This window comes from Pseudomonas sp. NY15356 (assembly GCF_048068175.1).
In the GTDB taxonomy this organism is placed as follows: Bacteria; Pseudomonadota; Gammaproteobacteria; order Pseudomonadales; family Pseudomonadaceae; genus Aquipseudomonas; species Aquipseudomonas putida_K.
In genome coordinates, this window is sequence record NZ_JBLUPW010000005.1 from 113654 (window position 1) to 171324 (window position 57671).

Annotated in this window: 45 protein-coding genes and 1 other RNA gene (2 of these 46 running past the window's edge); 27 read left to right on the forward strand and 19 right to left on the reverse strand. The window is 61.3% G+C overall.

All coding sequences use genetic code 11. The features are described 5' to 3' along the window. From hemN to ACNFCI_RS06545, 3 genes are all read left to right on the forward strand, one after another. On the forward strand, positions 1-1210 hold the 3' portion of the coding sequence (gene hemN / locus ACNFCI_RS06535; RefSeq protein WP_368829643.1) for an oxygen-independent coproporphyrinogen III oxidase. It extends 173 nt beyond the left edge of the window; 1210 of the gene's 1383 nt are visible here — the last part of the coding sequence; the start codon falls outside the window, past its left edge; it ends in the stop codon at positions 1208-1210. Positions 1211-1394: 184 nt separating this feature from the next. Beyond that, the gene (gene fnrA, locus ACNFCI_RS06540; protein ID WP_084854645.1) at positions 1395-2129 is read left to right on the forward strand and encodes a Crp/Fnr family transcriptional regulator FnrA; all 735 of its coding nucleotides are present in this window, start codon (positions 1395-1397) and stop codon (positions 2127-2129) included. 52 nt (positions 2130-2181) lie between these two features. Continuing rightward, complete coding sequence (locus ACNFCI_RS06545) at positions 2182-2730, forward strand: adenine phosphoribosyltransferase (protein WP_084854644.1); 549 nt, start codon at positions 2182-2184, stop codon at positions 2728-2730. Positions 2731-2795: 65 nt separating this feature from the next. Here ACNFCI_RS06545 and recR read toward each other — a convergent pair whose 3' ends face one another. From recR to dnaX, 3 genes are all read right to left on the reverse strand, one after another. Further along, a complete protein-coding gene (gene recR, locus ACNFCI_RS06550; RefSeq protein ID WP_084854643.1) occupies positions 2796-3398 on the reverse strand; it encodes a recombination mediator RecR in 603 nt (200 codons plus the stop codon). A 204-nt stretch (positions 3399-3602) separates the two neighbouring features. Next, the gene (locus tag ACNFCI_RS06555; protein ID WP_084854642.1) at positions 3603-3938 is read right to left on the reverse strand and encodes a YbaB/EbfC family nucleoid-associated protein; all 336 of its coding nucleotides are present in this window, start codon (positions 3936-3938) and stop codon (positions 3603-3605) included. A gap of 62 nt (positions 3939-4000) precedes the next feature. Beyond that, positions 4001-6088, reverse strand: a complete 2088-nt coding sequence (gene dnaX, locus ACNFCI_RS06560) for a DNA polymerase III subunit gamma/tau (protein ID WP_368829644.1) — start codon at positions 6086-6088, stop codon at positions 4001-4003. A 128-nt stretch (positions 6089-6216) separates the two neighbouring features. Here dnaX and ACNFCI_RS06565 point away from each other — a divergent pair, with 128 nt between their 5' ends. Then, complete coding sequence (locus tag ACNFCI_RS06565; protein ID WP_368829645.1) at positions 6217-6990, forward strand: substrate-binding periplasmic protein; 774 nt, start codon at positions 6217-6219, stop codon at positions 6988-6990. A 429-nt stretch (positions 6991-7419) separates the two neighbouring features. On the opposite strand, the gene ACNFCI_RS06570 is transcribed toward ACNFCI_RS06565, so the two are convergent. Together ACNFCI_RS06570 and ACNFCI_RS06575 are read right to left on the reverse strand one after the other, a co-directional pair. Then, on the reverse strand, positions 7420-9354 hold the full coding sequence (locus tag ACNFCI_RS06570) for a hypothetical protein (protein ID WP_368829646.1): 1935 nt from the start codon (positions 9352-9354) through the stop codon (positions 7420-7422). A 17-nt stretch (positions 9355-9371) separates the two neighbouring features. Next, complete coding sequence (locus ACNFCI_RS06575; protein WP_368829647.1) at positions 9372-9794, reverse strand: hypothetical protein; 423 nt, start codon at positions 9792-9794, stop codon at positions 9372-9374. Between the two features lie 406 nt (positions 9795-10200). Between ACNFCI_RS06575 and ACNFCI_RS06580 the strand changes: the two genes are divergently transcribed. Next, the gene (locus ACNFCI_RS06580) at positions 10201-11493 is read left to right on the forward strand and encodes a site-specific integrase (RefSeq protein ID WP_416767677.1); all 1293 of its coding nucleotides are present in this window, start codon (positions 10201-10203) and stop codon (positions 11491-11493) included. A gap of 371 nt (positions 11494-11864) precedes the next feature. Next, positions 11865-12521 (forward strand): hypothetical protein, encoded by a 657-nt coding sequence (locus ACNFCI_RS06585; protein WP_232914264.1) that lies wholly within the window; start codon positions 11865-11867, stop codon positions 12519-12521. A gap of 586 nt (positions 12522-13107) precedes the next feature. Here ACNFCI_RS06585 and ACNFCI_RS06590 read toward each other — a convergent pair. Continuing rightward, complete coding sequence (locus ACNFCI_RS06590) at positions 13108-13416, reverse strand: hypothetical protein (protein WP_340566377.1); 309 nt, start codon at positions 13414-13416, stop codon at positions 13108-13110. 139 nt (positions 13417-13555) lie between these two features. On the opposite strand from ACNFCI_RS06590, the gene ACNFCI_RS06595 reads away from it, so the two are divergent. From ACNFCI_RS06595 to ACNFCI_RS06605, 3 genes are all read left to right on the forward strand, one after another. Then, the gene (locus ACNFCI_RS06595; protein ID WP_416767679.1) at positions 13556-13777 is read left to right on the forward strand and encodes a helix-turn-helix domain-containing protein; all 222 of its coding nucleotides are present in this window, start codon (positions 13556-13558) and stop codon (positions 13775-13777) included. 50 nt (positions 13778-13827) lie between these two features. Further along, positions 13828-14796: a hypothetical protein gene (locus ACNFCI_RS06600; RefSeq protein ID WP_416767681.1), complete on the forward strand. Its 969-nt coding sequence runs from the start codon at positions 13828-13830 to the stop codon at positions 14794-14796. 155 nt (positions 14797-14951) lie between these two features. After that, positions 14952-15563, forward strand: a complete 612-nt coding sequence (locus ACNFCI_RS06605; RefSeq protein WP_416767682.1) for a recombinase family protein — start codon at positions 14952-14954, stop codon at positions 15561-15563. 763 nt (positions 15564-16326) lie between these two features. Here ACNFCI_RS06605 and ACNFCI_RS06610 read toward each other — a convergent pair. The 8 genes from ACNFCI_RS06610 to ACNFCI_RS06645 form a co-directional block, all read right to left on the reverse strand. Then, complete coding sequence (locus ACNFCI_RS06610) at positions 16327-16887, reverse strand: hypothetical protein (protein ID WP_416767683.1); 561 nt, start codon at positions 16885-16887, stop codon at positions 16327-16329. Continuing rightward, the gene (locus ACNFCI_RS06615; RefSeq protein ID WP_416767685.1) at positions 16862-17299 is read right to left on the reverse strand and encodes a helix-turn-helix domain-containing protein; all 438 of its coding nucleotides are present in this window, start codon (positions 17297-17299) and stop codon (positions 16862-16864) included. Before ACNFCI_RS06615 ends, ACNFCI_RS06610 begins: the two co-directional genes overlap by 26 nt. 20 nt (positions 17300-17319) lie before the next feature. After that, complete coding sequence (locus ACNFCI_RS06620; protein WP_416767686.1) at positions 17320-17814, reverse strand: hypothetical protein; 495 nt, start codon at positions 17812-17814, stop codon at positions 17320-17322. A 373-nt stretch (positions 17815-18187) separates the two neighbouring features. Then, positions 18188-18284, reverse strand: an RNA gene (ffs, locus tag ACNFCI_RS06625) — signal recognition particle sRNA small type. A gap of 121 nt (positions 18285-18405) precedes the next feature. Beyond that, a complete protein-coding gene (gene ligA / locus ACNFCI_RS06630) occupies positions 18406-20760 on the reverse strand; it encodes an NAD-dependent DNA ligase LigA (RefSeq protein ID WP_368829656.1) in 2355 nt (784 codons plus the stop codon). A 273-nt stretch (positions 20761-21033) separates the two neighbouring features. After that, a complete protein-coding gene (gene zipA / locus ACNFCI_RS06635) occupies positions 21034-21903 on the reverse strand; it encodes a cell division protein ZipA (RefSeq protein WP_368829657.1) in 870 nt (289 codons plus the stop codon). A gap of 203 nt (positions 21904-22106) precedes the next feature. Further along, positions 22107-25595 (reverse strand): chromosome segregation protein SMC, encoded by a 3489-nt coding sequence (gene smc, locus ACNFCI_RS06640; RefSeq protein ID WP_368829658.1) that lies wholly within the window; start codon positions 25593-25595, stop codon positions 22107-22109. Between the two features lie 3 nt (positions 25596-25598). Continuing rightward, complete coding sequence (locus tag ACNFCI_RS06645) at positions 25599-26258, reverse strand: GntR family transcriptional regulator (RefSeq protein ID WP_084854634.1); 660 nt, start codon at positions 26256-26258, stop codon at positions 25599-25601. A 269-nt stretch (positions 26259-26527) separates the two neighbouring features. Here ACNFCI_RS06645 and xdhA point away from each other — a divergent pair, with 269 nt between their 5' ends. From xdhA to guaD, 4 genes are all read left to right on the forward strand, one after another. Next, entirely contained in the window at positions 26528-27982 is a 1455-nt protein-coding gene (gene xdhA / locus ACNFCI_RS06650; protein ID WP_368829659.1) for a xanthine dehydrogenase small subunit, read from the forward strand. Next, a complete protein-coding gene (xdhB, locus tag ACNFCI_RS06655) occupies positions 27975-30374 on the forward strand; it encodes a xanthine dehydrogenase molybdopterin binding subunit (protein ID WP_368829660.1) in 2400 nt (799 codons plus the stop codon). Before xdhA ends, xdhB begins: the two co-directional genes overlap by 8 nt. Before the next feature lie 145 nt (positions 30375-30519). Continuing rightward, entirely contained in the window at positions 30520-31365 is an 846-nt protein-coding gene (gene xdhC, locus ACNFCI_RS06660; protein WP_084854631.1) for a xanthine dehydrogenase accessory protein XdhC, read from the forward strand. 10 nt (positions 31366-31375) lie between these two features. Beyond that, entirely contained in the window at positions 31376-32680 is a 1305-nt protein-coding gene (gene guaD, locus ACNFCI_RS06665) for a guanine deaminase (RefSeq protein ID WP_084854630.1), read from the forward strand. 3 nt (positions 32681-32683) lie between these two features. Here guaD and ACNFCI_RS06670 read toward each other — a convergent pair whose 3' ends face one another. Together ACNFCI_RS06670 and ACNFCI_RS06675 are read right to left on the reverse strand one after the other, a co-directional pair. Then, on the reverse strand, positions 32684-37687 hold the full coding sequence (locus tag ACNFCI_RS06670; protein WP_084854629.1) for a dermonecrotic toxin domain-containing protein: 5004 nt from the start codon (positions 37685-37687) through the stop codon (positions 32684-32686). A 233-nt stretch (positions 37688-37920) separates the two neighbouring features. Beyond that, a complete protein-coding gene (locus tag ACNFCI_RS06675; RefSeq protein WP_084854628.1) occupies positions 37921-38676 on the reverse strand; it encodes a GntR family transcriptional regulator in 756 nt (251 codons plus the stop codon). Between the two features lie 354 nt (positions 38677-39030). Between ACNFCI_RS06675 and ACNFCI_RS06680 the strand changes: the two genes are divergently transcribed. Continuing rightward, positions 39031-40380: an NCS2 family permease gene (locus ACNFCI_RS06680; protein ID WP_084854627.1), complete on the forward strand. Its 1350-nt coding sequence runs from the start codon at positions 39031-39033 to the stop codon at positions 40378-40380. Between the two features lie 537 nt (positions 40381-40917). On the opposite strand, the gene uraH is transcribed toward ACNFCI_RS06680, so the two are convergent. Continuing rightward, entirely contained in the window at positions 40918-41271 is a 354-nt protein-coding gene (gene uraH, locus ACNFCI_RS06685) for a hydroxyisourate hydrolase (protein WP_084854626.1), read from the reverse strand. Between the two features lie 388 nt (positions 41272-41659). Between uraH and puuE the strand changes: the two genes are divergently transcribed. The 7 genes from puuE to ACNFCI_RS06720 all read left to right on the forward strand — a co-directional run bounded on the left by puuE (position 41660) and on the right by ACNFCI_RS06720 (position 48639). After that, the gene (gene puuE / locus ACNFCI_RS06690; protein WP_084854625.1) at positions 41660-42586 is read left to right on the forward strand and encodes an allantoinase PuuE; all 927 of its coding nucleotides are present in this window, start codon (positions 41660-41662) and stop codon (positions 42584-42586) included. Beyond that, entirely contained in the window at positions 42586-43101 is a 516-nt protein-coding gene (gene uraD, locus ACNFCI_RS06695; RefSeq protein ID WP_368829661.1) for a 2-oxo-4-hydroxy-4-carboxy-5-ureidoimidazoline decarboxylase, read from the forward strand. The genes puuE and uraD overlap by 1 nt, the downstream gene beginning before the upstream one ends. Before the next feature lie 92 nt (positions 43102-43193). Further along, a complete protein-coding gene (locus tag ACNFCI_RS06700) occupies positions 43194-43697 on the forward strand; it encodes an ureidoglycolate lyase (protein WP_084854623.1) in 504 nt (167 codons plus the stop codon). Positions 43698-43753: 56 nt separating this feature from the next. Then, complete coding sequence (locus ACNFCI_RS06705) at positions 43754-45082, forward strand: urate hydroxylase PuuD (protein WP_084854622.1); 1329 nt, start codon at positions 43754-43756, stop codon at positions 45080-45082. A gap of 148 nt (positions 45083-45230) precedes the next feature. Further along, entirely contained in the window at positions 45231-46583 is a 1353-nt protein-coding gene (locus ACNFCI_RS06710) for a nucleobase:cation symporter-2 family protein (protein WP_324813808.1), read from the forward strand. A 135-nt stretch (positions 46584-46718) separates the two neighbouring features. Continuing rightward, positions 46719-47504: an outer membrane protein OmpK gene (locus tag ACNFCI_RS06715; RefSeq protein WP_084854620.1), complete on the forward strand. Its 786-nt coding sequence runs from the start codon at positions 46719-46721 to the stop codon at positions 47502-47504. A gap of 352 nt (positions 47505-47856) precedes the next feature. Then, positions 47857-48639 (forward strand): outer membrane protein OmpK, encoded by a 783-nt coding sequence (locus tag ACNFCI_RS06720; protein WP_084854619.1) that lies wholly within the window; start codon positions 47857-47859, stop codon positions 48637-48639. A 128-nt stretch (positions 48640-48767) separates the two neighbouring features. Here the strand turns inward: ACNFCI_RS06720 and ACNFCI_RS06725 are convergent, their stop codons facing one another. Next, positions 48768-49682 carry a DUF808 domain-containing protein gene (locus tag ACNFCI_RS06725; protein ID WP_084854618.1) on the reverse strand — a complete coding sequence of 305 codons (915 nt, stop codon included), beginning with the start codon at positions 49680-49682 and terminating at the stop codon, positions 48768-48770. A 130-nt stretch (positions 49683-49812) separates the two neighbouring features. On the opposite strand from ACNFCI_RS06725, the gene ACNFCI_RS06730 reads away from it, so the two are divergent. Further along, on the forward strand, positions 49813-50424 hold the full coding sequence (locus ACNFCI_RS06730) for a TetR/AcrR family transcriptional regulator (protein ID WP_084854617.1): 612 nt from the start codon (positions 49813-49815) through the stop codon (positions 50422-50424). Positions 50425-50495: 71 nt separating this feature from the next. On the opposite strand, the gene ACNFCI_RS06735 is transcribed toward ACNFCI_RS06730, so the two are convergent. Beyond that, complete coding sequence (locus ACNFCI_RS06735) at positions 50496-50936, reverse strand: GlcG/HbpS family heme-binding protein (RefSeq protein ID WP_084854616.1); 441 nt, start codon at positions 50934-50936, stop codon at positions 50496-50498. A 256-nt stretch (positions 50937-51192) separates the two neighbouring features. Between ACNFCI_RS06735 and gcl the strand changes: the two genes are divergently transcribed. The 5 genes from gcl to pyk form a co-directional block, all read left to right on the forward strand. Next, on the forward strand, positions 51193-52968 hold the full coding sequence (gcl, locus tag ACNFCI_RS06740) for a glyoxylate carboligase (RefSeq protein WP_084854615.1): 1776 nt from the start codon (positions 51193-51195) through the stop codon (positions 52966-52968). 57 nt (positions 52969-53025) lie between these two features. Next, positions 53026-53808: a hydroxypyruvate isomerase gene (gene hyi, locus ACNFCI_RS06745; RefSeq protein WP_070576732.1), complete on the forward strand. Its 783-nt coding sequence runs from the start codon at positions 53026-53028 to the stop codon at positions 53806-53808. A 40-nt stretch (positions 53809-53848) separates the two neighbouring features. After that, on the forward strand, positions 53849-54826 hold the full coding sequence (locus ACNFCI_RS06750; RefSeq protein WP_416767690.1) for a 2-hydroxy-3-oxopropionate reductase: 978 nt from the start codon (positions 53849-53851) through the stop codon (positions 54824-54826). Between the two features lie 230 nt (positions 54827-55056). Next, the gene (locus ACNFCI_RS06755; protein ID WP_084854613.1) at positions 55057-56331 is read left to right on the forward strand and encodes a glycerate kinase type-2 family protein; all 1275 of its coding nucleotides are present in this window, start codon (positions 55057-55059) and stop codon (positions 56329-56331) included. Next, a protein-coding gene (gene pyk, locus ACNFCI_RS06760; protein ID WP_084854612.1) for a pyruvate kinase crosses the window boundary here: on the forward strand, positions 56328-57671 show its 5' portion. It continues 72 nt past the right edge of the window; only the first 1344 of its 1416 coding nucleotides appear in the window; it begins with the start codon at positions 56328-56330; its stop codon lies beyond the right edge, outside the window. Before ACNFCI_RS06755 ends, pyk begins: the two co-directional genes overlap by 4 nt.

A 57671-nucleotide genomic window follows, 5' to 3' on the forward strand; every position in this document is an offset into this window, starting at 1 on the left:
GCACGTGCCGTTCTGCGCCAACATCTGCTACTACTGCGCCTGTAACAAGGTCATCACCAAGGACCGCGCCCGCGCCCAGCCCTACCTGCAACGGCTGGAGCAGGAAATCCAGCTTGTCGCCTGCCACCTGGCACCCAACCAACGCGTCGAGCAACTGCATTTCGGCGGCGGCACCCCCACCTTCCTCAGCCATGTGGAGCTGCGCCACCTGATGGCGACCCTGCGCCAGCATTTCCACCTGCTGGACGACGACTCCGGCGACTACGGCATCGAGATCGACCCACGCGAGGCCGACTGGTCGACCATGGGCCTGCTGCGCGAACTGGGCTTCAACCGCGTCAGCCTGGGCGTGCAGGACCTGGACCCGGCCGTCCAGCGGGCGATCAACCGCCTGCAAAGCCTGGAGCAGACCCGCACGCTGGTGGAGGCTGCACGCACCCTGCAGTTCCGTTCGGTCAACCTCGACCTGATCTACGGCCTGCCCCGGCAGACGCCGGACGGCTTCGCCCGTACCGTCGAGGAAGTGATCCGTCTGCAACCGGACCGCCTCTCGGTGTTCAACTACGCCCACCTGCCCGAGCGCTTCATGCCCCAGCGGCGCATCGACAGCAATGAGCTGCCGGCGCCTGGTGCCAAGCTGGAGATGCTGCAACGCACCATCGAGCAGCTGACCGCCGCCGGCTACCGCTACATCGGCATGGACCACTTCGCCCTGCCCGATGACGAACTGGCCATCGCCCAGGAGGAAGGCACCTTGCAACGCAACTTCCAGGGCTACACCACCCACGGCCATTGCGACCTGATCGGCCTGGGCGTATCGGCCATCAGTCAGATCGGCGACCTCTACTGCCAGAACAGCAATGACCTGGCCAGGTACCAGGAAACCCTCTCCACCGCCCAGCTGGCGACCCAGCGCGGCCTGCTGTGCACCCCGGACGACCGCGTGCGGCGCGCCGTGATCCAGCAGTTGATCTGCCACTTCGAGTTGGATTTCGAGACCATCGAACAGGCCTTCACCATCGATTTCCGCGGCTACTTCAACGAGCAGTGGCCAGAGCTTCAAGCCATGCAGCGAGACGGCCTGATCAGCCTGGACACCCGAGGCATCCGCGTACTCCCTGCCGGGCGCCTGCTGGTACGTTCGGTATGCATGGTGTTCGATGCCTACCTGGCCATGCACAACCGCCAACGTTTTTCACGGGTGATCTGATACGAGTCGATCGACCGCATGGACAGACCTCCTTGCCAAGGACACTATGGGCAATTGACAGGCCTGGGTAGCCCTACGCCACGGCCTGGCCAGCGCGCACCAAAAATAGCGCATGCTGGCCTACACCCCACGCTGTGAGTTACCCTTACAGCTTATGTGTGCTTTCCCACAAGGATCGATTGAAATGTCCGAGCCAGTCAAACTGCGCCCTCACAACCAGGCCCACTGCAAGGATTGCAGCCTGGCGCCCCTGTGCCTGCCCCTGTCCCTCAATCTGGAGGACATGGACGCACTGGATGAGATCGTCAAGCGCGGCCGCCCGCTGAAGAAAGGGGAATTCCTGTTCCGCCAGGGTGACAATTTCGGCTCGGTCTATGCGGTGCGCTCCGGCGCCCTGAAAACCTTCAGCCTGAGCGACAGCGGCGAAGAGCAGATCACCGGCTTCCACCTGCCCAGCGAACTGGTCGGCCTGTCCGGCATGGACACCGAGGCATACCCGGTATCGGCCCAGGCACAAGAGACCACCTCGGTCTGCGAGATTCCGTTCGAGCGCCTGGACGAGTTGTCGGTACAACTGCCGCAACTGCGTCGCCAGTTGATGCGTGTGATGAGCCGCGAGATCCGCGATGACCAGCAGATGATGCTGCTGCTGTCGAAGAAGACTGCCGATGAGCGCATCGCCACTTTCCTGGTCAACCTCTCCGCACGCTTCCGCGCCCGCGGCTACTCGGCCAACCAGTTCCGCCTGAGCATGTCGCGCAACGAGATCGGCAACTACCTGGGCCTGGCGGTGGAAACCGTGTCACGGGTCTTTACCCGCTTCCAGCACAATGGCTTGATCAAAGCCGAAGGCAAGGAAGTGCACATCCTCGACCCGATCCAGCTGTGCGCGCTGGCGGGTGGTGCGATGGAAGCCTGAACAAGCCTCCCCGGCAAGGTATACTGGCGCATCCGTTTTCCAGGAAAGCCACATGCACTGCGATACCTTCGACCTCAAAGCCCTGATCCGCCCGGTCCCGGACTTTCCCAAGCCGGGCGTGATCTTCCGCGACATCACCCCGCTGTTCCAGTCGCCCCGTGGGCTGCGCTACGTCGCCGACCAGTTCATCGAGCGCTACGTCGAGGCCGAGTTCAGCCACATCGGTGCCATGGATGCCCGGGGCTTCCTGATCGGCTCTATCATTGCCCACCAGTTGAACAAGCCGCTGATCCTGTTCCGCAAACAAGGCAAGCTACCGGCCGACGTGCTGTCGGAGGCCTACCAGACCGAATACGGCGAAGCCTTCCTGGAAGTGCATGCCGACAGCCTGTGCGAGGGCGATTCGGTGTTGATCTTCGATGACCTGATCGCCACCGGCGGTACCCTGCTGGCGGCTGCCAACCTGGTGCGGCGTACCGGCGCCGAAGTGTTCGAGGCAGCGGCGATCATCGACCTGCCGGAACTGGAAGGTTCGCGTCGCCTGCAGGCGGCCGGGGTGCCGACCTTCTGCCTGACCGAGTTTTCGCTCAGCGAATATTGAGGTGCATCGGGGCCGCTTTGCGGCCCCAATCGCGGGGGCACGCCCGCGCCTACAAGGCCCTCGGCCTACAGGGAAATGGGTTTACGCCCTGCGAATGCATGGGCCAAGGTTCCGCCATCCACCATCTCCAGCTCCCCTCCCAGCGGCACGCCGTGGGCGATCCGCGAGGCGGTCAGGCCTTTCTCGGCCAGCAGCTGGGCGATGTAGTGGGCGGTCGCCTCCCCTTCAACGGTGGGGTTGGTGGCCAGGATCACCTCACTGAAAGTACCCTGCGCTTCGATCCGTGCCATCAGCTGCGGAATGCCGATGGCCTCTGGGCCCAGGCCATCCAGGGGTGACAGGTGCCCCTTGAGCACGAAATAGCGACCGCGGTACCCGGTCTGCTCCACCGCATATACGTCCATCGGGCCTTCGACCACGCACAGCTGGGTGTCGTCGCGACGAGTATCGGCGCACTGGGGGCACAACTCCTGCTCGGTCAGGGTGCGGCATTGGCGGCAGTGGCCGACGCCTTCCATGGCCTGGCTAAGGGCCTGTGCCAGGCGCAGACCGCCGCTGCGGTCGCGCTCGAGCAGCTGCAGGGCCATGCGCTGGGCGGTTTTCTGGCCGACGCCGGGCAAGGTGCGCAGGGCGTCGATCAGTTGGCGGATCAGGGGGCTGAAGCTCATGGGAAAGGCCTGACAGATCAATAGGAGGCGGTTTATACCCATCAGGGTCATTCACGTCAAATGGACGCGGGTATGATTCGCGTGGCGTAGTGGTGCGAAGATCCAGCGCCCACGTAATCTGTAATCCTATCCCCTGCTATAAAAAAAGCCGCCCCGATAATCGGTAGCGGCTTCGATAGGCAGCCGGTCAACACCGGCAACGCATCAGAACGGCATCTTGAAGCCAGGCGGCAGTTGCATGCCAGCGGTCATGCTGCCCATCTTCTCCTGGCTGTTCTGCTCGACCTTGCGTACGGCGTCGTTCAGCGCCGCCGCGATCAGGTCTTCCAGTACTTCCTTGTCGTCCTCTTCGGTCGACATCAGGCTCTGGTCGATGCTGACGCGCTTGACGTCGTGACGACCGGTCATCACCACGCTCACCAGGCCGCCACCAGACTGGCCGGTGACTTCGGCGTTGGCCAGCTCTTCCTGCATTTTCTGCATCTTTTCCTGCATTTGCTGGGCCTGCTTCATCAGGCCGGCCATGCCACCTTTCATCATGGGGTACACCTCGATTGGTTCATGTGATGCGGCCGACGCAGCGCCGGGCGCATGGTTATCCGTTATTCGTCCTGGCTGGCCAGGGCCTGTACAGGCTCAATAGTATCCTGCCGCACCGTCGCACCGAACTGCCGGATCATCTGCTGGATGAGCGGGTCCTGCTCGATCGACACTTCTGCGTCACGCTGACGCTCGGCACGCTTGCGCGCGGCAGCCTGGGCTGGCGTCTCCTGCTCCGGCCGGATCAGCTCGATCTTCAAACGCAGGGTACGCCCCAGGTGCTGGTTGAGCGCTTCGTTCAGACGCCGCTGCTGGGTCGAATTGAACAGCGCGCCCTGGGCCGGATCCAGGTGCAGCAGCCAATCATCGCCCTCAGCGGCGATCAGCGTGCAGTTCGCGGCGATGTTGCCTGTCATGCCCGACACAGGCAACTGCGGGAATAATTCCAGCCATTGCAAGGCCAGGCCCGTGGCGGGCTTGGCCGCTGGCAGTGGCTCCGGCGCCTTGGCCGGCTCGGCCTCATGTACATGCTCGGCCAGCTCGTCCAGGTAGCTGAAGGCTGCCGGGTCGCTGTCCGGTGTGTAGTAGTCCTCGTCCAGCGGAGGCTCATCGTCCCGGTCCATACCGACAGGGCCGTACGCAGACGGGTCGAACGGCGGCTCGTCGTCGTTCGATTGCTCCACGCTCGGCTCTGGTGCAGGTACCGGCTCAGGGGCAGGCGTCGCAGCGACAGGTGCTTGCGGGGCAACAGGCGCCTCCCATGGCAGGTCGATGACCTCCTCCACCTGCGGCTCTGGCGCGTGGACCTCGGCCTGTACCTCAGGCTCGGGGTCGCGCTCAGGATGCGCGGGCGGAGCGGGTTCAGCCGCCTGTTGCAACGCCTCGACAGGCTCGACGACGGGGTCGGCCACGGCCGGTACGTCCGCAGGTGCAGCGGTGGGCTCCGGCTCGACGGCGACAACCGGTTCGACGGCAGGCTCCGCGGCTGCCACCGGTGTTGCCGGATCAGCTGTGGCCTGGCTGATCCCTACCGGCTTTAGTACCGGCTTCGGTGCATCGTCGGCATCCGCCGGGCGGAAGGCAAGCATTCGCAGCAGGACCATCTCGAAGCCACCGCGTGGGTCCGGCGCCAGTGGCAGGTCGCGACGACCGATCAGGCCCATCTGGTAATAGAACTGCACATCTTCGGCCGGCAGTGCCGAAGCCAAGGCCAGCACCCGGTCGCGATCGCCCTGGCCGTTGTCGACAGCCTCGGGCAACGCCTGGGCGATGGCAACGCGGTGCAGCACGTTGAGCATCTCGGCCAGCACGCCGTTCCAGTCCGGGCCCTGCTCGGCCAGGTTGCGCACCGCTTCGAGCAGTGCCCGGGCATCGCCTTCGAGCAAGGCCTGGAGCACGCCATAGACCTGCCCATGGTCGAGGGTACCGAGCATCGCCCGTACGTCCGCGGCCAAGACCTTGCCTTCGCCGAAGGCAATAGCCTGGTCGGTCAGGCTCATGGCATCGCGCATCGAGCCATCAGCCGCGCGGCCGAGCAGCCACAGGGCATCTTCCTCGAAGGGCACGTTCTCGGCGCCGAGCACATGGCTCAGGTGCTCGACCACCCGCTCCGGGCTCATGTTCTTCAGGGAGAACTGCAGGCAGCGCGAGAGGATGGTGGCCGGCAGCTTCTGTGGGTCGGTGGTGGCCAGGATGAACTTGACGTAGGGTGGCGGCTCTTCCAGCGTCTTGAGCAAGGCGTTGAACGAGTGGGTCGAGAGCATGTGCACTTCGTCGATCAGGTAGACCTTGAAGCGCCCACGGCTAGGGGCGTACTGCACGTTGTCGAGCAGCTCGCGGGTGTCTTCGACCTTGGTGCGGCTCGCGGCGTCGATCTCGATCAGGTCGACGAAGCGGCCTTCGTCGATCTCTCGGCACACCGAGCAGGTGCCGCACGGCGTGGAAGTGATGCCGGTCTCGCAGTTCAGGCACTTGGCGATGATACGCGCGATGGTGGTCTTGCCCACGCCGCGGGTACCGGTGAACAGATAGGCATGGTGCAGGCGCTGGTTGTCCAGGGCGTTGATCAAAGCCTTGAGCACATGGGTCTGGCCGACCATTTCGCGGAACGAGCGCGGGCGCCATTTACGTGCAAGAACCTGATAACTCATCAAAAACCATCGCAACCTGAACGAGCGGAAGATCGCTAATGCTAGCGGAGCGGGGGCAAAATTGCACCCTGCCGAACTCGTCTACGCTATGAACAGGCACGCTCTGGCAGCGATCAGGGAGGATTGACGTGCGGCGAGTCCTGCTCATCCTCATATTCTGGGCCAGCCACAGCCTGGCGCAGCAGCCGGTGCTGCGTTTTTCCGTGGCCGAAAGCTGGAGCATGCCGCTGATCCGCCTGGAGCAGGGTCAGCCGGTCGAAGGCATCCTGTTCGACCTGATGCAGGCCCTGGCCCGCGAAGCAGGCGTGCGCCCACGCTATCACCTGATGGCCCGTCTGCGGCTCAAGCAGGCCATGGACAACGGCGATATCGATGTACGCTGCTACGTCACGCCCCAATGGTTCAGCGAACGCTTCGCCAACTTCGTGTGGAGCGTACCCCTGCTTCGCCAGAGCGACCTGCTGGTCGGCAGCCCTGGCACGCACCGCCCCACCCAGGCAGACCAGCTGGTGCAACAACCGGTGGGCACCGTGCTGGGGTACAGCTACCCTGCCCTGGAGGGCCTGTTCGCCCAAGGCAAGTTGCACCGCGAAGACAGCCGCAACCAGCTGCTGGTCTTGCAGAAACTGCAGGCCGGGCGCTATCGCCATGCCGTGAGCAATGCGCTCTCCCTGCACTGGTTCAACCGCCAGCAGCCGCCCGCCGGGCAACTGCCGGCCCTGGCCGTGCTGGAGGAACAGGACCTGCACTGCATGGTCCGCGACGACCCGGCTATTCCTACCCGGCCCATCCTCGAGGCGCTGGCACGCATGAAGCGGTCAGGGCAGATCGACCGGATCGTCCAGCGCTACGGCGCACCTGCGATACAACCAGCCGCGTCCCGCCAGGCCATCGATCGATGAGCCTCGCTACGCAAGCGCAATAGCGCTCAGAAAAATGATGATCCCCAACACGACAAGCCCGATGGCAACCCCCTGAAGCGGGGTCAGCTCTTCTTGTTTCATTGTGCTCATCTGCATGTTTGCGTCTCCGCTTGTTCTTGTGATGAGCTTGGATAATAAGGATTAATTTCCTACGTAGATGCCGGAAATCTCCGGTCCTACTGCAAGGCAACTCCTACGCAATACCCGAGACCATACACAGCATGTTCAACACGCGGACAGGGAAGTAGGTGCGCAAGTGTTAGCCCGCCGGCCCAATCGCGGGACAAGCCCGCTCCCACAGGGTCGGTGTTCGCAGCCCGACAAGGTTGGGTTATCGACCATAGGCTACGACGTGCAGGGTCATGTGGGAGCGGGCTTGCCCCGCGATTGGGCCGGTACAGTCCCCCTTCAATAACCGTGAGACTCCCGGAACGGCTGGCCCTTGTGATAGGCCACCCACTCCTGCACATCGTAGGGCAGGTACAGCTGCCGACGGGCGCGCGACAAGGCGATATACACCGCGCAGACCCGAGCGTCGAATGCATAGGCATCCTTGAACGGCTCGGTGCTCATCAGCTCTGGCGTCAGCAGCACGTGATCGAACTCCAGCCCCCCGGCATCCTCGGCCAGCATCAGCATGACGCTGCCCGTCTGGCCGGTCACCTGCGCCTTGAGCGCATTCAGGTCGGCCATCCTGAAGCTTTCCTGCAGCCGGGCCTGCACCCAGAGGAACGACGCGTCGTAACGGTGAGCATCTTGTACCTGGCGCCAGTCGGCGCTATGGGCAAAATACGGGTGCGAGGTATCGCCATCATGCTCGCCGCGAAAGAGCTTGACTGCGGTCTCCATGAAGGCCGGCATGCCCGACTGTTCGGCAAAGCCAAGCGCGCAACGCTTGCCCGCCAGCTCCATGGCCCATTTCATGGTGTCCCAGTGCGAGGCCGTCAACACCACGCACCCGACCGGCGGCACGAACCCTTGCGGATAGAACTCGATCCCGACCTCGGCGCTGCCGGCGCCCTCGAAGGCGAGCTTGGACTTCTGCGAATGCACGCTGATCAGCGGGTTGATCAAACGCTCGACCTGGGGCCCACTGCGCACGGAGAAGGCAATCTCGCGCTGGCGTACCTCGCGCTGCCTGCGCAGACCTGGGCCCCAGGCACGCTGGTATTCGTCGCCCAGGGTAATCAGCACCTGGCGACCACGCTCGATGATCTGCAGCAGCGACGCCGGCACGTCCTGGCTCTCGTCGATGATCACATGGCTGTAGTGCGCTGGCACGCTGCAGCCGGCCAGGCTCGCGCGCTTGACCAGCAACAGTGGCGCAAAACCGCTGTGGCTGTCCCACGCAGGGTTGGCCTGCAAGTACGTCCACAGGCGGCTTGCATATTCGAGCAGGACGCGGCTGTCGACATTCGACAAGGGCTGCTCGAAGAACGGCAGGTGCCGGGCAGTGATGCTGTAGTCCCACGATTCGCAGTAGGCCTTCAGCACCTCCAGGCAGATCTCCAGCGCCTTCTCCGGCCCGTATTGGCGAACACCGAGAATCCCCAGCTCCTCGGCCAGGGCGCGTTTGCGCGGCAACCGGGCCGGCTTGGCCGCAGGCCGTCGTGCACCTTGCAGCAGCTCCTGGGCGAACTCGCCGAAGGTCTTGCCGCGCTTGCTGTCGGCCTGCACACCAAGGCGGCGGCGCAGGGTTTGGAGCTTCCCGGTGGTACGCGCCAACGGCAGTACCCGGCCTGCTGGCAGGCAGTCGATCAAGGCGCCGAGCAGATAGCTCTTGCCGATGCCTGCATACCCTTGCACATGCAGGTCCTCCTCCGGGTTGGCCCGCACCACCCGGACCAGCTTGTCCTGCGCATCGGTGAGCCATCGCTCCTTGTTCATGCCGATGATGGCCTGCTGGCGGAACGGGTTGTTGTTCAGGTGCCGACGGACCTTGAATTCGAAATCCCACTTGCCATCGGGCAACAGATAATCGCGCGCATCGACTTCGTCCGCCGGTAACAGATGCAGCTTCGACCCCTTCATGACTTCGAGGCCGAAGTACAGCTTGCGCGCATCGAACAACCGACGCGCTTCCGACAGCAGCCCGACGCCCGGCGAATGACGCCCATCGACCGCCCAGGCCAGCAGCTTGGCCAGCACTTTTTCGGCAGCTGCCGGGTCGAGCACCTGCCCTTTGACATCGGCAAGATGCTGGATGACCAGCACCGCAGCCAACTGCGGATCGTCCAGAGCCTCAAACGCAGGCAGCCCAGGTGCATCGAGCAGGCCTTGGCAGGCCTCTGCGGTCACCGGCAGGAACACCGGACGGGTGAAATCGTAGTGTTCAGGTTGCATACGCGCTCACGCCAAAATCATTCAACAGCGCACGGCTCGGCACCAGCCGCCACCTGCAATGCGTACTCATAGGCCCCAAGGCTGCCGCTCATCCCGCCCGGGTATTCCCGCACCTGGCCAGCGCCCGCCTCGCCGTCGGCCTCGATCACGTCGTCGAGCTCGTACAGCGCCATTTCCAGCAGCTTGCGCAGGTGCCGGGCGTTGCCGGCCGAAACCCGCAGCTGCAGCTCGAACCCACCGGGGCTCGTCACAACAGGCTTGTCGCTGCTCACCACCTCGGCCTCGCCCAGTATGCGCTCGTGCTCTTCTTCCATCTGGTCAAGCACCTTGGTCAGCTCCAGCACCCGCTCGGGGTGGGCAGCCATCAGGTCCTTGATCTCCAGGCGGCGCACCTGCCACTCACGGATCTTGTGGCGGGTCTGGTCGTCTATGTGGTCCATGGTCGTTACCTCGCGGCCAAAACGGACTGGCGGAATGCCTTGCATGATAAGGCTCGCGAAGGGGCGGGAGAAAGGTGCGCGGTATTACCAGGCGTTGACGGCTGGGTACAGAGCAAGGTCGGAAGGATGAAACGGCTTGGCAGCGGCCAAAAATGGAGGCGGCCCCACCAGCCACACCCCGGCACACGATGTTCCCGCTATGGCTGCTCCCTTCCGGGCCTGACCGGGTAGCATTCAGGCATGCAGGGTAATCGTTGCAAGCCTTATGGCACAAGGGTTTCAGGTTGATGCGGTCGTAAAAACTCTATCCATGCGGATACTATGCACAGGCGCTCAAAGCTTGGGGTGTGGCCAGATTTGTTCCACTCAATTGGTCCACTTTACTGGTCCACTCTGGTGTTCACTCATGGCATACATTGTCCGCCGCCAGTCCATCTATTACCTCAACCTTCGACTACCAAAGCACCTATTTCCCAGCCGTCATACCCTTCGCATATCCCTACGAGTGCGAGAGCGGCAGGCAGCCTTGTACCTTGCCAGCTCCTTAGCTCATCAAGTGCTTTGCCACCTAACTGAACATCCTCTGACAACCTCTGAGACGCTGCGTGCACTGTGTACGCAGTGGCGAGACTCTACCCCTAAGCCAATCACGATGGCTGCACCACGAAGAGCTACAGCGGCCACAGCGAAGCCACAAAGCGACGGCCCTACCCTCGCCACCCTGTCCAAACTCTATATAGAAGAAGGCAAACGCGGCGGCACATGGCGACAGGGCAGCACCGAGGAAGTCGAGCGAGCTTTAGCTGATCTTTTCGAGCTGCTAGGCGATATGCCCGCCAAAGCCTTCGATGTACAACAAGCACGCCTGCTAAAGGAACGGCTCAGCCTATGCCCGCAATACTTCGGCTTACGACCTGAGTTCAAGGGCAAGACGCTGAAGCAGGTGATTGAGTCAGGTACCACCTACAAGACCATTACTGCTGTCACAGTGAACAATCGGCTACGCAAGCTCACTGCCTTCCTCAACTGGTGCAAGGCGAACGGGTACGTGGCAGAAAACCCGCTTGCGGGTATGAAGGTCATGACAGGATCAGCGAAGGAAGCTCGGTTGTCCTTTGAGCGACATGACTTAGTTGTCCTGCTGAACCACGATGCACTGCGAAGAGAAGCCCGAAAACACCCGTGGCGTTACTGGCTGCCACTCCTTGGGCGAACCACTGGGGCACGACTGGAAGAACTGTGCCAACTGCGTGTCGATGACTTCATTGAGCAACAGGGCGTCCAGTGCATCCGCATCGACGACAGCCGTGAAGGCCAGAACCTTAAGAATGCCAGCAGCCGCCGAGTACTTCCCCTGCACCCTTCACTGATTGAGCTGGGATTGTTGCAGTACGCTGAATCGGTGAGGACAGATGGAGCTGATCGCCTGTTCCCCGAGCTTGAAGCAGTACGCGGTAAACGAGGTCACGCGGCATCTAAATGGTTTGGACGCTACAAGACGAAACTCGGCATCACCGACCCGCGCAAAACCTTCCACAGCTTCCGCCACACCTTCATCGATGACCTGCGTGATGCTGGCGTGCAAGACTCACTGATCAAGCGGATGGTGGGTCATGAAGATAGCTCCGTGACCTTTGGCATCTACGGCAGCAGGACGCCAATCAAGGCGATGATCGAGGCCATGAAGCACATCAAATAACCTCGAATAACCCACCAATAACCTCGGTAAACCTTCCCTTGAGCGGGATGATATCCAGCCGCCTTTCACGCCAAACCCAATGTTTACGGGGCAAAAGGGAGGTCTGAACTAAGCAAAAGGCGTTTCTCTCCCTGAAATTGGTTTTTCGGGAAATCCGTCCTGTCAAGTATTATTAGTTGACAGATGAGCCTGCTAAAGAGTATGATTCTCCCCTACCCAGTAGGTAGACAAAAAATTTAGAAGCCTCCACCGCGACCACCGAATTGGTGCCTTGCAAGGGGGCTTTTTAACGCCTGCGATTTACCAATACCCCAACCGGCACAACCTGAGAGGAATGCCTATGCGATTAACTTGAAAAGGAGACCAATCCCATGATGTACCCGCTCGCCTCAAACTCCCCCAGCACCACCATCTCGACAAACCTGATCACTGTTGACGGTCTCGTAATAGACAAGCTCACAGGGGAGATTCATGGTTACGATGATAAACCATCAGTACTTTCCAGCTCTGTCGACCATCAACCAAGCCTCCGCGACTGTCGAAGCATGGATGATTTTCACCACCATTTGAAATTCGTTGATCGACGCAAGCTGCCAGACCACACTCTGCACAGTTTGAGAGATACAGTGGATCACTGCAGGGGCGAGTGGTCTCGCACTGGAGTTGATTGCCGGGTCACGCTGCCTCAACAGCGGTTGCTGGAAGCACTGCATCAACTTGTACTTTACCGTAATGTCATTTACACCACGCAAGCCGATTTGGCGCTTGCACTGGGTACTAAAGAATCAAACCTGATGAAGAAATTGAACGTGCTGACGGGGGCGAACCTGTTGCGCGTCACCACCTCGCGAAGCGGTAATATCCGCACTGGTGAGATCAAGCTTGCCATCAACCCTCGATTGATTTTCAGAGGATCGGACAAGGCTCGCGATCGGTACGTTCAAGATTGGTATCGCCCTACAGACGGGCTGCCTTCAAGACCGGAATCTGCAATGCAGAGTGGTGCTTTTTTCAATGTTGCTGCGTAGCACATGCGTAGATTTTTTAGAAAAGTTACGCAAGAAATGCCTTGCAAGCCAAGAAAATCAAGGGATCTCAAGAACTCTTATTATAGATAGGAATCTTCTCGCATTACCCAAGGGCTACTCTCGGGCAGAAAGTTCTGCACTGGGTAGATTTTGACTCAGGTACTCCCCCCTTCCCCTATTGCGCAAGCAATGGGTCGTACACCGGGACAACAAACCACAAAGTTATCCCAAATGAAAACAGATATCATTTTTAGCTGACCCTAACAACCAAGCGTACTAGTCCAACCAACCAATAACATGGTTGGACAACAAGACTGCGAGCAGCCACTAGAGCTACGCTCTGATTGTGCAAAACTCAGTCCTGCGGATCGGATGTTGTGCACAGGGACAGCGTCAGCTGTGGATAGTACGGATTAGTAGGTTGGGGGTTTTGGTTGTTTCACCCCCTCTACACCGTTAGGTGTCCACGATCCTGACCTACGGTCATACACAGTGCAATCACTGAAAGCTTGCCGCTTTCGGTGCAAACGCCCAGCGGAGCTGATCAAGGAATTTGCTTTGACGCTCCGCTGAAGGTGCGCAGCATCTACCGTAGGTAGAAGTACAGGAACACTACCACCAACACAACGAAAATCACCCTTCCTTGAAGCACATCAGCATTCAGCTTGTCTGTCTTGATCTGCTGGTGCGTGGCAGCATCGCTCAAGCCCTGAGACTTGTAGTGCATGATCTGGTCGATCTCCCTATCGATCTTCTTGTTCTGACCCTCGTTGCTTCGCATTGTGATGCCCCACACGATCAACCAAAGCCCTCCTGTCAGAACGGTCAGGATCAGGTGCAGGATGTGATTTGTCTTTTTCTTGCGGCTGGTCAGCACGAACAGTTTTTCGTTCATTTCGTTGGTCTCTCAGGGCTAGGCGTTCGCTTCCCCGGCGTAAGGGGACTGAGGTGATTGTATCAGTTAGTGTGTCACCATTTGGAGTGTCATCGATCAGTGTGTTCACGATCAGGGTGCATCCAACCATCATGCTGGGATGCAGACAAACCAACACCTACGAAAGGCCTTTGGCCAACGAATCCGAAACCTACGCAGCAGCCAAGGCTTCAGCCAAGAAGCATTTGCAGACAAATGCGGCTTTGTCCGCACCTACATGTCTCGCATCGAAACCGGTACTGCCAACCCTAGTCTTGAAGCTGCCAAAGTGCTTGCTGACGGCCTTGGCCTGTCCCTGTCTGAGCTGCTTGAAGGCCTGTAGTCACTTGGATTGACGCTACACTGGGCTCAGCCCCATGAGCGATCCGACCCATGACTGAAAAACTGGTCCACGCATCAACCAGCGGAATCGCCACAGAATTCGGCTTTTACCCGATCTGTTGCGATATCGAGAGTGAACAGTTCTCCATCCGAACGCTTCCCAACCATGAGGAAACCGTTTCCTCTATCGTTGAAGATGCAAACGTCATCAACGGCTGGCTCTACCCGGGACCACAAAAGCGATTGGACTTCGTAAGCAGTACTCTCCGACCAATGCCCTATAGCAGTCGCGTCTTCGGGCTGCCCAAGACTCATGTCTTAACCCTCAGCAAAAGCGAGAACCAATACGACCTCGACTTTGTAGTCTGGTGCCTATCCTTATTCACTGGCATGCGCCTGACGGCTACAGAGGCAGGCTTTCTTGATGCGACTCCCGTTAAGCCACACAAGCTCGTTGACTTCGCTCTTTACCGCTGCAACCTGATCGATGCTGTGCATTTGGCACTCAATTTCTTAGAGCGGGAACGCGATGCGCCTCGTACCCCTAAGCGAATCGCCGCAGTCATTCATGCTTTGTTCTTGGCACAATATCCTCAGAACCTTCCTTTTGAACGGTTTCAGTACCTCTACATGGCATTAGATGGCTGTTTCAAGCTTCTCGACGTCAAGGAGGAAACCAAGCTACACGTGCCTCATGCGCGGCGGATCCAATGGATGTGTGAAAAATTCGCCATCCCCATACCCGAATGGGCAATGAGTCAAGCAGGAGCTTCGTCTCTATCAACCGTCCGTAACGATGCCATGCACGAAGCCCTATTCTTCGATGAACCTTTAGGATTCTCAATTTACGGTGGCAACAAGCCTGATGGAGATCCTACGAATGTCACCCTGCAAATGCAGGCACTGGTATGCCGACTTCTAATCGCCATCCTCGGAAGGGCTGATACCACATATGTCAAATCGCCAATCAACACCCGGATGATACATAGCCTTGAGCTGCATGATCGCGCCACCGGGTAAGCTGAGAGAGTGAGACTGAGGAGCCTCGACCGATTTGGGTATAGATCAGCCGGTACGGTGATTCAGATATCCGAATGTACCGATATAAGGTGTATTGACCAATCAAATCGGTACACTCATAATCGGTACATCCAAAACGATACAGGATTGTTACCATGTTCATTCGGGCCTATCTCCGTGCATCCACCGACAAGCAGGATGCAACCCGTGCTAAGCAGTCGCTGATTGACTTCGCCAGTGAGCATGGACAGAAGATCGCAGCTTTCTATGTTGAGAATGAGTCGGGCACCAAGCTTGATCGTCCTGAGCTATTTAAGCTGTTAGAGGACAGCCACGAAGGGGATTGCATACTCATTGAGCAAGTGGACAGGCTGTCTCGCCTCTCGCCAGATGACTGGACAAGCTTGAAAGCCTCCATCGCAGCTAAGAGAGTGGTTGTGGTATCGCTCGATCTGGCCACCAGTCATGCAGCTCTGAAGCCTGCTGCCGGCATGGATGACTTCACTAAAGGGATGATTGCAGCGGTCAATGGCATGTTGCTGGATATGCTGGCTGTAGTAGCTCGTAAAGATTACGAAGATCGTCGTCGCCGTCAGAGCCAAGGCATCGCTAAAGCCAAGGAAATGGGTGCATATAAAGGCAGGCAAGCTGATGAGGATCTTCATGCTCGCATCAAGCACGCCCTGTCCTCTGGCATGAGTCTTCGCAAGGCAGCTACCACTGTAGGCTGCGCCCTGAGCACAGTGCAGCGTGTGGCGAAGATGTAATTTTTCAGCCCGCCTACCCGGACTCCTAGTGCAATGTCCGGCTGTTGGTAGCTTGGACCTGCCAATGGGTCACAGTGTGATACAGCGAATCAGCAAGCATTCGCAGGCGTTCTACCTCCTTGACCGGCCTCCCTTCAGCTTCTGCTTGATGGTAGGCACGGGTCGCCTCAATAGCATCGAGCAACAATGCCTCCCCAGCGGCAACCATTCCTAGCAATGTTCGCTTCATCGATCTTCTCTCTCAGTTCGGACATTCTACGCCCAACGCGAGTAGGAATTTTCTGATCTTTCCCTGCGCAAGACGACCGACTTCATCTACAGAGCAGTCAGCCCACCACCATATCATTAATCGGTATGTTCGCTCTTGGCTCTCGCAGCTACGAAAGCGTCAGAGATTATTTTTGAGAAAACTGTCACCCAATAAAGGAGGGAGACCGGACTGCCAAGAAGCGCCAGCAATATTATTGGCTTCCGCACAAATGACCGAAATTAATTCTACCAATTAGCTCGCGACCATCCTAAATGGAAATTATCGCACTTGAAAACCACAAGCAATCAATAAAATAACACCAGCAAGCCAAAACTCAAGAACAGGAAAGGTAGCCCGAGATTTAATCAGCTAAAAAATAGAATAACTTAGAAGCATAAAAATAGATACAAAACATAAAAAAGCCCCGCAAAAACAATTCGCGAGGCCTTACAAAAAAAACCCAAAAAAACCAAAACAGCAAAATCCCATTAAAGCCAGCTCGTTATTTTTTTATCAAGCTTTATCTTCCTTCTTAACCCGCTTAGCTGTTTTCTTCACAACAGGATTTAATTTCTTGGCAATGAGTTCCTGACGTCTTTCCTCGTCCCGCTGGGCCTCTTCATGCGCGGCTGTATTAAAATTGGCTGAGGGTAGAGACCACATACCGTGCGGGGCTCTAGCCGTGAGATTTGAAACCATCTCTCGAATAGCACCGTACAAAATCGTATATCCAGTAGCCCTAACCGCACGGAATCGCTCCATCCCTTCCAGTTGATCCGACTCGTATTTCATATATACGATAGCCTTAACATCAACATTATACGGGAGAGAAACATTCTCTGGATCTTCAGAATCCTCTGCAATCATCAGATTCAGTCCAAAGACAAAACTTTTCGGATCCTCTGGATTTCTCTTATCGTACTGCAAACTCATACGACGGCGAAAAGTTACACCTTTAAACGGAAATTCGAGCTGCTTGAACTCTGATGAAAACTCACCATCAAAGTCACTATTGGTCTCCACCTTAATGTGGATAAACTCAACCTTATCAACCGAAAGCGAAGCAGCCTTCATTGGCCTCTACCTCTCCGTACTCTTCATCATTGCAGGAAAAAAACTCAAAACGAGCATAAGATTTATAATCCTCAAGCGAATTAACGCCAACTACAAATTCTTGCGCTTCAGATTCTGAGTATTTCATATCAGTCAAAAACTGCCTCAGATGAGACTCGCCAAAACAAAGATCAAGTCTTTCCTGAACAGCATCGGCGAGAGAATAGATAGTATCAAGTTTCAGATTCTGGTCGCCACGAAGCCAACGTGAAATGTTAGCCTCTGAGACACCAAGCCTTTCAGCGAGGTCGATATTTTTAAGCCCCTTCAACGACATGATCCGCCTGATTTCAAGAATAGGGGCTCCTCGGCGTGCGTAGCAGAACACCTCAGCATCTTCGGCAATCTGTTGGGCGATATCAATGTTAGTCATAACGGAACCCTAAATAATAACTATAATTTCTCGTCGATGATCCTTTTAATCACCTCGCCAAGACGATCCTTCAGCGCTTTCTCGGTCTGCTCTTGGTTCTTATGGGCAGCCTCAAGGAAAAATAGGTAGCGCCCACCTTTTCCTGTATATGGATACAGGTATATTCGATCCTTGTTTCCATGCTTGAGCTCCCTCAGATTCTCGACTTTGTTTGCGTATTCGAATTTGCCTGCCACCTTGTATTTGACAGCGCTATTAGCAAAATACTCAGAGAAATCGTCGAGCGTCATGCCGCTGTAAATCGCATCGATCATTGCCACGAAATGACTACGCTTGGAGCGGTCGTCAACCTCAGCGATGACAGATTTGATGAAGGAAGCTTTATCCGCCACACCTGAGGCAGGGAGAATCATCACTGGCGCCCATTTGAGAGTTCCACTGATCGAGGTCATTTTGGCGGTATTGATACCCGCCTTCTCCAAGATGTACTTCCTTGTTAGCTCATACAGCTTCATGCCGACTCCTTAACACGCAGGTTAACTCAAACCTCTTGACACGGCAAGCCGACCCGATGAGGTGATGGCAATATGGCACAGAGCTCATATGATCGCCAGATTGAGCTGCCGAAGTGCAAGAGAGAGACTCCTAACGTCTTGTTTTCCTTAGCATTGAGCTAACCCACGCATCTGTTGATCGTGTAGCTTTAAGGTCAGATCTCTTGAACAAGACCGTGCTGAGGAACCGTGCGGGATTTTAATGACAAGAGAAATGTCAGCTCGTAAGATTTACAGCACGATACACCACTTAGGTGTACTACGGCACTGGTCCACTTCGAGATTTTGAGCGAGAAAAGCCCTTTAGAATTAAGGACTTAGGAAATGGAGGCGGCCCCACCAGCCACACCCCGGCACACGATGTTCCCGCTATGGCTGCTCCCTTCCGGGCCTGACCAGGTTAACGGGTAATCGTTGCGGGGGGACCGATGGGGCCACCACTACGCGGCTCGCCAAGTGACGAGCCGCGCCATTGTACCGGTCTGGGGCGAAGTTACAACCTCTGCATCGAGAAAAAACCATCATTTCTCAATGACTTGTGCCATTCGTCGGTCAGACGGCGATGCCCTGGGCCTCGAGGAAGCTGACGAAAGCATCTTCATCGAGCACCTTGAGGCCCAGCTCGTTGGCCTTGGCCAGCTTGGAGCCGGCGCCGGGACCGGCGACCACGCAATGGGTCTTGCCGGACACCGAGCCGGCCACCTTGGCGCCGAGGCTTTCCAGCTTGTCCTTGGCGACGTCGCGGCTCATGCGCTCCAGGGTGCCGGTCAGGACCCAGGTCTGCCCGGCCAGGGGCAGGCCTTCTGCAACCTTCTTCTCGCTAGCCCAGTGCATGCCGAATTCCAGCAGTTGCGCCTCGATGTCACGGGCCAGTTGCTGGTTGGCCGGCGCCTTGAAGAACTCGCGCACGGCCTCGGCCTGTTTGGCGTTCAAGGCCTGGCGCAGGTCGATGCCGTCGGCTGCGATGATCTTGTCCAGGGTGCCTAGCTTGGCCACCAGCTTCTGCGCACCGGTCGGGCCGACCGAGGGGATGTCGAGCTTGGCGATCATGCCGTCCAGGGTGGTACTGGCGGCGAACTCGGCGGCCAGCTCGCCTTCGTCCTGCAACTGCAGGCCGCTGTCGAGCAACTGCTGGATGACGTCGCGGTTGTGGTCGTCCTCGAAGAAGTTGTGGATCTCGTAGGCGACTTCCAGGCCGATGTCCGGCAGGTAGGTCAACACTTGCGGCAAGGCCTGCTGCACCCGCGCCAGGCTGCCCAGGGAACGGGCCAGGACCTTGGCGGTTTCCTCGCCGACATCCGGGATCCCCAGGGCGAAGATGAAGCGCGCCAGGCTGGGCCGCTTGCTGGCCTCGATGGCGTCCAGCAACTTGTTGCTGGAGACCTCGGCGAAACCTTCGAGCTCGACCACTTGCTCGAAGGTCAGGCGGTACAGGTCGGCCGGCGAGCGGATCAGGCCTTCATCGACCAACTGCTCGACACTCTTCTCGCCCAGGCCATCGATGTCCATGGCACGGCGCGAGACGTAGTGGATGATCGCCTGCTTGAGCTGGGCCGCACAGGCCAGGCGGCCGACGCAACGGTATACCGCGCCTTCACTGGTGGTTTCCTTGCCTTTGCTGCGCTTGACCAGCTGGGTGCGCTCGACCTGCGAACCACAGACCGGGCACTGGCTGGGCACCTGCACCGGCCGGGCATTCTCGGGGCGGCGCTCGGCCACCACCTGCATCACCTGCGGGATGACGTCGCCGGCCCGCCGGATGATCACGGTGTCACCGATCATCAGGCCCAGGCGGGCGATTTCGTCCATGTTGTGCAAGGTGGCGTTGGAAACGGTGACACCCGCCACCTTGACCGGCTTCAACCGCGCCACCGGCGTCACTGCGCCCGTGCGGCCGACCTGGAATTCGACATCGAGCACTTCGGTGAGCTCTTCCATGGCCGGGAACTTGTGGGCGATGGCCCAACGTGGCTCACGGGCACGGAAACCCAGTTCGCGCTGGGCGGCCAGGCTGTTGACCTTGAATACCACGCCGTCAATTTCATAGGGCAGGTCGTTGCGCCGGGCGCCGATGTCGCGATAGTAGGCCAGGCACTGTTCGACCCCGGCGGCATGCCTGAGCTCACGGCTGATGGGCATGCCCCAGCCCTTGAGCTTCTCGAGGATCCCGATATGGCTGTCGGCGATGGTCTCGGACACCTGGCCCACCCCGTAGCAGCAGAACTCCAGCGGGCGGCTGGCGGTGATCTTCGGGTCCAGCTGGCGCAGGCTGCCGGCGGCCGCGTTGCGTGGGTTGGCGAAGGTCTTGCCACCGCTCTCGGCCTGGGCGGCGTTGAGGCGTTCGAAGCCGGCCTTGCTCATGTAGACCTCGCCACGAACCTCCAGCACTGCCGGCCAGCCGCTGCCTTGCAGTTTGAGCGGGATGTTGCGCACGGTGCGCACGTTGGCACTGATGTCCTCGCCCGTGGTGCCATCGCCACGGGTGGCGCCCTGCACCAGCAGGCCATCGCGGTACAACAGGCTGACCGCCAGGCCATCGAGCTTGGGCTCGCAGCTGTAGTCGACTGCTGCCTCGTCGGCGAACAGGTCGCCTGACGGCAGGTCCAGGCCCTCCACTACCCGGCGATCGAAATCGCGCAGGTCGTCCTCCTCGAAGGCGTTGCCCAGGCTGAGCATGGGGATTTCGTGGCGAACCTGGCTGAACGCCGCCAGCGCCGCGCCACCCACCCGCTGGGTCGGCGAGTCGGGTGTCACCAGGTGGGGGTGCTCGGCCTCCAGGGCCTTGAGCTCGTTGAACAGGCGGTCGTATTCGGCGTCGGGCACGCTCGGCTCGTCGAGCACGTAGTAGCGGTAGTTGTGCTGGTCGAGCTCGGCACGCAATTCATGGATACGGTTTTCGTCGTTCATCGTCCGTTTTCTCTTGCAAAGCAAAAGAGCAGCCTGGGGCTGATGCTGTGTACCTAAGCAATTGGGGCCGCTACGCGCCCCATCGCGGGGCGAGCCCGCTCCTACGGCGCGGGTGTGATCGCTGTAGGAGCGGGCTTGCCCCGCGATGGGCTGCATAGCAGCCCCAACCAATGTCACAAATAGCTTAAGTGAACAGCATCAGCCTCTGCGGGCTACTCTTTCGATGAAATCTCGCAGGCGGATCCGGAGGCCGGATCCGCCCGCTGGGGTACATCAGCGCTTCTGGGTCAGCGCGCGGCGCTCGAACTCGACGATGCGCTGGCGGTAGTGCTCGATGGTCTGGGCAGTCAGTACGCTGCGCTGGTCGTCCTTGAGCTCGCCGTTGAGTTCGTGGGCCAGCTTGCGCGCCGCAGCCACCATCACGTCGAAGGCCTGCTTCGGATGACGCGGCCCAGGCAGACCCAGGAAGAAGCTCACCGCGCGGGTGCTGAAGTGGTCGATGTCGTCCAGGTCGAACACGCCCGGCTTGACCGCATTGGCCATGGAGAACAGCACCTCGCCGTGGCCGGCCATGCTTTCGTGGCGGTGGAAGATGTCCATCTCGCCGAAACGCAGGCCGCTTTCGAGAATGTTCTGCAACAGGGCCGGCCCCTTGAAGCCACCCTCGTCACGGGAGATCACGCTGATCACCAGCACTTCCTCCGCCGGCGGCAGCTCCTTGACGGTATTGCTGCTCGCCGTGCCATTGTGGCGTTTATCGGCCGGGTAGTCCTCGTCGGCATCGGCGAACAGGTCGGGCTCGCGCGGCTCGGCAGCCAGGTTCAGGTCGCCCTGCTGCGGCTCGCCAGCACGCTTGCCACGCTTGGCGGCCTTGGCCGGCTTGGGCTCGCGCTCGCGCGCCGGCGCGCTGACCGACGGCAGGTCGCTCTCGTCCAGCTCAGGCTCCTTCTGGGTTTCCAGTACGCGAGCAGGGCCGAGCACCTCGGCGCTGCCCTCTTCGTCCGGCAGGTTGGAATAACTGCGATCCAGACGGAATTTCAACTTGCCCTTGCCGCCGCGCATGCGGCGCCAGCCGTCGAAAAGAATACCGGCGATGACAATGACGCCGATGACGATCAGCCACTCGCGCAGACCGATTTCCATGTAATCCCGTGCCTCTAAAAAATATGCTTGAAAACAAAGGCTTCAAAGCCCTTTAACACGTGGCGCCAACTCTATGTTCTGACAGGCGTTTTACCCACGCAAAAAACAAGTGACATTAAGCTAGCACGACCAAAGACAACTTTACACCGTCTGTCGCACATGTCGGGGGCATTTCCCTCTGGTTTGTGCCCTCTGTTCTCTCATCAGGCGTCGACCATGGCCAGCGCTTCCTCCACATCAACTGCAACAAGACGTGAACAGCCCGGCTCGTGCATCGTCACCCCCATCAATTGTTCGGCCATTTCCATGGCGATCTTGTTATGGGTGATGTAGATGAACTGCACGCTTTCGCTCATTTCCTTGACCAACCTGGCGTAACGCCCGACGTTGGCATCGTCCAGCGGGGCATCGACCTCGTCGAGCATGCAGAACGGTGCCGGGTTCAGCTTGAAGATGGCGAACACCAATGCCAGGGCGGTCAACGCCTTCTCGCCGCCGGACAGCAGATGGATGGTGCTGTTTTTCTTGCCCGGCGGGCGCGCCATGATCGTCACCCCTGTATCGAGTAGATCTTCGCCCGTCAGTTCCAAGTAGGCACTGCCGCCACCGAAAACTTTTGGAAAAAGTGCCTGTAAACCGGCATTTATCTGATCAAAGGTATCCTTGAAGCGGTTGCGGGTCTCCTTGTCGATCTTGCGAATGACGTTTTCAAGGGTCTCCAGGGCTTCCACCAGGTCAGCGTCCTGGGCGTCCAGGTAGCGCTTGCGTTCGGACTGCTGCTGGTACTCCTCGATCGCCGCCAGGTTGATCGCCCCCAGGCGCTGGATCCGCCCGTCCAGTTGCTCCAGCTCCTGCTCGGTGCCCTGCTCGCCGGCTTCGGGCTCGAGGGTGGCGAGCACGCCCTGCAAATCATAGCCATCGGCCAGCAATTGCTCTTGCAGCGTCTTGCGGCGCACGTCCAGGCCCTGGGACTCCAGGCGCGACTGCTCCAGCTGGCCACGCAGCAACTGGGCCTGCTGCTCGGCCTGGGTACGACGACGCTCGGCATCGCGCAGTTCGCGGTCGGCCTCGTCCATGTGCAGGCGGGCCTGGCGCATCTCTTCATCGACGCCCATGCGCCGCTCGAGCAGCTCTTCGAGCTTCAGGCGCAACTCCTCCAGCGGGGCCTCGCCTTCTTCCAAGTTCAGGTTCAGCTGTTCCTGGCGCTCGCTCAGGCGCGCCGCCTGCAGTTCCAGGCGCTCCAGGGCCTGGCGGGTGGAGTCGTGCTGGGCACGCAGCGAGCCCAGGCGTACGGCCAGCTGGTGGGCGTGGTCCTTGTGCTGGCGAGCCTCCTGGCGAATGCGGTCCAGGCCTTCGCGCAGGGTGTCGCGACGGGCCATCAGCTGTTCACGCTGTTCGGTGTCCTGGGCCATCTGCTCCAGGGCCTCTTGCAGCACCAGACGCGCCTCGCCCAGTTGTTCATGCTCGAGGGCGCGTTGCGCCTGCAGCTCGGCCAGCTCTTCGCCCAGGCGCTGCTGGCGCAACGCCACCTGCTCGGCACGGGCGCGGCCAGCCGACAGGCGCGCCTTGAGCTCGCCCTGCTGGCGGCTTGCCTCCTGGGTGCGCCGGTGCAGTTGCTCACGCTGCGCTTCCAGCTCGCGCTGTTGTTCACGACGGGTCTGGACCTCGCGGTCGAGGTGCTCCAGGCGCTCTTCCAATTCGCGCTGCTCAAGCCCCAGGCGCTCGATCTCCTGGCCACGGGCGAGCACGCCCCCCTGGGACTCGCCCCCCCGATTGACCCGCAGAAAATGCCGCCCGACCCAGTAGCCGTCGCGGCTGACCAGGCTATCGCCCTGGCCCAGGCCTTCGCGCAGCGCCAGGGCCTGCTCGAGGCTCTCCACCGGGCGCACCTGGCCGAGCCAGGGCGCAAGGTCGGTGTGGCCTTCGACTTTATCCAAGAGGCTGCCCGGTAGCCGGGTACCTTGGGGCTGCTCCAGGGTCAGGCGCAGTTCGCCCTGCTCGAGGGCAGCGAAGTCCAGGTTGCCGAAATCATCGACCAGCACCGCCTGCAGGTCGGCGCCGAGCACGGTTTCCACGGCCAGCTCCCACCCCGGCTCGACCCGCAACCCTTCGGCCAGGCGCGGCCGTTGCGCCAGGCCCTGGCCGCGCAGCCAGTCGGCGGCATCGGCGCCGGGCTCCAGGGCGGCTTGCTGCAAGGCTTCCAGGGAAGCCAGGCGTCCGCCCAGGCGCTGCAACTCGCCCTGGGATTGCTGGTGGGTCTCGGTGGCCGACTGCAATTGCTCGCGTACATCTTCCAGCTGCTCGACCACCTGTTGCTCGCCCAGCTGGAGTTCTTCAAGCAACAACTCGCTACCGGCAAGCTGTTCTGTCAGCTCGAGCAGCACCTCCCCTTCAGGGTCGGCGCCCAGCTGATCGCGTTCTTCACCCAGCTTGCGCTGACGCTCTGACAGGCGTTCGAGGCTGGCTTCGAGCTGCTGAAGGCGCGACTGCTGCACTTCGGCCTGGCGTCGCGGCTCAGCCGACCGGCTGTTGAAAGTGTCCCACTGCTCCTGCCAGCCCTGCATGCCCGCCTCGGCCTCCTCGAGGTGGGCGGTGGCTTCCTCGGCCGCGGCCAGGGTCAGCTCCTGCTCGGGTTCGAGCATCGCCAGCTCTTCACCCAAGGTCGCCAGCAGAGTGCGGTCGTGCCCCAGGTGAGACTCGGTCTCCAGGCGGGTACGCTCGGCCTCCTTGAGGTCATCCTGCAATTGGCGCAGGCGTTGCTGGCCATGCTGGATGCTCTGCTCGACCCGGGCGATGTCGCCTGCGACCGAATAGAACCGGCCCTGAACCTGATTGAAACGCTCGGACAGCTCATGATGGCCATCACGCAGGCGCTCGATGCTTGCATCGGCATTGCGCTGCTCGGCCACCAGGGCCTCGAAGGCCACCTCCTGGTCGCCGATGACGGCCTCGCGCTGGCGCACACGCTCGTCCAGGTCTCGCCAACGCAGCGCCGACAGGCGCGCCTTGAGCTGGCGCTCCTGGGCTTTGTATTCGCGGTACTTCTCGGCGGCCTGGGCCTGGCGGTGCAGGCGCTCGAGCTGGCGCTCCAGCTCTTCGCGCAGGTCGGTCAAGCGGGCGAGGTTTTCCTGGGTGCGGCGGATACGGTTCTCGGTCTCGCGGCGGCGCTCCTTGTACTTGGAGATACCCGCGGCTTCCTCGATGAAATTGCGCAGCTCCTCAGGCTTGGCTTCGATCAGCTTGGAAATCATGCCCTGTTCGATGATCGAATAGCTGCGCGGCCCCAGGCCTGTACCGAGGAAGATGTCGGTAATGTCACGACGCCGGCACTTGGTGCCGTTGAGGTAGTAGGTGTTCTGCCCGTCGCGGGTGACCTTGCGGCGGATGGAAATTTCGGCGTAGGCGGCATATTCGCCAATCAGCGTGGTTTCGCTGTTGTCGAATACCAGCTCGATGCTGGCCTGGCTGACGGGCTTGCGACCGGATGAGCCGTTGAAGATGACGTCGGTCATCGACTCGCCACGCAGGTTCTTGGCCGAACTCTCGCCCATCACCCAGCGCACCGCGTCGATGATGTTGGATTTGCCGCAGCCGTTGGGCCCCACCACGGCAGCCATGTTGCTGGGGAAGTTGACCGTGGTCGGGTCGACGAACGACTTGAACCCGGCCAGGCGAATGCACTTCAGGCGCATCGATCAGATCCGTGCCAGTGCCGCCAGCACCAGCTCGCAACTGCGCTGGCTATAGGCGACCAGCACTTCGCGGATGCGCACCTGGTCACGGGCGACCACGGCTTCGAGCAGCCGGGCGAACAGCTCCAGGTAGTCGACCATGTTGGCCTGGCGCTGGTCCAGGGCCAGGTAGTAGGCGCGGCTCATGGCCGGCTGCAGGTTCTCGACGGTTTCCTGCAGGTAGGGGTTGTCGGCGAACGGATAGGCTGCGCGCATCACGGCGAAGCTGTCGGCGACGAAGGCCTCGATGTCCTGCCGGGCATGAGCCTGCTGCAAGCGCTGCTGGATCTCCAGGAACGGCTCGAGATCAGCTTCACTGCGCCAGTGCCTGGCCACCGCATTGCCCAACAGGATGTAGAACTCGCCCATCAGGGCGCACAGGCTGCGCACGCCACGTTCGTCCAGCTCGGTGACGTGGGCGCCACGGCGCGGCAGGATGGCGATCAAGTGCCGGCGTTCGAGGATCAACAGCGCCTCGCGCACCGAACCACGGCTGACATTGAGCGCCTGGGTGACCTTCTGCTCCTGGATGCGTTCGCCCGGCTTGAGTTCGCCGCGAATGATCCGCTCGGCCAGGTAATGGGCAATCTGCTCGGAGAGGCTGTCCGGCGCCTTGAACGTCATGGTTTTCCTTCAGAATCTTTGAACGGGGCACAAGGTGGCGATTGTAGCGTAATTGCCTGCCCGCCGCGCAGCGGATCGACGCGCTTTATTCGACCTGCGGGGCCCGCCTGGACGCTGGCAGGCACTATGCTTGGAACAGGACGATCACTGCCGTCGGGCAGGGCCGCAGGCAAATTCTTGACCTTTGAGTCAGAAAATTATTGACCAAAAGGTCAGCCGTTGCTTAGAGTCCGCCCGAACAACAATAAAACCATTGCGAGGCCTTCCCCGTGATCCAGTTTCTCGTCAACCAGGAGCTGCGTAGTGAGCACGCCCTGGACCCGAACATGACGGTGCTGCAATACCTGCGTGAGCACCTGGGCAAACCCGGCACCAAGGAAGGCTGCGCCAGTGGCGACTGTGGTGCCTGCACCGTGGTGGTGGGCGAGCTGGCCCAGGACGACCAGGGCCGCGACACCCTGCGCTACCGCAGCCTCAACTCGTGCCTGACCTTCGTTTCGGCCTTGCACGGCAAGCAATTGATCAGCGTCGAAGGCCTCAAGCATCAAGGCGAGCTGCACAGCGTGCAACAGGCCATGGCCGATTGCCATGGTTCGCAGTGCGGCTTCTGCACCCCTGGTTTCGTCATGTCCCTGTTCGCCCTGCAGAAGAACAGCGATGGCCACGACCTGCACCAAGCCCAGGAAGCCCTGGCCGGAAACCTGTGCCGCTGCACCGGCTACCGCCCGATCCTCGCCGCCGCCGAGCAGAGCTGCGCCCGCCCCTGCCGCGACCAGTTCGACGAACAGCAGGCCCAGACCATCGCGCGACTGAAGGCGATCATCCCGACCGAGACCGGCGAGCTCAACAGTGGCGACAAACGCTGCCTGGTCCCGCTGACCGTGGCCGACCTTGCCGACCTGTACAGCTCGCACCCCGAGGCGCGCCTGCTGGCCGGCGGCACCGACCTGGCCCTGGAGGTCACCCAGTTCCACAAGGCCCTGCCGGTGATGATCTATGTCGGCCACGTGGCCGAGCTCAAGCGCATCGAGAAGACCGCGACCCACCTGGAGATCGGCGCCGCCACGCCGCTGACCGACTGCTACACCGCACTCAACGAGGAATATCCGGATTTCGGCGCGCTGCTGCACCGCTTCGCCTCGTTGCAGATCCGCAACCAGGGCACCCTGGGCGGCAACATCGGCAACGCCTCGCCGATCGGCGACTCGCCACCCCTGCTGATCGCCCTCGATGCCCAGGTGGTGCTGCGCCAGGGCGAACACCAACGCACCCTGGCGCTGGAGGACTACTTCATCGATTACCGCATCACCGCCCGCCAGGACAGCGAGTTCATCGAGAAGATCATCGTGCCGCGTGCCAGCGATGCCTGGGCGTTCCGCGCCTACAAGGTGTCCAAGCGCCTGGACGACGATATCTCGGCGGTATGCGCCGCATTCAATTTGCGCATCGAGGATGGCGTGGTCAGCGACGCACGTATCGCCTTCGGCGGCATGGCGGCCATCCCCAAGCGTGCCCGTGCCTGCGAGGCCGCCCTGGTCGGCAAACCATGGAACCAGGCCAGTATCGAACGGGCCTGCCAGGCCCTGGGCGAGGACTTCACCCCGCTCACCGACTTCCGCGCCAGCCGCGAGTACCGCCTGCTGACGGCGCAGAACCTGCTGCGCAAATACTTCATCGAACTGCAATCGCCGCACATCGAGACTCGGGTGACCGCATATGTCTAACCATCACGCAGCCAAGAGCCAGGCCGAGATGGCCGAACTGTTCAGCCAGGACCTGACCACCGGAGTCGGTCGCAGCATCAAGCACGACAGTGCGGACAAGCATGTGTCCGGCGAAGCGGTGTACATCGACGACCGCCTGGAATTCCCCAACCAGCTGCACGTCTATGCGCGCACCGCCGACCGCGCCCATGCGCGCATCCTGCGCATCGACACCAGCCCGTGCTATGCCTTCGAGGGTGTACGCATCGCCATCACCCACGAAGACATCCCCGGGCTCAAGGACATCGGCCCGGTGGTCGCCGGTGACCCGCTGCTGGCCATCGACAAGGTCGAATACTTCGGCCAGCCGGTGGTCGCCGTGGCCGCGCGCGACCTGGACACCGCTCGCCGCGCGGCGATGGCAGCGACTATCGAGTACGAGGACCTGGAGCCGGTACTGGATGTGGTCGAAGCCCTGCGCAAGAAGCACTTCGTGCTCGACAGCCACACCCACCAGCGTGGCGATTCCAACGCGGCCCTGGCCAGCGCCCCGCACCGCCTGCAAGGCACCTTGCACATCGGCGGCCAGGAGCACTTCTACCTGGAAACCCAGATCTCTTCGGTGATGCCTACCGAAGATGGCGGCATGATCGTCTTCTGCTCGACCCAGAACCCCACCGAAGTACAGAAACTGGTGGCCGAGGTGCTGGACGTGCCGATGAACAAGATCGTCGTGGACATGCGCCGCATGGGCGGCGGCTTCGGCGGCAAGGAGACCCAGGCGGCCAGCCCGGCCTGCCTGTGCGCGGTGATCGCGCGCCTGACCGGCCAGCCGACCAAGATGCGCCTGCCGCGTGTCGAAGACATGATGATGACCGGCAAGCGCCACCCGTTCTACGTCGAGTACGACGTCGGCTTCGACGACACCGGCCGCCTGCATGGCATCAACCTGGACCTGGCCGGCAACTGCGGCTACTCGCCGGATCTCTCCGGCTCGATCGTCGACCGCGCCATGTTCCACTCCGACAACGCCTACTACCTGGGCGATGCCACGGTGCATGGCCACCGCTGCAAGACCAACACCGCCTCCAATACCGCCTACCGTGGTTTCGGCGGCCCCCAGGGGATGGTCGCCATCGAGCAGGTGATGGACCACATCGCCCGTCACCTGGCGCTCGACCCGCTGGCGGTGCGCAAGGCCAACTACTACGGCAAGACCGAGCGCAACGTCACCCACTACTACCAGACCGTCGAGCACAACATGCTCGAGGAAATGACCGCCGAGCTCGAGGCCAGCGCCGACTACGCCGAACGCCGCGAGTCGATCCGCCGCTTCAACGAGCACAGCCCCGTGCTCAAGAAAGGCCTGGCGCTGACACCGGTGAAGTTCGGCATCTCGTTCACCGCCACCTTCCTCAACCAGGCCGGTGCGCTGATCCACATCTACACCGATGGCAGCATCCACCTGAACCACGGCGGCACCGAGATGGGCCAGGGCCTGAACACCAAGGTTGCCCAGGTGGTGGCGCAGGTGTTCCAGGTCGATTTCGAGCGCATCCAGATCACCGCTACCAACACCGACAAGGTCCCCAACACCTCGCCTACCGCGGCCTCCAGCGGCGCCGACCTGAACGGCAAGGCGGCCCAGAACGCCGCCGAGATCCTCAAGAAGCGCCTGACCGAGTTCGCTGCCCGTCACTACAAGGTCACCGAGGAAGACGTGGAGTTCCGCAACGGCCATGTGCGCGTGCGCGACCAGATCGTCAGCTTCGAGCAACTGGTGCAACAGGCCTATTTCGCCCAGGTGTCGTTGTCGAGCACTGGCTTCTACCGCACGCCGAAGATCTACTACGACCGCGACCAGGCGCGGGGCCGGCCATTCTACTACTTCGCCTTCGGCGCAGCCTGCGTCGAGGTGATCGTCGACACCCTGACCGGCGAATACAAGATGCTGCGCGCCGACATCCTGCACGATGTAGGCGCCTCGCTGAACCCAGCCATCGACATCGGCCAGGTCGAGGGCGGCTTCATCCAGGGCATGGGCTGGCTGACCACCGAGGAACTGGTGTGGAACGCCAAGGGCAAGCTGATGACCAATGGCCCGGCCAGCTACAAGATCCCGGCCGTGGCCGACATGCCGCTGGACCTGCGAGTCAAGCTGGTGGAGAACCGCAAGAACCCGGAAGACACCGTATTCCACTCCAAGGCCGTGGGTGAGCCGCCGTTCATGCTCGGCATCGCCGCCTGGTGCGCGATCAAGGACGCCGTGGCAAGCATCGCCGACTACCGCGTGCAACCGCAGGTCGACGCACCGGCGACGCCTGAGCGAGTGCTGTGGGGCTGCGAGCAGATGCGCAAGGCGGTGGCCAAGCAGCAGGTTGTCGAGCAGGAACTGGAACCTTTGACACATTGATCCTGTAGGAGCGGCCTTGTGCCGCGAAAGGGCTGCGCAGCAGCCCCCATCTTCGTTGTTGCCCAGATCCTGGGGCCGCTACGCGCCCCTTTCGCGGCACAAGGCTCCTACAGAGAAACGTGTCGTCTTTTTGAGAGGTTGCATCATGCACCAATGGATCAACGCCCTCGCCGATCACCAGGCCCGCGGCGAAGCCTGTGTCCTGGTGACCATCATCGAGGAGCGTGGCTCCACGCCACGCAACGCTGGCTCCAAGATGGTCGTCAGCGCCACCGGTCTGTTCGACACCATCGGCGGTGGCCACCTGGAGTACAAGGCCCTGCACATCGCCCGGCAGATGCTCCAGGAGCAACGCACCACCCCGCACCTGGAGCGCTTCAGCCTGGGCGCGAGCCTGGGCCAGTGCTGCGGCGGCGTCACCGTGCTGCTGTTCGAACCGATGGCCGCCGTGCAGGCACAGATCGCCGTGTTCGGCGCGGGCCATGTCGGCCGTGCTCTGGTACCCTTGCTCGCCGCGCTGCCCTGCCGGGTACGCTGGATCGACTCGCGCGAACAGGAGTTCCCCGAGGCCATTCCCGACGGCGTGACCAAGGTCGTCAGCGAGGAGCCGGTCGACGAGGTGGCCGAGCTGCCGGCGGGCAGCTACTGCATCGTCATGACCCATAACCACCAGCTGGACCTGGAGCTGACCGCAGCCATCCTCAAACGCAATGATTTCACCTGGTTCGGCCTGATCGGCTCGAAGACCAAGCGAGTCAAGTTCGAACACCGCCTGCGCGAGCGCGGCTACGACGACGCCGTGGTGGCGCGGATGCGCTGCCCGATGGGCCTGGCCGAGGTCAAGGGCAAGCTGCCGATCGAGATCGCAGTGTCCATCGCCGGGGAAATCATCGCCACCTACAACGCCTGCTTCGGCCAGCACGACGCTGCCGCCAATTCAGGCCCGATCGCCCAATTGCTGCCGCCCTCCCGGCGCAGCCAAGCCAATTGACGAGACCGTTATGAGCGCAACCCGCAAAGCCTACCGAGCCGCCATCCTGCACAGCATCGCCGACCCGGCCGAGGTGGGCCTCGACGCTTCCCACGAATATTACGAAGACGGCCTGCTGGTGGTCGAAGATGGGCGCATCAGCGCACTGGGCCATGCCAGCGAGTTGCTGCCTACCCTGGGTGCCGGCGTGGAGGTGGTGCACCACCAGGATGCCCTGATCACCCCAGGCTTCATCGACACCCACATCCACTTCCCGCAGACCGGCATGATCGGTTCCTATGGCGAACAGCTGCTGGACTGGTTGAACACCTATACCTTCCCTTGCGAAAAGCAATTCGCCGACAAGGCCCACGCCGACAAGGTGGCAGGCATCTTCCTGAAAGAACTGCTGCGCAACGGCACCACCACGGCGCTGGTGTTCGGCAGCGTCCACCCCGAGTCGGTCGATGCCTTGTTCGAGGAGGCCCAGCGCCTGGACCTGCGCCTGATCGCCGGCAAGGTGATGATGGACCGCAATGCCCCCGACTACCTGACCGACACGGCCGAGTCCAGCTATACCGAAAGCAAGGCCTTGATCGAACGCTGGCACGGCAAGGGCCGCTTGCACTATGCCGTGACGCCACGTTTCGCCCCGACCAGCACACCGGAACAGCTGAGCCTCGCCGGCCAGTTGCTCAAGGAATACCCCGGGCTGTACATGCACACCCACCTGTCGGAGAACCTCAAGGAAATCGAGTGGGTCAAGGCACTGTTCCCGGAGCGCAGCGGCTACCTGGACGTGTACGATCACTACGAGCTGCTGGGCGAGCGCTCGGTGTTCGCCCATGGCGTGCACCTGTGCGATGAAGAGTGCCAGCGCCTGGCCGACACCGGTTCGGCGGTCGCCTTCTGCCCGACCTCCAACCTGTTCCTGGGCAGCGGCCTGTTCAACCTGCCCCAGGCGGAGCGGTTCAAGGTCAATGTCGGTCTGGGAACCGACGTCGGTGCCGGCACCAGCTTCTCACTGCTCAATACCCTGAACGAAGCCTACAAAGTCATGCAGCTGCAAGGCGCGCGCCTGCACCCATACAAGTCCCTGTACCTGGCCACCCTGGGCGGCGCCCGTGCCCTGCGCCTGGACGACCGTATCGGCAGCCTGCGCCCAGGCAACGACGCCGACTTCGTGGTGCTGGACTACAAGGCCACCCCGCTGCTGGACTACCGCATCCAGCAGTCCAACAGCATCGAGGAGACCTTGTTCGTGCTCACCACCCTGGGCGACGACCGCACCGTGCGTGAAACCTATGCGGCGGGGCGTTTGGTACACCAGCGCTGAGGCTCAGAAATCGACTAGCCGCTGCACTGCGACCTGACCGACATGGGGGCCAGCCTCCAGACGCAGGGTCGCGGTAAGCCTTACCAACTGACCGCCTGCCAATGCCTGGCGCAGGGACTGTGCCGGGCTTGCGGGCAAATTGGCAAGCCAAGACTCGATCCAGCTGCTGGACAACACGGCCCGCCCCTGCTCGAAAGCCATATCGATCCAGGCCTGGTCGCTGACCTGCGATGCGATCAGGTAGACCCTTCCCGTCGATGGCTGATGGTATTGAATGATTCCTCCTACCCGGTACTGTTGCACCAACCCATAACGTCCCAGCAAGTCGTCGATCGCATTGACGGCATGAGAACGCAGGCGCGTACCGCGCACGGCGGCCAATAGGTTGGCGGTGTAGTCATCCATCGCTCGCAGGTAATAGACCGTCGGACTGCTACCTATCGCTTCGACCGGCAATGCCAGGCGCCAAGAGCTGGCGCTATCCAGGCCAATCGGTTGTTGCCGGGCAAGCAACAGGAAAGGGTCGGCCAATTCGCCCAGGCTTCGACTATCGCGCAACCACAGATTCAGCACATGCTCCAGATGCAGCAACCTTGCATACTCGCTACCCTGGGCTCTGTCCAGTATCGCTCTAGCTGCATTTTGCGCGCTTTGCCGGGTAAAGCCGGGTCGCGCCCTGATTATCAAGCTGTCCAGTTGCATGGAAAACAAGGTACGCCGTACAGACCAACCTTCCGGACCTCGGACCAATAACCAGGGCTGCTCACCGAAGCGTTCACGAACACAGCGTTCCAGATCATCGAAGGTCAATGGTGACGGCAACGCCTGCGAGCGCGAGAGCAGTATCCGGCTAGAGGTCTGCGTGGGATACACCGGCAACCAACCGCCCTGGATACCCACACCGTGAACCAGCCCATCGCTTCCCATCCCATATAAACCGGAACTGCGAAGCAGCTCTCGGTCCGAACCTTGCAAAGGACGAACTGCTTCCCGCCAAGTACTTACCTGCAATGGTTGAAGGGCAGCGCCCGGGGATATCCTGACAGATTGCCAGACCAACTCGGCGCGTTGCGCCCCCTCGATATGCAGGCCACCGAGCAATGGCCGCAGCAAACCTTGCCGGCGCGCCGAGCGCAGGGCTGTTGCCAAGGCGGGATCAACAAGCCGCGAGAGCAGCACGTCGAGCCATCCATCTCCCAACAGCACCAGGTTGTCCATGGTCTGAAGCGAAACCGCACCCATCACTTCATGCTGGACCAGCACATAGATTTCACGTCGCCCGGGCTTGACAAATAGCACCACACAGCGACGGTGAATGCCGTGACGGAACAGCACCCGGTAACCGCGATCGCTAATGACATTGGTGAGTATTTCGGCCAACGAATGACTGACGTTGCCTTCAACTGCAGCGCGTACGGCGACTTGTTCGGTGCTGTTCAGTGTCCAGCGCAACTGCACGAAGGACGCACGAGCATCCTGGATTGCCACCACCGGGTTCAGCGCGGCGACCTCCTGTACGACCAGATGAAGCAGCGGGTCGGAGGTCGCTGTGTCGAGCCATTGCTCAAGCGCATGCAGCCGCACCTGTGTCAGGCCTGGAGCAGTATCTGCATTACGGTAGATCGCTTCGCCCAATGACCAGAGGCTTTCATCAGCCATGCCGGGGAACTGACTTTGCAGCCGACGGAAAAACGTCTCGCCATAACCGCCCATCACCTGCGCCGGCTCTATTGCAGTGTTGCCAAGCGTGACGCGAACAGGCCCCATGCCCTGCTCGATCAGCTCATCCAGCTCACTCAACCGCGTCGGCATTCGTCCCGCGGGAACCACGTATCGAACATGCCCTTCGACAAAGCCTGGCAAGAGTGGGTAATACTCGCCTGAGATCCGCACGCCAGAACGCGGGACCGTCTCGGCGCCGAATGTCACAGAGACTTCCCCGCCGTAGGCGTGAACCGCCACGGTATCACCATCCCCGATTTGCCAGCGTACGGCCTGCCAACGTTGGGGGATGGGAGCCTGTGTTCCTGACGTACCCTGGCCACGCAAGTAAGCACGGGACCAAGCGGGTGCTGTTGTGTCTTGCAGGTAGGCATAGGCGAACTCGACCGCGCGGGCATCGGTCGGAAACTCATAGTCCCGCAGGATACGTCGGCCTCGCCTGATAGCCGTGGGCCGGGTCGTGCCGGCGAAACGTGGGTGCCGGCTCACTGGCCCCCAACTGGCGAAGACCTGCTCGGCATCGGTGATTTGGCCGCCACCGCCGCGCAGACCGACATCCGCATGCACAACCCAGCGCTCGCCATCGACCCTCACTGGCATATCGTAATGGCGCGTGGCCGTGGTTTCCAGGCGCAGCGTGTGCTCTCCCTTGCGACGATACACTGCATAGGCATGACCATCCTGCCAGATGTACTTCTTGCCATCGAGGAGCCAGGTCCCGCTGTCACGCCCCCTCAATGGCACCACGCGATCGAACTTGATTTTTGCCTCGTACCCTTTGAAAGGATCCATGGCAATGCGTCGCCTGGCCTGTACACGCAACGCCCTACGCAGGCTCGCCACGCTTGAACCGGCCGGAATGACGGTCAGCATGATATCGAGCAGCCCACCGAGCACGCTGAGAATGCCCATGCCGATAGTATCGACCTTTCTCGCACGCCAGCCGTCACCGATGGCCAAGGCGCCGTAGTAGACATCCTGCAGTACGATGGGCAGGTTCACACCGGGTACGATGGCCAACGCCGCACGCAGGTAGCCCAAGTGGCGGTGATGCGCTTGGATGTCGCTTTTTTGCCGGATGCCATACTGGCTGCGCCCCTGGCGCCTCGCTTGATTGATCAGATGATTGCTGCGCTCGGCCACTTGCAGGTGGATCAGCGTTTTAGTCAATGATAAAGGTGCACTCAGGTAGCCTCTATAACGACGAAGGGCCGCCTGACGAAAATAGCTCAGCAGTTTTTCCGGTTCGTCGCTGGAGCGATGCGCCACGTACTCCGCCACCGCAGGCTCTACTTCGATCAACCAACGTAGATGCTCAAGTGCATCGTCCAGTTGCTCGCGCTCGATCAGTCGATGAGCGTGAGGGGCGCCAGGCAGGTACAAGATGGTACGCCCTCCCGCCGTATCGACCAGCGCACCTGCTCCCTCGATGTTGCGTCCGAGTTCCTCCGTACTGGTAATGACCAGCCAATGCACCCGGAGCCCGGCCTCGCTCAAGGCCTTTGCGCTAGACGACTGGGCTGCGGCATTAAGCATCTCCGCCCCTTTTTCGGACAGATTGCCACGCCATCGCCATGCCTGACCCAGCAATTTCAACTCTTGGCTATAGGGCTCGACCAGCAGCTCGGCATGCTGCTCATTGGCCAGGTCGAATATTGCTCGGACCTTCGTTTCGTATCGCTGGAGTGGATCGAGCTCAACCAGTACATCCGACAGGTAGCTAGACGTAATCCCATCGACTTGCAGGTTGGCCATGGCCAGACGCTCTACCTCCGAGGGCTCGCTGGAGTCGAACCCTTCGCATGCCAGCTTTTCGAGGGTGACCGACTCCCACTTCTCGCTCGGCACCCACTTCATGGCCTCCCCTGGCCGGTGTCCTACGGCCCCGTATCCTGGTGCAGGTTCCAGGACGCTGCCCTGGCCAAACCACTGATAGGTGACGCTGACAGGCCTCTCCAGCAACACGGTGTCCGCAGTCAAGGTGATGCCCTTGTCGGTCTTCAACCTCGCGATCAAAAGAGCTGCAGCAAACACGGGAAATGTCGGAAGTTGAGCTTTCAACCATCGCTCCAGGCTATCCGCCTGAAGGTGATAGTCCACCAAGTGTTCGGCATAGGCCCTGCGCTCGGCATCACTACGCACCAACATCCATTTGGGCAGTATCTCCATTATGGCTTGCCCTTGCCATTGGCGCTCCGCTGCAGTCATGGCCGCCTGGCGGCAGCTGTCCACAGGAATTGCCAAGGCCGCCCGGGCCAGGTCCAACCGATACTGGGCGCTTTGTTTCTTCGAAAGAAGCTCCCCTCGGACCAGCTCGTCGGAGTTCAAATCCAGCCTCGCCATCCAAAATGTGAACAGGTCGCGTACCAAACCAGGCAAACCTTCACTATTGGGTATGAACGTCAGTTGGGCGCTTGCATGCGAAATGAGCGTGGAAACAGCGAAGCCACCTATAGCCAATGTGGCGCCGAGCCGTTCACGCAGCACCTCAAGACTCTCGAGATAAATCATCCCACCGCTTTCGCCATGTACCCAGAGCACGATCGGCGCGTCATGCAAGCCCGCCTGCCGGTCAGTGGCCCGAGCCATGATCCAGATGCCAGGCAACACCTGCCCATCAGCGCATACCGACAACCACTGCACCGTCTCCTCTTGACTCTGCAGAAACAACCAAGCATGAACCTGAGCAGGCAGGCGGCGTTCTTCGGCCAGCAGGCTCGCCTCGCTTTTCATGGCTTGTTGAATGTGACAGGAAAACGTCTCGATGCGGTGTGTCCAGTTTTCCGGAGTTTCCCTCAATCCGTCCTGCAACTGCCGCCAGGAGTCGTGTCGTTGGGTCAAGGCCGCATTCCAAGCGGCCATTGCGCTTTTCGAGGGTGGTGTTTCGCCAAAGCGTTCGAGCAGATCACGCAGATAACGAAAACGATGGTTTTTACATAGCTGCCATGGATAAGTGGCAGGCAGGCTACCCAACGCGAGCAGATCGACATGATCACGCGCCTGCTGCTTCATCGCATAATCAACGACCTTGCGCCATGTCGCCGGGTCATTCGCGATCAGCGTGGCGTAGTTGGTGAAATCATCAGGAAGGGCATTCGCCCAATCCTTATCGCTGGCCGATTGGGCGCGCAACGCTTTGTGCAGTTGGTTGAGCCAGAGGATGGGCGCCTGGGCATTCACAAGCCCTGCATTCACGCAGGATCGGGCATAAGCGGATGCTTCGTCGTGGTGTGCTTGCCCGTGAGCAATCGGCAACACATCAAGCAGGTCGTCCAATGATTTCATGTGGTGGCTCCTGTGTTAGAGCCACGAATCGTCCCTTAGGGTGACCATGAAATTGCGGTAGATCTTTGGCACCGCTCAACCTATAGCAAGTATACGGCGCTCTTCCAGATCAGGCGGGGCGACGCTCGAAAATACTCCACAGGGTAGTGGCCAGGCCCCACGCGCCCAAGCCAGCCAGTAGCTGGAGTGTCTAGACACCTGAGTGGCCGATCGACGAAAAAACCGGCAAACGATCAACCCTTGACCGAGGCCTTGGGCTTTTTCAGCAAATGCGAGAATACCGCGTGCAGGTCGTCCGAGGCGCCTTCCTCATCCAGGTTGAGCTTGGTGTCGATGTGGTCCATGTGGTGCATCATCAGGCTCACCGCCAGTTCGCCGTCGCGGGCCTCGATGGCATCGATCAGTTGCATGTGCTCGTCATAGGAGCAGTGCGAGCGGTTGCCGCTCTCGTACTGGGCGATGATCAGTGAGGTCTGGGACACCAGGCTGCGCTGGAAGCTGATCAAGGGTGCATTGCCCGCGGCTTCCGCCAGCTTGAGGTGGAACTCGCCCGAAAGCCGGATCCCGGCGCCTCGATCACCGCGGGAGAAGCTGTCGCGCTCCTCTCGGACCATCTGGCGCAGCTCGTTCAGTTGCTCGATGGTGGCATGCTGCACCGCAAGCTCGGTGATGGCGCGCTCGACCATGCGACGGGAAAAGAACACCTGGCGTGCCTCCTCCACCGTGGGGCTGGCCACGACCGCACCACGGTTGGGCCGCAGCAGCACGACGCTTTCATGGGCCAGGCGCGACAGGGCGCGGCGGATAATGGTGCGGCTGACGCCGAAGATTTCGCCCAGCGCTTCCTCGCTCAACTTGGTGCCCGGAGCCAGTCGCTGCTCGAGGATCGCCTCGAAAATATGCGCATAGACGATATCGTCCTGGGTACCGCTGCGGCCGGCCTTGCCATTGCGCGCAGGTTTCTTCAGAGGTTGCAGCTGTTCGTTCATGGGCTCTCGAGCACGAGGATCCGCCAGTCGGGACCTTGACTGTAATACCCGTCAGAGGGTGGCTGGCAAGTCCTGGAAAGAAAAAAGGGATCAAGGTATCGGCCTATTGTACACAGGCATACCGGTTTCTGCAGGTGGCCTTCGCCATATAGCCACTATGCGTCGTATTTCGCCCACAAAAGATAAAACATTATTTGCATTATTTGTACACAAACGCATAATCCTGCGAGCAACTTCTTGACCCGAAAGTCAACAAACGGTCGGACGTCTGCCAAATCCCCTCGCGGAGCCGCCCAAGTGCATGGCGCAGGACCAGGCTCCGAAACAACAAGAAAGACTTGAGGAGTACTCGCTGTGGAAAGCCGCAAATCCGAAGCCCCTACGCTGGATCTCGCTCCACCGCTCGAAACGAGCTGGCTGGAACGGATTTTCAAACTCAAGCGACATGGCAGCACCGTCAGGACCGAGCTGATCGCCGGGGTGACCACCTTCATCACCATGGCCTACATCATCTTCGTCAATCCCAACATCATGGCCGACGCCGGTATCGACCACGGTGCAGCGTTCGTCGCCACCTGCATCGCCGCAGCCCTTGGCTGCCTGCTGATGGGCCTGTACGCCAACTGGCCGGTTGGCCTGGCCCCGGGCATGGGGCTCAATGCGTTCTTCACCTATACCGTGGTCGGTACCATGGGCTACACCTGGGAGGCGGCGCTGGGCGCGGTATTCGTCTCCGGCGTACTGTTCATGCTGCTGACGCTTTCGCGGGTACGCGAATGGCTGCTCAACAGCATTCCCGTGAGCCTGCGCCATGCCATGGGTGCTGGCGTCGGGCTGTTCCTCGGCCTGATCGGCCTCAAGACCGCGGGTATCGTCGTCGACAGCCCGGCCACGCTGATCAAGCTCGGTTCGCTGCATGAGCCAGGCCCGCTGCTGGCGGCGGTGTGCTTCCTGATGATCGCCGTGCTCAGCTACCACCGGGTATTCGGCGCCATCCTGATCAGCATCATCGCCGTGACCCTGGCGGGTTGGGGCCTGGGGCTGGTGCAATACGGCGGGGTGTTCTCGCTGCCTCCGAGCCTGGCGCCGACCTGGATGGCCATGGACGTTGCCGGGGTGTTCAACGTCAGCATGATCAGCGTGGTGCTGGCGTTCCTCTTCGTGCATATGTTCGACACCGCCGGCACCTTGATGGGCGTGGCCCAGCGGGCTGGCCTGGTGGCTGACGACGGGCGCATCGAAAACCTGTCGCGCGCATTGAAGGCGGACAGTGCCTCGAGTGTGTTCGGTGCTGCGGTGGGGGTTCCGCCGGTGACGAGCTACGTGGAAAGTGCCGCAGGGGTTGCCGCCGGTGGCCGGACGGGCCTGACCGCTGTCGTGGTTGGCCTGCTGTTCGTCGCGGCCATGTTCTTTGCACCGCTGGCGGGGATGATCCCAGCGTATGCCACGGCGGGGGCGCTGATCTATGTAGCGATGCTGATGATGGGGAGCATGGCGCATATTCACTGGGACGAGGCGACCGATGCGATTCCGGCGATCGTGACTGTGATCATGATGCCGTTGACGTTCTCGGTGGCGGATGGGATTGCCCTGGGCTTTATCAGCTATGTGGCGCTCAAGGCGGGGACCGGGAAGTTCAAGGAGATTTCCGCTAGCTTGTGGGTGCTGTGCGTGATCTTTATTGCCAAGTTTGTGTTTCTTTGAGGCTTGGGCTTGAGCTTGGGCTTGGGCTTGGGCTTGGGCTTGGGCTTGGGCTTGGGCTTGGGCTTGGGCTTGGGCTTATAGAAAGTGTAAATATTCATTTGCGGCGGTGGCGCCACTGGCGCTTTTCGCCTTTACGGCGACCTACTTTTGCTCTTGGGCAAAAGTAGGCAAAAACCGCTGGCTCCTGCATCCGGCCCCGGCGCTGCGCGCCGGGGTTCCCTCGCTTCGGCATTGCTCCCAGCGGGGCGCGGCAAAGGGCCATCCATGGCCCTGCGCCGCTTGCCAGGCATCCATGCCTGGCACCCACCTCCGCAATGCCTACGCTCGGCCTCCTGACGTCGCGATTGACGGCGCCTGGGCTGTAGCGTAGGAAAAGCAAGAGCGAAAGCGGCGGTGGCGGCGAAAAATCATATTGATTGGTGGGCTTGTCCCGCGATAGCTCCAAGAGCCCACCGCCCCACTGAATATCCAAGACAAAAAAAAGCCCGCCAGTGTGAGAGCGGGCTAAGGACCTACGAAGATTCTTCTAGCGACCAACTAGCTTCCACGATAGGTCGAGTAACTGTACGGCGAGATCAGCAGCGGCACATGGTAGTGCTCCTGGTTCTGATCGATACCAAAGCGCAGCACGACAACATCCAGAAATGCGGTTTCAGGCAGTTTCACACCGCGAGCACGGTAGTAGTCGCCGGCGCTGAATTGCAGCTGGTACACCCCGGTACGGTAATCGTCACCCTGCAGCAACGGCGCGTCGACGCGGCCGTCGCTGTTGGTCAGGGCGGTGTTCACCAGCTCCAGCTGTTGGCCTTCGACACGGTACAGCTCGACCTTGATCGAGTTGCCCGGGCAGCCGTGAGCGGCATCCAGTACGTGTGTAGTCAAACGTCCCATTTGCTTGTCGCCTCTTGTCATATGCGTGGGCAAAAAATACACGGCAATCACCGCGCCAGGGGCCTGCGGTGTGCGGGAATGGAGCCATTAAGACATTTTCCCGAGAAATTGTACACAATTTTTTGAACACCTCTTGCACTACCCCCCTGCCCTGCTTGTAAATACACCAACGGCTGGAAAGACAGGCCCCGTGCCGACGACGTCGTCATTAGCTGACCGACCAGGCAGGTTTCTTGCAATACATTCTCAACCGACAAATGGGAAGAAATGCGGAAAAACAGGCTTACAAAAGATTTCAGAAGTTGTATACAATCACCCCATCCGGTGGTGCGACAACCCGACGCGGGCCGCCCACCCCACGCACCAACGAACAAGAAGGAAGACTGCAGTGAGCGCTGACTACCCTCGCGACCTGATCGGTTACGGCAACAACCCACCTCACCCGCAATGGCCGGGGAATGCACGCATCGCTCTGTCCTTCGTGCTCAACTATGAAGAAGGTGGCGAACGCAACGTCCTGCACGGTGACAAGGAGTCCGAAGCCTTCCTGTCCGAGATGGTTGCCGCCCAGCCCCTGCAAGGCGTGCGCAACATGAGCATGGAATCGCTCTATGAATACGGCAGCCGTGCCGGCGTATGGCGCTTGCTCAAGCTGTTCAAGGACACCGGCGTGCCGTTGACCATCTTCGCCGTCGCCATGGCCGCCCAACGCCACCCTGACGTGATCCGCGCCATGGTCGAAGCCGGTCATGAGATCTGCAGCCACGGCTACCGCTGGATCGACTACCAGTACATGGACGAGGCCCAGGAACGCGAGCACATGCTCGAGGCCATCCGCATCCTCACCGAACTCACCGGCGAACGCCCGCTGGGCTGGTACACCGGCCGCACCGGCCCGAACACCCGCCGCCTGGTGATGGAGGAAGGTGGCTTCCTCTACGACAGCGACACCTACGATGACGACCTGCCCTACTGGGAGCCGAACAACCCGACCGGCAAACCGCACCTGGTGATCCCGTACACCCTGGACACCAACGACATGCGCTTCACCCAGGTCCAGGGCTTCAACTGCGGCGAGCAGTTCTTCCAGTACCTCAAGGACGCCTTCGACGTGCTCTACGCAGAAGGCGCCGAAGCACCGAAGATGCTGTCGATCGGCCTGCACTGCCGCCTGGTCGGCCGCCCGGCCCGCCTGGCCGCACTCAAGCGCTTCATCGAATACGCCAAGAGCCACGACCAGGTCTGGTTCGCCCGTCGCGTCGACATCGCCCGCCACTGGCACGCCACCCACCCGTACAAGAACGAGAACGCCTGATGACCGCTTTCAAGACCCTCAAGCCATCGACCCTGGCCCGCGACGCCTTCGTCGAAGCCTTCGCCGACATCTACGAGCACTCGCCGTGGGTTGCCGAGAAAGCCTATGACCTGGGTCAGCTGGCTGAACTGGACGAGATCGAAGCGCTGCACCAGCGCATGAGCGACATCCTGCTCAGCGCCAGCTATGAAGACCAGCTGGCCCTGATCAACGCTCACCCGGACCTGGCAGGCAAGGCCGCCATCCAGGGCGAGCTGACCGAGTCGAGCACCAACGAACAGGCCGGCGCCGGTATCCACCAGTGCACCGCCGAAGAGTTCGCGCGCTTCACCGAACTCAACGACGCCTACAAGGCCAAGTTCCAATTCCCGTTCATCATGGCGGTCAAGGGCAGCAACCGGCACCAGATCCTCGCCTCCTTCGAAAAACGCATCCACAACGATGTCGATGCCGAATTCAAGGAAGCCCTGGCGCAGATCAACCTGATCGCGCTGTTCCGCCTGCTGCAGCTTTAAAAGACGGTGCGATGCCCGGCCCCGACTGCGCGATACATTCGCCCCGGGGCCGGCCCACCCCCAAACAGAACATAGAACAAAGAGATAACCGCATGCGCACTTTAGTGATCGAGCCCCTGACCAAAGAAGCCTTCGCCCCGTTCGGTGACGTGATCGAAACCGATGGCAGCGACCACTTCATGATCAACAACGGGTCGACCATGCGCTTCCACAAGCTCGCCACGGTCGAGACCGCCGAGCCCGAGGACAAAGCGATCATCAGCATCTTCCGCGCCGACGCTCTGGAGATGCCACTGACCGTACGCATGCTGGAACGCCATCCGCTGGGCAGCCAGGCTTTCATCCCGCTGCTCGGCAACCCCTTTCTGATCGTGGTCGCGCCAGTTGGCGATGCACCTGTATCAGGCTTGGTCCGAGCCTTCCGCAGTAATGGCAGGCAGGGCGTTAATTACCATCGCGGCGTCTGGCACCACCCGGTGCTGACGATCGAAAAGCGGGATGACTTCCTGGTGGTTGATCGCAGTGGTTCCGGCAACAACTGCGACGAGCATTACTTCACCGAGGAACAGATGCTGGTCCTCAATCCCCACCAATAAGAAAAGGTCGGTCATCCAGGGTTCGCCCGGGTCGTGACCGGCAAGAGGTAAATACTGTGGAAGCACACCTTCACGAATGGCTGAACCTGAGCATTCGCTGGGTTCACATGATCACCGGCATCGCCTGGATTGGTGCCTCGTTCTACTTCGTCTGGCTGGAAAACAACCTGAACCGGAGCAATCCGCGTGACGGGCTGTCGGGTGACCTTTGGGCCATCCACGGTGGTGGTATCTACCACCTCGAGAAGTACAAGCTGGCCCCGCCGAAGATGCCCGAGAACCTGCACTGGTTCAAATGGGAAGCCTACTTCACCTGGATGTCCGGTATCGCCCTGCTCTGCGTGGTGTTCTACTGGAACCCGACCCTCTACCTGCTGGCCCCTGGCAGCACCCTGAGCGGTGCCGAGGGCGTGGCCATCGGTATCGGCTCGCTGGTGGCAAGCTGGTTCATCTATGACTTCCTCTGCGATTCGCCCCTGGGCAAGCGCCCGGCCCTGCTCGGTGCCGTGCTGTTCGTCCTGATCATCGCTGCCTGCTTCGGCTTCAGCCTGGTATTCAGCGGCCGTGGTGCGTACCTGCATACCGGCGCGATCATCGGCACCATCATGGTCGGTAACGTGTTCCGCATCATCATGCCGGCCCAGCGCCAGCTGGTGGCGGCCATCGAAAAGAACGAAACCCCTGATCCGGTCCTGCCGGCCAAGGGCCTGCTGCGTTCGCGCCACAACAACTACTTCACCCTGCCGGTGCTGTTCATCATGATCAGCAACCACTTCCCGAGCACCTACGGCAGCCAGTACAACTGGCTGATCCTGGCCGGGATCGCAGTGGCTGCGGTATTGATCCGTCACTACTTCAACACCCGCCATGACAGCAACAAGTACGCCTGGACCCTGCCTGTCGGCGCCCTGGCGATGATCTGCCTGGCCTACGTGACCGGCCCCAAGCCGATGCCTACCGCACCTGAGCAAGCCGCGGCGAAGATCGAGTACCAGCCGCTGCCGGCGACCGCCATCGGTGGCAAGACCGCTGCCGAACAGCGCGCCGAAGAGGCCACCAAGGCCGCCGAGGCGCCTGCAGCACCGGCCGAGGCGCCAGCCCAGGCTACCGCCCAGGCCGCACCCGGTGGTTTCGAGAAGATCCACACCGTCATCCAGGAACGCTGCACCGTGTGCCACTCGGCCAAGCCGACCAGCCCGCTGTTCAGCGCCGCCCCTGCCGGCGTGATGTTCGACACCCCGCAACAGATCCAGGCCCAGGCCGCGCGCATCCAGGCGCAAGCCGTCGCCAGCCAGATCATGCCACTGGGCAACATCACCCAGATGACCCAGGAAGAACGCAACATGGTCGGTGCCTGGATCGCCAAGGGCGCTCCGGTCAACTGAGTTGCACGCTGTAACACACGTCAAGCTGTAAGTAGTACGTAGCTAGCATCGAGCTAGGGCTCCACAGGGGAAACCCCAGGCCTTCGGGCCTGCCCCTCCGGAGCCCGACGCTTGGATCCGAGAATAAAAACAAAACTCGAGGTGCTGCATGTCCGAGTCCCGCAAGGCGTACATCCCCGTTGCGCCCCCACGACAGCCTCTGCCCCTGTTCCAACTGATCCTGGTGGGCCTGCAACATGTATTGCTGATGTACGGAGGCGCGATCGCCGTGCCTTTGATCATTGGCCAGGCCGCCGGGCTGTCTCGTGAAGAAGTTGCCTTCCTGATCAACGCCGACCTGCTGGTCGCAGGCGTTGCCACCATGGTCCAATCGTTCGGTATCGGTCCCGTCGGCATTCGCATGCCGGTGATGATGGGGGCCAGCTTCGCTGCCGTCGGCAGCATGGTCGCCATGGCCGGCATGCCGGGCGTCGGCCTGCAGGGGATTTTCGGCGCGACCATCGCGGCCGGTTTCTTCGGCATGCTGATCGCGCCGTTCATGTCCAAGGTGGTGCGGTTCTTCCCGCCTCTGGTCACCGGCACCGTGATCACCTCGATCGGCCTGTCGTTGTTCCCGGTCGCGGTCAACTGGGCCGGTGGTGGCCATGAAGCCGATACCTTCGGCTCGCCCATCTACCTGCTGGTTGCCGGCCTGGTACTGGCAGTGATCCTGCTGATCAACCGTTTCATGCGTGGGTTCTGGGTCAATGTCTCGGTACTGGTAGGCATGGGCCTGGGCTACATCCTGGCCGGCTCCATCGGCATGGTCGACCTGTCCGGCCTGTCCGAGGCACCGTGGGTGCAAGTGGTCACTCCACTGCACTTCGGCATGCCGACCTTCAGCCTGGCACCGATCCTGTCCATGTGTCTGGTGGTGGTGATCATCTTCGTGGAATCCACCGGCATGTTCCTCGCCCTGGGCAAGGTCACCGACCGTGAAGTCACCCCTGGCATGCTGCGGCGCGGCCTGATGTGCGACGCGGGGGCGTCGTTCGTCGCCGGCTTCTTCAATACCTTCACCCACTCCTCCTTCGCCCAGAACATCGGCCTGGTGCAGATGACTGGGGTGCGCTGCCGCTATGTCACCATCGTGGCCGGCGCCCTGTTGATCCTCCTCAGCCTGCTGCCGAAGGCGGCCTTCCTGATTGCCTCGATCCCACCTGCGGTACTGGGCGGCGCGTCCATCGCCATGTTCGGCATGGTCACTGCCACGGGCATCAAGATCCTCCAGGAAGCGGACATCTCCGACCGTCGCAACCAGCTGCTGGTCGCGGTCAGCGTCGGCTTCGGCCTGATCCCTGTGGTCCGTCCGGAGTTCTTCGCCCAGATGCCCCAGTGGATGGAACCCATCACCCACAGCGGCATCGCCATGGCCACGGTGAGCGCCCTGGTGTTGAACCTGCTGTTCAACATCCTCGGCGGTGCCGAGCGCGCCGTGCACAACGCCGCGCATCAGCACTGAGTGGTCGGGCGGCTGCATTGCCGCCCTGCTCTTCCCCGCAGTAACCGCAACACCGTCGGCCCACGCTCGTGGGCCGTACGGGGCGCCTGCGCGCCGAAAAAACCACAAACAAGAACAAGAACCGGGAATCACAACATGAAGCGCATCACCTCGTCCCTGTTGCTGGGCAGCAGCCTGCTGGCCACCCTCCCCGCCGTCGCAGGCGACTGGCTGGAGTGGCACGGCGAAAGCCTGACGTACCTGTACGGCAAGGACTTCAAGGTCAACCCAGGCATCCAGCAGACGGTGACGTTCGAACACGCCAACCGGTGGAAATACGGCGACACCTTCCTGTTCATCGACAAGACCTTCTACAACGGCCAGGCCGATGCCACCAAAGGCCCGACCACCTACTACGGTGAGTTCAGCCCGCGCCTGTCGTTCGGCAAGATCTTCGACCGCAAGCTCGAGTTCGGCCCGATCAAGGACGTCCTGCTGGCCATGACCTACGAGCGCGGCGAAGGCGACAACGAGACCTACCTGATCGGCCCCGGCTTCAGCCTGGCAGTGCCTGGCTTCAACTATTTCAACCTGAACTTCTACTGGCGTAATACCGAGGGCAGCCGCCCCGGGGATGATGTCTGGCAGATCACCCCGAACTGGTCCTACACCATTCCGGTGGGCAAATCCGACATCCTCATCGATGGCTACATCGACTGGGTGGTGGACAACGACCAGACCCGCCGCGGCACCTACCATTCCAACCTGCAGTTCAACCCACAGGTCAAGTACGACCTGGGCAAGGCCCTGAACTGGGGCGCCAAGCAGCTCTATGTGGGTATCGAATACAGCTACTGGAAGGACAAGTACGGCATCGACAGCCAAGGCAACATCGACAGCAACCAGAGCGTAACCAGCGCCTTGGTGAAAGTTCACTTCTAAAAGTTGACTCAAAGATCAGGTTTTATGCCATAGTGCGCCAGGACGGAGCACTTGAGGCCCAGCGCGCAAGTGAGTAATCTGCGCGCCCCCTCGATCAGGGCAGGAAGGATCCTGCCCGCGTTTCCTGACCGCTCAGTCAATGAATTCGGGCGGTTGGCCAACGTGTTGCCAGCCTGAAACACCCTTTTCATCCGTTCAGAACGAAGTCGAGCAGGATGGTTGTGACCAACCCGGAAAGTTGGCGCAGCTCTTGCCAAACAACTGTGGCCAATCGAAAAAAGCTGACTCGAAAGACAAGAATAGCGCCAAAGAGCGCTGACAACAGATCTGACTCAAGGGAGCGACCTTCGCAATGCGTACCATCAATAGCCTGATACTCGCCGGCGGCCTGCTGGCATCCGGAGCCACGTTCGCCGGCGATCTGCTGCAATGGCAGAACAACAGCCTCACCTACCTGTGGGGCAAGAACTTCAAGGTGAACCCGGAAACCCAGCAGACCTTCACTTTCGAGCATGCCGATGGCTGGAAGTACGGGGACAACTTCATCTTCTTCGACAAGATCTTCTACCAGGGCAAGAAAGACGCCGGCAATGGCCCGAACACCTACTACGGCGAAATCAGTCCGCGGTTGTCGTTCGGCAAGATCTTCGACCAGAAGCTCTCGTTCGGCCCGGTCAAGGACGTGCTGCTGGCCATGACCTACGAGTTCGGCGAAGGCGACACCGAGGCCTACCTGATCGGCCCAGGCTTCGACCTGGATATCCCGGGCTTCGACTACTTCCAGTTGAACTTCTACCAGCGCACCACCGACGGCAGCCGCCCGGGTGACAACGTCTGGCAGATCACCCCGGTGTGGTCCTACACGCTGCCTGTGGGTTCGTCTGACATCCTGATCGACGGATTCATGGATTGGGTGGTGGACAACGACGAGAACCGCCGCGGCACCTACCAGGCCAACCTGCACTTCAATCCACAGGTCAAGTACGACCTGGGCAAGGCGCTGAAGATCGGCCAGAAGCAGCTGTACGTGGGTATCGAGTACGATTACTGGAAGAACAAGTACGGCATCAAGGACAGCGATGCGTTCACCACCGACCAGAACACCATGAGCTTCCTGCTCAAGTATCACTTCTGACGGTGCGCGGGGGCTGCTGCGCAGCCCTTTCGCGGCGCAAGGCCGCTCCTACAGGCGTAGGGCGCTTCCTGACTGTGGGAGCGGGCTTGTCCCGCGATCCGGGGGCTTGCCCCGGCCATCCTCCACGGTCACCTGGCCGGCCGCAGCGCCTTCCACACCTTGCCCACCCCACTCACCACGGCCAGCACCACCGCCCCGGCCACCACGCCGGCCAGGCCGTTGAGCACGCCTCCGGTCAAGGCACCGCCGCGCCCTTCGCTGAAGGCCTCGATGGCGTGGTGCAGCGGCTCGATGCCATGCACCAGGATGCCGCCGCCGACCAGGAACATGGCCGCAGTGCCGATCACCGAGAGGCTCTTCATCATGTAGGGCGCCGCGCGCAGGATGCCATTGCCCACCGCCTGGGCCAGCCCGGATGCCTTGGTGGTCAGCCACAGCCCCAAGTCGTCGAGCTTGACGATGCCACCCACCAGCCCATACACCCCGATGGTCATCACCACGGCGATGCCCGAGAGCACGACGATCTGCTGCGTCAGCGGTGAATCGGCAACGATGCCCAGGGTGATGGCGATGATTTCGGCCGAGAGGATGAAGTCGGTGCGCACCGCGCCTTTGATCTTGTCCTTTTCATAGGCCACCAGGTCGATGTTCGGGTCGGCCAGGGCTTCGGTGTGCGCCGCATGCTGCGTCGCATCCTCGGCCTTGCTGTGCAGGAGCTTGTGCGCGAGCTTCTCGAAGCCTTCGTAGCACAGGAAGGCGCCACCGAGCATCAGCAGCGGGGTCACCGCCCAGGGAATGAACGCACTGATCAGCAAGGCCGCCGGCACCAGGATCGCCTTGTTGACCAACGACCCCTTGGCCACCGCCCAGACTACCGGCAGTTCCCGGTCGGCACGCACGCCAGTGACCTGCTGAGCATTGAGTGCCAGATCGTCGCCCAACACGCCTGCGGTCTTCTTCGCCGCGACCTTGGTCATCACCGAGACATCGTCGAGCACCGTAGCAATGTCGTCGATCAGTACCAGTAGACTGCTTCCTGCCATGTTTGCGTGTTTCCAATGGGTTGAATGGGCCGAAGTCTAGCCCAAAGCGGCTGCCTTGAGCGCCCGACAAGGCGGGTGCTACCATGCCGGACCCTCTTTAGAGGTGGCCAGACAAAGGAAGATTCCCGACATGAGCACCATTCGCGAGCGCAACAAGGAGCTGATCCTGCGCGCGGCCAGCGAAGAATTCGCCGACAAGGGCTTCGCCGCCACCAAGACCAGCGACATCGCCGCCAAGGCTGGCCTGCCCAAGCCGAACGTGTACTACTACTTCAAATCCAAGGAAAACCTCTATCGCGAGGTCCTGGAGAGCATCATCGCGCCGATCATGCAGGCTTCCACGCCATTCAACGCCGACGGCGATCCCAAGGAGGTGCTCAGCGGCTACATCCGCTCGAAGATCCGCATCTCCCGTGACCTGCCCCATGCGTCGAAGGTGTTCGCCAGCGAGATCATGCATGGCGCCCCGCACCTGTCGCCCAACCAGGTGCAGCAGCTCAACGAGCAGGCGCGGCACAACATCGAGTGTATCCAGCGCTGGATCGAGCGCAAGCAGATCGCCCCGGTCGATCCGCACCACCTGATGTTCAGCATCTGGGCGGCGACCCAGACCTACGCCGACTTCGACTGGCAGATCTCGGTGATCACCGGCAAGGCCAAGCTGTCCGACACCGACTACGAAGCGGCGGCCGAAACCATCATCCGCCTGGTGCTCAAAGGCTGCGAGCCCGAGGCGGCCTGATAAAAAGCGGGGCCGCTACGCAGCCCTTGTGCCGCGAACGGGCCGCGCAGCGGCCCCAGGATTTCAGACGCTTACGCCACCACTCCGGCATCCGCCGTCAGCCCCACCTCCTCGATCGCACTGATCGCGCACTGCTCGTCGATATCCGACGTATCGCCGCTGATCCCTACCGCACCCAGCACCTTGCCGTCCTGATCGCGAATCAGCACACCACCCGGCGCCGGTACCACCGGACGCTCGCCCAGGCCATTGAGCGCCGCGAAGAAAGCCGGCCGTTGTTGCGAATCCAGCGCCAGCAGGCGCGAGCCCTTGCCCAGGGCGACAGCCCCCCAGGCCTTGCCCATGGCCACCTGCGGGCGCAGCAAGCTGGCGCCGTCCTCGCGCTGCAGCGCGAGCAGATGCCCACCGGCGTCCAGTACCGCCACCGTCAAGGGGGCGGCGTTGATCTTGCGACCGGCGTCCAGCGCGGCGTTCACCAGGCTGACGGCGACTTTCAGGGTCAATGCGTTCATGGAAAGGTCCTCTTCTTGTTGTGAGAAGCCCTGAGGGCAGTTGAAAACCGATACGACAATAGAACACAACGGCCAGATTTTTTGTATACAATATTTTTAGACTATCGTGCACGATCAGACGAAATGCCGTTTTCACCGGCTTCCCGACGAAAGCCACTTCTACAGATGAAAATGGATTGACCTAGGGCGTCGAGCGTGAATACACTCTGTCGCAAAGCAAGTTGTATACAATTACAAAATCGATGAGGCACAAACCATGAGCAAAATGAGAGCAATCGATGCAGCCGTTCTGGTCATGCGCCGTGAAGGTGTAGATACCGCGTTCGGCATCCCGGGGGCAGCCATCAACCCGCTGTACTCGGCCCTGAAGAAAGTCGGTGGCATCGATCACGTCCTCGCTCGCCACGTCGAAGGCGCTTCCCACATGGCCGAGGGTTACACCCGCGCCAACCCGGGCAACATCGGTGTGTGCATCGGCACCTCCGGCCCAGCCGGCACCGACATGGTCACCGGCCTGTACAGCGCTTCGGCCGACTCCATCCCAATTCTCTGCATCACCGGCCAAGCGCCTCGTGCCCGCCTGCACAAGGAAGACTTCCAGGCCGTCGACATCACCAACATCGTCAAGCCAGTCACCAAGTGGGCGACCACCGTTCTGGAGCCAGGCCAGGTGCCCTACGCCTTCCAGAAGGCCTTCTACGAAATGCGCACCGGCCGCCCAGGCCCTGTGCTGATCGACCTGCCGTTCGACGTGCAGATGGCCGAGATCGAATTCGACATCGACGCCTACGAGCCGCTGCCGGTGCACAAGCCAGCCGCCAACCGTGTCCAGGCTGAAAAAGCCCTGGCCATGCTCAACGAAGCCGAGCGCCCGCTGATCGTTTCCGGCGGCGGCGTGATCAACGCCGATGCCAGCGAAAAACTGGTCGAATTCGCCGAACTGACCGGTGTACCGGTCATCCCGACCCTGATGGGCTGGGGCACCATCCCGGACGACCACCCACAGATGGTCGGCATGGTCGGCCTGCAGACTTCGCACCGCTACGGCAACGCCACCCTGCTCAAGTCCGACCTGGTGTTCGGTATCGGTAACCGTTGGGCCAACCGTCACACCGGCTCCGTCGACGTCTACACCGAAGGCCGCAAGTTCGTTCACGTGGACATCGAACCGACCCAGATCGGCCGTGTGTTCACCCCGGACCTGGGTATCGTTTCCGACGCAGGCGCGGCACTGGACGCGTTCCTGGAAGTGGCCCGCGAGTGGAAAGCCGCCGGCAAGCTCAAGTGCCGCCGCGAGTGGCTGGAAGACTGCCAGCAGCGCAAGTCGAGCCTGCAGCGCAAGACCCACTTCGACAACGTGCCGGTCAAGCCGCAGCGCGTCTATGAAGAAATGAACCAGGTCTTCGGCAAGGACACCTGCTACGTCAGCACCATCGGCCTGTCGCAGATCGCCGGCGCCCAGTTCCTGCACGTGTACAAGCCACGCCACTGGATCAACTGCGGCCAGGCCGGCCCGCTGGGCTGGACCATTCCGGCTGCCCTGGGTGTGGTCAAGGCTGACCCCAAGCGCAAGGTCGTCGCGCTGTCCGGTGACTACGACTTCCAATTCATGATCGAAGAGCTGGCCGTGGGCGCGCAGTTCAACCTGCCGTACGTCCACGTACTGGTGAACAACGCCTACCTCGGCCTGATCCGCCAGGCCCAGCGTGGCTTCGACATGGATTACTGTGTACAACTGGCGTTCGAGAACATCAACGCCACCGAGGCCAACAACTACGGCGTCGATCACGTGGCCGTGGTCGAGGGCCTGGGCTGCAAGGCACTGCGTGTGTTCGAGCCGGCTGAAATCGCCCCTGCCCTGCTCAAGGCGCAGAAGATGGCCGAAGAGTTCCGCGTGCCGGTGGTGGTCGAAGTGATCCTCGAGCGCGTGACCAACATTTCCATGGGTACCGAGATCAACGCGGTCAACGAGTTCGAAGACCTCGCCCTGGTCGGCAACGACGCGCCTACCGCGATCTCGATGCTGGACTGACCGCCTGACGCCCCCGCGCCGGCTGTGCCGGGGGCCTTCATCTGCAAGGAGACAACCATGCCTCGCTTCGCTGCCAACCTGTCCATGCTGTTCACCGAGCAGGACTTCCTGGCCCGCTTCAAGGCCGCCGCCGACGCTGGTTTCAGCGGTGTCGAATACCTCTTCCCGTACGATTTCAGCGCCGCCGAGATCAAGCAACAGCTCGATGCCCACGGCCTGACCCAGGTGCTGTTCAACCTGCCGGCCGGTGACTGGGGCAAGGGCGAGCGCGGCATCGCCTGCAACCCCGAGCGCGTCGAGGAATTCCGCGCAGGTGTCGACAAGGCCATCGAATACGCCAAGGTCCTGGGCAACACCCAAGTCAACTGCCTGGCCGGTATCCGCCCGCAAGGCCCGGACTGCGCCACCGTGCGCAAGACCTTCGTCGACAACCTCAAGTACGCCGCCGACAAGCTCAAGGCCGCCGGTATCCGCCTGGTCATGGAAATGATCAACACCCGCGATATCCCGGGCTTCTACCTGAACACCACCAAGCAGGCCCTGGAAATCCAGGCCGAAGTCGGCAGCGACAACCTGTTCCTGCAATACGACATCTACCACATGCAGATCATGGAAGGTGACCTGGCTCGTACCATGGAAGCCAACCTGAAGCTGATCAACCACATCCAGCTGGCCGACAACCCCGGCCGCAACGAACCAGGCACCGGCGAGATCAACTATCGCTTCCTGTTCGAGCACCTGGACCGCATCGGTTACCAGGGCTGGGTGGGCGCGGAATACAAGCCGCTGACCACCACCGAAGCAGGCCTGGGCTGGCTGAAGACCCATAACGCAATCTAAAGATTGAACACCGACCTGTAGGAGCGGGCTCGCCCCGCGATTGCGATGGCGGATTCACCGCCGCCATCGCGGGACAAGCCCGCTCCTACAGGCTCCGCGAACAAATACAAAGAGGCACATTGTCATGGCTAAAATCGGTTTCATCGGCACCGGCATCATGGGCAAACCAATGGCCCAGAACCTGCAAAAGGCAGGTCACAGCCTGTTCGTCTCCACTCACCACGACGCCGCCCCGGCCGACCTGGTCGCCGCTGGCGCCGTCGCCCTGGCCAACCCGAAGGAAGTGGCCCAGGAAGCCGAATTCATCATCGTCATGGTCCCGGACACCCCGCAGGTAGAAGCGGTCCTGTTCGGTGAGAATGGCGTGGCCGAAGGCGTCGGCCCGAACAAGGTGGTGATCGACATGAGCTCGATCTCCCCTACCGCGACCAAGGCCTTCGCCGAGAAGATCAAGGCCACCGGCGCTGCCTACCTGGACGCCCCGGTGTCCGGCGGCGAAGTCGGCGCCAAGGCCGGCACCCTGAGCATCATGGTCGGTGGCTGCCCGAAAGCCTTCGAGCGCGCCCTGCCGCTGTTCGAAGCCATGGGCAAGAACATCACCCGCGTCGGTGGCAACGGTGACGGCCAGACCGCCAAGGTCGCCAACCAGATCATCGTCGCCCTGAACATCCAGGCCGTCGGCGAAGCCCTGCTGTTCGCTGCCAAGAACGGCGCGGACCCAGCCAAGGTACGTGAAGCGCTGATGGGCGGCTTCGCCTCCTCGAAGATCCTCGAAGTGCACGCCGAGCGCATGATCAAGGGCACCTTCGACCCAGGCTTCCGCATCAACCTGCACCAGAAGGACCTGAACCTGGCCCTGCAAGGCGCCAAGGAGCTGGGCATCAACCTGCCCAACACCTCCAACGCCCAGCAAGTGTTCAGCACCTGCGTTGCCCTGGGCGGCGGCAACTGGGACCACTCGGCGCTGATCAAAGGCCTGGAGCACATGGCCAACTTCTCGATCCGCGACGACAAGTGACAAGGGGCTGCCTTGCAGCCCAATCGCCGGCAAGCCGGCTCCCACTAGCCCGAAGTACTCCGCTGTACCTGTGGGAGCCGGCTTGCCGGCGATGAAATCCACACCTTTGGACCTGCGACCACAGGCTCAACGGTGACACCGAGCAACACCCGCCCCTGGTTCGGCCTGCACGGAGGCAGTTCCAGGGGCGTTTTCGATTCTGCAGAACAATAAGATTTTGGGAGCCTGCCATGTCGGTCGATCCACAAAGAATTCTCCGCGAGCTGTTCGATACGGCCATCGCCGCCGCTCACCCCCGCCAGGTCCTGGAACCCCACCTCCCCACCGACCGCACCGGCCGCGTCATCGTCATCGGCGCCGGCAAGGCTGCTGCGGCCATGGCCGAGGTGGTCGAGAAGAGCTGGCAGGGCGAGGTGTCCGGCCTGGTCGTGACCCGCTACGGCCATGGCGCCAACTGCCAGAAGATCGAAGTGGTCGAAGCCGCCCACCCGGTCCCCGATGCCGCCGGCCTGGCCGTGGCCAAGCGCGTGCTGGAGCTGGTCAGCAACCTCAATGAAGACGACCGGGTGATCTTCCTGCTCTCTGGTGGCGGCTCGGCCCTGCTGGCCCTGCCTGCCGAAGGCCTAACCCTGGCCGACAAGCAACAGATCAACAAGGCCCTGCTCAAATCCGGCGCCACCATCGGCGAGATGAACTGCGTGCGCAAGCACCTCTCGGCGATCAAGGGCGGTCGCCTGGCCAAGGCCTGCTGGCCGGCGACGGTCTACACCTATGCCATCTCCGACGTCCCCGGGGACCTGGCCACCGTCATCGCCTCCGGCCCCACCGTGGCCGACCCGAGCACCTCGGCCGATGCCCTGGCCATCCTCAAGCGCTACGACATCGAAGCGCCCAAGGCCGTCATCGACTGGCTCAACAACCCCGCCTCGGAAACCGTCAAGGCCGACGACCCAGCCCTGGCGCGCAGCCACTTCAAGTTGATCGCCAAGCCCCAGCAGTCGCTCGAGGCCGCGGCCGTCAAGGCTCGCCAAGCGGGCTTCAGTCCGCTGATCCTGGGTGACCTGGAAGGTGAGTCGCGCGAAGTGGCCAAGGTGCACGCCGGTATCGCACGGCAGATCGTGCTGCACGGCCAGCCGCTCAAGGCGCCTTGCATCATCCTGTCCGGCGGCGAGACCACGGTCACCGTGCGCGGCAACGGCCGTGGCGGGCGCAACGCCGAGTTCCTGCTCAGCCTGACCGAAAACCTCAAGGGCCTGCCGGGTGTCTACGCCCTGGCCGGGGACACCGACGGCATCGACGGCTCCGAGGAGAACGCCGGCGCCATCATGACCCCGCAAAGCTATGCCAACGCCGAGGCCCTGGGCCTGTCGGCGTCCGACGAGCTGGACAACAACAACGGCTATGGCTACTTCGCCGCACTGGATGCGCTGATCGTCACCGAGCCGACCCGCACCAACGTCAACGACTTCCGTGCCATCCTGATCCTCGAGACTCAGCCATCATGACGCCAGACAAGAAAGTCAAAATCCTCGCAACCCTGGGCCCTGCGATCAAAGGCGTCGACGATATCCGCCAACTGGTCGAAGCCGGCGTGAACATCTTCCGCCTGAACTTCAGCCATGGCGAGCACGCCGACCACGCCCTGCGCTACCAGTGGATCCGCGAAGTGGAGCAACAGCTGAACTATCCGCTGGGCATCCTCATGGACCTGCAAGGGCCCAAGCTGCGCGTCGGCCGTTTCGCCGACGGCAAGGTGCAGCTGCAACGCGGCCAGGCCCTGCGCCTGGACCTGGACACCACCCCGGGCGACAGCCGCCGGGTCAACCTGCCCCACCCCGAGATCATCGCTGCGCTGGAACCGGGCATGGACCTGCTGCTCGATGACGGCAAGCTGCGCCTGCGGGTGACCGCCAAGCACAGCGACGCCATCGACACCGAGGTGGTTGCCGGCGGCGAGCTGTCCGACCGCAAGGGCGTGAACGTGCCCCAGGCCGTACTCGACCTCAGCCCGCTGACCGAGAAAGACCGCCGCGACCTGGCCTTCGGCCTGGACCTGGGCGTGGACTGGGTGGCCCTGTCGTTCGTCCAGCGCCCGGAAGACATCGTCGAAGCCCGTCAACTGATCGGCGAGCGCGCCTACCTGATGGCCAAGATCGAGAAGCCGTCGGCGGTCGAGCAGTTGCAGGCGATCGCCGAGCTGTCCGACGCGATCATGGTCGCCCGTGGCGACCTGGGTGTGGAAGTGCCGGCCGAAAGCGTGCCGCAGATCCAGAAACGCATCATCGGCACCTGCCGCCAGCTGGGTAAACCCGTGGTGGTGGCGACCCAAATGCTCGAGTCGATGCGCTTCTCCCCTGCCCCGACCCGCGCCGAGGTCACCGACGTGGCCAACGCCGTGGCCGAAGGCACCGACGCAGTCATGCTGTCGGCCGAGACCGCCTCGGGCGACTACCCGCTCGAAGCCGTGCAGATGATGAGCAAGATCATCCGCCAGGTGGAGAACGGCCCGGACTACCAGGCCCAGCTCGACGTCGGCCGGCCCAAGGCCGAAGCCACGGTCTCGGACGCCATCAGCTGCGCGATTCGCCGCATCAGTGGCATCCTGCCGGTGGCCGTGCTGGTCAACTACAGCGAGTCGGGCTCCTCGACCCTGCGCGCTGCCCGCGAACGGCCACGCGCACCGATCCTCAACCTGACGCCGAACCTCTCCACCGCCCGCCGCCTGAGCGTGACCTGGGGCGTGCACTCGGTGGTCAACGATCGCCTGCGCCAAGTCGATGAGGTCGTTTCCACTGCGCTGGAAATTGCCCAGGCCCAAGGCATGGCCAGCCGCGGCGACACGCTG

Bases quoted from the DNA above. Each gene is read 5' to 3' on its own strand.
- fnrA (WP_084854645.1), top strand. From the start codon at position 1,395: ATGTCCGAGCCAGTCAAACTGCGCCCTCACAACCAGGCCCACTGCAAG.
- ACNFCI_RS06545 (WP_084854644.1), top strand. From the start codon at position 2,182: ATGCACTGCGATACCTTCGACCTCAAAGCCCTGATCCGCCCGGTCCCG.
- recR (WP_084854643.1), bottom strand. From the start codon at position 3,398: ATGAGCTTCAGCCCCCTGATCCGCCAACTGATCGACGCCCTGCGCACC.
- ACNFCI_RS06555 (WP_084854642.1), bottom strand. From the start codon at position 3,938: ATGATGAAAGGTGGCATGGCCGGCCTGATGAAGCAGGCCCAGCAAATG.
- dnaX (WP_368829644.1), bottom strand. From the start codon at position 6,088: ATGAGTTATCAGGTTCTTGCACGTAAATGGCGCCCGCGCTCGTTCCGC.
- ACNFCI_RS06570 (WP_368829646.1), bottom strand. From the start codon at position 9,354: ATGCAACCTGAACACTACGATTTCACCCGTCCGGTGTTCCTGCCGGTG.
- ACNFCI_RS06575 (WP_368829647.1), bottom strand. From the start codon at position 9,794: ATGGACCACATAGACGACCAGACCCGCCACAAGATCCGTGAGTGGCAG.
- ACNFCI_RS06580 (WP_416767677.1), top strand. From the start codon at position 10,201: ATGGCATACATTGTCCGCCGCCAGTCCATCTATTACCTCAACCTTCGA.
- ACNFCI_RS06585 (WP_232914264.1), top strand. From the start codon at position 11,865: ATGATGTACCCGCTCGCCTCAAACTCCCCCAGCACCACCATCTCGACA.
- ACNFCI_RS06590 (WP_340566377.1), bottom strand. From the start codon at position 13,416: ATGAACGAAAAACTGTTCGTGCTGACCAGCCGCAAGAAAAAGACAAAT.
- ACNFCI_RS06595 (WP_416767679.1), top strand. From the start codon at position 13,556: ATGCAGACAAACCAACACCTACGAAAGGCCTTTGGCCAACGAATCCGA.
- ACNFCI_RS06600 (WP_416767681.1), top strand. From the start codon at position 13,828: ATGACTGAAAAACTGGTCCACGCATCAACCAGCGGAATCGCCACAGAA.
- ACNFCI_RS06605 (WP_416767682.1), top strand. From the start codon at position 14,952: ATGTTCATTCGGGCCTATCTCCGTGCATCCACCGACAAGCAGGATGCA.
- ACNFCI_RS06610 (WP_416767683.1), bottom strand. From the start codon at position 16,887: ATGAAGGCTGCTTCGCTTTCGGTTGATAAGGTTGAGTTTATCCACATT.
- ACNFCI_RS06615 (WP_416767685.1), bottom strand. From the start codon at position 17,299: ATGACTAACATTGATATCGCCCAACAGATTGCCGAAGATGCTGAGGTG.
- ACNFCI_RS06620 (WP_416767686.1), bottom strand. From the start codon at position 17,814: ATGAAGCTGTATGAGCTAACAAGGAAGTACATCTTGGAGAAGGCGGGT.
- ligA (WP_368829656.1), bottom strand. From the start codon at position 20,760: ATGAACGACGAAAACCGTATCCATGAATTGCGTGCCGAGCTCGACCAG.
- zipA (WP_368829657.1), bottom strand. From the start codon at position 21,903: ATGGAAATCGGTCTGCGCGAGTGGCTGATCGTCATCGGCGTCATTGTC.
- smc (WP_368829658.1), bottom strand. From the start codon at position 25,595: ATGCGCCTGAAGTGCATTCGCCTGGCCGGGTTCAAGTCGTTCGTCGAC.
- ACNFCI_RS06645 (WP_084854634.1), bottom strand. From the start codon at position 26,258: ATGACGTTCAAGGCGCCGGACAGCCTCTCCGAGCAGATTGCCCATTAC.
- xdhB (WP_368829660.1), top strand. From the start codon at position 27,975: ATGTCTAACCATCACGCAGCCAAGAGCCAGGCCGAGATGGCCGAACTG.
- xdhC (WP_084854631.1), top strand. From the start codon at position 30,520: ATGCACCAATGGATCAACGCCCTCGCCGATCACCAGGCCCGCGGCGAA.
- guaD (WP_084854630.1), top strand. From the start codon at position 31,376: ATGAGCGCAACCCGCAAAGCCTACCGAGCCGCCATCCTGCACAGCATC.
- ACNFCI_RS06670 (WP_084854629.1), bottom strand. From the start codon at position 37,687: ATGAAATCATTGGACGACCTGCTTGATGTGTTGCCGATTGCTCACGGG.
- ACNFCI_RS06675 (WP_084854628.1), bottom strand. From the start codon at position 38,676: ATGAACGAACAGCTGCAACCTCTGAAGAAACCTGCGCGCAATGGCAAG.
- uraH (WP_084854626.1), bottom strand. From the start codon at position 41,271: ATGGGACGTTTGACTACACACGTACTGGATGCCGCTCACGGCTGCCCG.
- uraD (WP_368829661.1), top strand. From the start codon at position 42,586: ATGACCGCTTTCAAGACCCTCAAGCCATCGACCCTGGCCCGCGACGCC.
- ACNFCI_RS06700 (WP_084854623.1), top strand. From the start codon at position 43,194: ATGCGCACTTTAGTGATCGAGCCCCTGACCAAAGAAGCCTTCGCCCCG.
- ACNFCI_RS06710 (WP_324813808.1), top strand. From the start codon at position 45,231: ATGTCCGAGTCCCGCAAGGCGTACATCCCCGTTGCGCCCCCACGACAG.
- ACNFCI_RS06715 (WP_084854620.1), top strand. From the start codon at position 46,719: ATGAAGCGCATCACCTCGTCCCTGTTGCTGGGCAGCAGCCTGCTGGCC.
- ACNFCI_RS06720 (WP_084854619.1), top strand. From the start codon at position 47,857: ATGCGTACCATCAATAGCCTGATACTCGCCGGCGGCCTGCTGGCATCC.
- ACNFCI_RS06725 (WP_084854618.1), bottom strand. From the start codon at position 49,682: ATGGCAGGAAGCAGTCTACTGGTACTGATCGACGACATTGCTACGGTG.
- ACNFCI_RS06730 (WP_084854617.1), top strand. From the start codon at position 49,813: ATGAGCACCATTCGCGAGCGCAACAAGGAGCTGATCCTGCGCGCGGCC.
- ACNFCI_RS06735 (WP_084854616.1), bottom strand. From the start codon at position 50,936: ATGAACGCATTGACCCTGAAAGTCGCCGTCAGCCTGGTGAACGCCGCG.
- gcl (WP_084854615.1), top strand. From the start codon at position 51,193: ATGAGCAAAATGAGAGCAATCGATGCAGCCGTTCTGGTCATGCGCCGT.
- hyi (WP_070576732.1), top strand. From the start codon at position 53,026: ATGCCTCGCTTCGCTGCCAACCTGTCCATGCTGTTCACCGAGCAGGAC.
- ACNFCI_RS06755 (WP_084854613.1), top strand. From the start codon at position 55,057: ATGTCGGTCGATCCACAAAGAATTCTCCGCGAGCTGTTCGATACGGCC.